Raw genomic sequence first — 57,100 nt, forward strand, 5'->3', positions numbered from 1 at the left:
TCGACCTGCTCGCGCTGCCCGGGGCCGAGCGGCTCGCGCTCACCCGCCGCCCGGACTGACCCCGCCGCAGGCGCCGTCCGCGGCGGGGTCCGGCACGAGGACGCGCACGGTGAGGGCGGTGACGACCGGCTCCCCGTGGCTCGGGTGGAAGCGGTGGACCTCCCGGTAGCCCCGGGCGGGGTCGAGGCCCACCGCCGACGCCGCCGGGACGACGCCCAGCGGGTTGTCCGGGTCGGCGACGAGGACGACGGCGGAGCACAGGTCCCGCCGGTCCTCCTGCCCGAGGGTGAGGGCCGCCCCCCGGTCGGCGCCCCGGAAGGTCCCGAAGAAGGACGCGCGCCCCAGCGGACGGGTCCCGAGGAGCAGCTGGTAGCCGGCGCCGAACCCGGTGAGGTCGACCGACGGACGCCCGGCCAGGTGCTCGCGCTGCCGCGCACCGGTCAGCCCGCGCACCAGCGCGGTCGTGTCCCGGTCCAGGCCGAGGGTGCCGCCCAGCACCGGTGTCGTGGACCTCGCCCCGAGCACCCCACGGCCCTCGACGGCGTCACCCAGCCAGAGCACCTGCGTGAGGACCGTCGTCGTCACCAGCGTGAGCGCGACCGGCACCGCGAGCCGGTCGGTGCGGGGCCACCGCGCCCGCACGAGGGCGAGCCCCGTCGTCACGGCGAGGGCCCAGCAGGCGGCCGCCTGGGTCATCGTCGCCGAGAACCCGGTGTTCGTGCCCACGGCGACGGTCCAGGGCAGCACGACGAGCACGCCGGTCAGGAGCACGGGTGGGCGGGGGGCGCGGGACGCAGCGAGGGCGAGGAGGCCCAGGGCACCGAGCCCCCACGGCAGGAGCAGCTGCGCGGACTGGGCGCCGTAGCCCTGCGCCGACAGGAGCCACGCGCCGAGCACGGCCACGCCCACCGGGACGACGACGCCGACGACCGTCGCCAGGCCCGTCGGCCACCGCGGCACCGCGCTGGAGCGCACGTCGTGGAGGGCGAGCAGCAGGGGCAGGAGGACGAGCGGGCCGAGGACGAGGAGCACCCGCGCGGGCACCGGGGCGACGCCGAGCATCGCGAGCCACGACGAGTGCGTCGCTGCCGCCTCGTCGACCGCCAGCCCGCCCGCGAGGTGCCGGACGAGACCGCCCGGCGAGAGGCCGGCCACGACGAGGACGGCGGCGCCGGCCCCCACCGCACCGACGAGGGCGCAGGCCACCGTCGGCAGGACCTGGCGACGGCCGGCGCACAGGGCGGCGAGGAGCACGAGCGCGAGGGCGGCCGCGGTGGTCGGCTTCCCCGTGAAGGCGAGGACGCCCGCCGCACCGGCGAGCGCTCCCCACGCCGGGCGGCGGGTCGTCCAGACCCGGGCGAGGGCGACGACGAGCCAGAGGGCACCGAGCAGCGCGACCACGCGGTAGCCGGGGACGCGGCCCACCCCGACGTAGGCCGTGGCGGTGGAGGCCGCGACGACCGCCGTCGTGAGGAGCGACCGGCGTCGCGTCACCTCGACCCCCTCGGCGCGCAGCAGCGCCGACACCGACAGGGCGGCCGCGGCCGCGGTCACGAGGAGCGCGCCGAAGCCCACCGCCTCGAGGAGGGCGACGTCCCGTCCGACGAGCACCCACACCGGGTGCAGCAGGTACTGGACGGTGACGACCTCGCGGTCGAGCGCGACCCCGGGGTGCTCGGCGAGGACGAGGGTCCAGGCGCCGTCCCAGAAGTCGAGGCCGCGTCGGAACGAGGCCAGCTCGAGGACGACGGAGGCCGCCGCGAGCGCGACGACGACGGCCGTCGCGGCACGGTCGGTCGAACGAGCCATGACGCGCTCCCTCCCCACGGTGCCGGACGGCCGCCACCCTAGGGGCGCCCGTCAGGCCGGCGAGGTGCCGCCGGGGCGGGCCCGGCCGAACGGACGAGTCGGTCCCGGCCCAGCAGGTGCGCTCAGGAGGTGCGGTCGCGCAGGTCCGTGACGTGCCGCGACACCGACGGGTCGAACCCGAGCCCGAGGGCGAGGTAGGTGGCCGCGAAGTCGGTGAGGGCGACGAGCGACGCCAGCCGCTCGAGCGGGTGGCCGGCGCGGGCCTCCTGCTGGAGGACGACCGCACCCGCGTCCTCGGCGGAGGCCACGACGGCGTCGGCGAGGCCGGCCGCGGCCGGGTCGAGGGTGGGGTCGCGCAGGACGAGCAGGCCGAGGCGGGGCATCGCGGGCCCGTCGAGGTAGGGGTCGGCGAAGATGTCGCGCCCGCCGCCCGCTCCCCCGCCGTCGCGGGCCCCGAGGCCCGCCGCGAAGGGCCCGTCCAGCGCGGCGACGGCGGCGCTCGCGGCGTCCGGCAGGCGGCCGTGCGTCGCCGGGACGCGGGCGGTGCGCGAGAGCATCTGCGCGGCCCGGCAGGCGGCGACCCCCGTGAGGGCGCCGTCGCCGAGGACGACCGGCACCGTGCCGTCGAGCGAGGTGGCGAGCACCTTGGCCGGGTTGACGAAGGCGTCGGACGACGGCCGGCACTCCTCGGCCACCTCGTCGAGGACCCGGGCGACCCGCTGCAGCGCGTCGTCCGGGGCGTCGGCGAGCCCGAGGCGGTCGGCGGCGACGAGGACGGGGACGAGCAGCGACCAGAGCGCCGTGCGCGAGGACGGCGCCGGCAGGGCGACCTCGACGTGGACGCCGCGGGCCCGGGCGGTGACGTCGGCCAGCGGCGAGTCGGCCGCCCCGACGGTGAGCAGCGACGCCCCGCGGCGGCCGGCCTCGGCCGCGAGGGCGAGCGGGCCGGCGGCGCGCCCGGACTGCGAGACGGCGACGACGAGGTCGAGGGGGCCGACCCAGCCGGGCAGCGGCCCGTCGGCGCGCAGCATCACCGGGACGGGTGAGCCGGGGTCGGTCAGGCAGTCGAGGACGTCGCCGACGACGGCCGAGCCGCCGAGGGCGGCGACGAGCACGGAGCGCGGGCGCTCACCACCGGCGACGCGCGCGATGCCCGCCTCCTCGGCGGACACGAGGGAGCGCCGGACCTGGGCCCCGGCCTGCGCGAGCGAGCGCAGCGTGTCGCGGGAGTCGAGCGCCGCGAGGGCCTCGACGTCGTCGAGCCGTGCCTCGTCGACCCACCCCATCGCGGCGTCCGTCTCAGGCCGGGTGCCGGGCCTCGTCGACGAGGAGCACCGGCACTCCCTCGTCGATGCGGTAGGCGAGGCCGCAGGCGCCGTTCGTGCAGACGAGCTCGGGACCGGAGGGACCGGTGTCGTCGCGCAGCTCGCTCCGGCACGCCGGGCAGCGCAGGATCTCGCGCAGCCAGGGCTCGAGGTGGGCGCTGGTGCCGGCCGGCTCGCTCATGGGGTCCTCTCCGGGGTGTCTGGACGTCGTCGCCGATCCTCCCACACCGGCCCACCACCCGGCCCGGCCGCGCGGTGTGCCCGGGGACGACCGTGTCCGTCCCACGGCGTGTCCGGTGTTGTGACCTGCATGGACGGTCTCTAGGGTCGGGAGGAGACGACGCCGCAGGGACGACGCGTGGGAGGAGGCGTTGTGTACCTGGAGGTCCTCGGACGGCTGCGCCTCACGGGCCCCTCGGGCCCGCTGCGCCTCACCGAGCTCGAGAGCGGTCTCCTCGCCCTCGCCGCCCTGCGCGACCAGGTCGACGTCGACTCCCTCGGCACCTGGCTCTGGGACGGCGAGCCGCCCGCGTCGGCCCGCAACCGGGTGCAGGCCCTCGTGTCGGGCATCCGCCGCAAGGCCGAGGGCATCCAGGTCCTCGTGACCGACGGTCGCGGCTACCGGCTGGCCGACCGCGTCGAGCGCGACGTCGCCGTGTGGGCCGACCGACTGGCGGCGGCCCGGCGGGCGCGGGCCACCGACCCCGTGACGGCCCTCGAGCTCTACGACCGGGCCCTGGCGACCTTCGTGCACGAGCCCCTCCTCGGTCCCCCCGCCACCGCGGCCGTCGAGGTCGAGCGCAACCGGCTCGTCCAGGAGCGGCTCTCGGTGCTCGAGGAGCGCCACGAGACCGCCCTGCGCGCGGGGGTGCTCCAGGGCCTCGTCGCGGAGCTCGACGCGCTCTCCGCGCGCCACCCCTTCCACGAGGGGTTCACCGCGCTGCTCGTCCAGGCGCTCGCGGCCACCGGCCAGCAGCGCCGCGCCCTGCAGGTCTTCCACGCGGCCCGCGAGCGGCTCGACCGCGAGCTCGGGGTGCGGCCCTCCGACGCCCTGGCCGGCGCGCTCCAGGCCGTGCTCACCGGCTCGCGCCGCCCGGCGTCCCGGCCGGGGTCGCTCCCCGCCGACGACGCGCCCGCGCCCCCCGCGGCGCTGCCGGTCCCCCGCACGCTCCCGCGGCGGCCCGACGTCGTCGTGGGCCGCGCGGCCGAGGTCGACCGGGTGCTGCGCGCCGCCGCCGGCCTCGAGCACGCCGCCGTCGTCGTGTCCGTCACCGGGCTGCCGGGCACCGGGAAGTCGACCCTGGCCCTCGAGGCCGGCCACGCGCTGCGCGACCGCTTCCCCGGCGGGACGCTCCACCACGACGGCGGCAACCTCCCGGGCGGCACCCCCGTCGAGACCCTCGTGACCACGTTCCTGCCCCTCCTCGGGGTCCACCCCGAGGGCGTCCCGGCGTCGACGCGGGCCCGGGTGGGGCTGCTGCGCTCGCTGCTCGACGCCCGGCGCGTCCTGCTCGTGCTCGACAACGTCGCCGGGGACGAGGACGTGGCGCGCCTGGCGGACCTGCTGCCCGCGGGCGCCGGCTCGATGGCCCTCATCACCTCGCGCCGTCCGCTCCCGGGGCTCGCGGCCGGGCACCACGTCCGCCTCGGCAGCCTCGACCCCGCGTCCTCCCGCCGCCTGCTCGAGGAGCTCGTCGGCACCCTGCGCACCGACGAGGCGCCCGAGGCCACCGACGAGGTGGTCCGGCTGACCGGGGGCCTGCCCCTCGCGCTCCGGCTCGCCGCCGGCCGGCTGGCGCAGCGCCCCGACCTCGGCTTCGACGACCTCGCCGCCCGGCTGCGCGGCAGCACCTCCTCGGGCCACGACCTCGCGGTGGTCCACGAGAGCCTCGAGGGGCTCGTCTCCGGTCTGCTCCCGCCGTCGCGGTCGGCGCTCGAGGCGCTGGCCCACCTGCCGGTCGACGCCTTCAGCGGCTGGGTCGTCGGCGGGGTGCTCGGCGACCCGACCGCGGGCGAGGCCGCCCTCGACGCGCTGCTGGAGGCCGGCCTCGTCGAGCCCGTCGTCCGCGAGGGGCACGACACGCAGTACCGCCTGCACGACCTCGTCCGCGCGCACGTGCGCCACACGACCCGGGGCGACCGCCCCGGGGGCGCCGGGCCGAGCCCGTCCGAGGTCGAGCTGCTGGGCTCGGCGGCGGTGGCCCGCGCGGACGCCTTCCTCGTCGACCGGCCCTACCGCCTGGTCCCGGTCCCGCAGCTCCCCGCTGCGGTCGCGCCTCCCGCCCCCGCCCCCGTGGTCCGCCGACGCTCGCGCCGCTTCTTCCGCACCGAGACACCCCTGTTCGTCGCGCTCTCGCGACGTCTCACGCCGGTCCGGTCGGACCTCGCGTGGCGCCTCCTCGCCCAGACCGCCCTGGGGACGGATGCCTCCAGCGACCTCCACGCGTGGTTCGAGGCCGACCGCGAGGTCCGGGGCGCCCTGGTCGGGGCCGACGACGACAGCCGTCTCGGGGTCGCCCACCTGCTGCTGTGCCGCGCCTGGCTCCTCCAGGACCGGCGCTCGGCGTCAGCGCAGGCGCGGGAGCTCGCGGAGGCCGCCCGGCGGCGTCTCCACCTGCTCGGGGCGCACGACGCCGCCGCTGCCGCCTCGATCGTCGCCGCGCTGGCCTCGGTGTCGCTGGGGCACCGGGCCGACGCGGAACGGGCGGTCCACGCCGCGGAGACGTCGATCGGTCGCGGCGGTGACGCGACGCTCGCGGGCTGGGCGGCCGTCGTCCGCGGGACCCTGCACAACGACTACGACGAGCTCGGCCCCGCTGCCCGGGAGTTCACCCGGGCCCGCCGGCTCCTCGAGGACTCGCCCCGCACCGTCGCCTACGCGCTCGCGACGCTCGAGCTCTCGCGGGTGCACCGCCGCACCGGGGAGCTCGGCCCCGCCGTGCTGCTCATCGACGAGGCGCTCGAGCTGCTCGCGAGCATCGAGGCCGTCCACATGTACTCGTACGCCCTCGACGCCCGCGCCGAGGTGGCGCTCGCGAACGGCCGTCCGCAGGAGGCCCTCGACGACGCGCAGACGGCGCTCGACCGGGCGCTCACCTCGCACGACGCCTTCCTCGCGGCCCGGTCGCGCCGGACCCTGGCCCGCGCGCGGCTCGCCCTCGGCGACCTCGCCGGCGCGGAGTCCGACCTGCGCACCGTCATCGAGGAGTTCACGGCGCTCGAGAGACCGCTCAGCGTGGCCTTCGCCTACCAGGTCCTCGCCGACGTGCTCGACGCCACCGGCGACCGGGTCGGGGCCGGCGAGGCGCTCCGGCTCGAGGAGCAGGCGGTCCGACGGGCCACGCAGGCCCGGGTCGTGGCGCCGCGCCGCAGCAGCCCCGGCCCCGCCTGAGCCGGTCGCGCCGGCCCCGACCGTCAGCCGGCGCGGACCACCGCGAGCACGGCGTCGCGCACCCGCGCCATCGTCGGGACGTCGGCGGCCTCGACGTTGAGGCGCAGCAGCGGCTCGGTGTTCGAGGCCCGCAGGTTGAGCCACCACATCGGGTCGCCGTCACCACCCCGGTGGGTCAGCGTCAGCCCGTCGAGCCGGTCGACCTCCACGCCCTCGGCCTCGCCCCACGCGAGCACCCGCTCCGTGGCCGCGGCCGCGTCGTCGACGGTCGAGTTGACCTCCCCCGAGGCGGAGTAGCGCGACAGGTCGGCCATGAGCACGCTGAGCGGCTGGTCCTGCTCCCCGAGGGCCGCGAGCGTGTGCAGCGCGGCGAGCATCCCGGTGTCGGCGAACCAGAAGTCGCGGAAGTAGTAGTGGGCGCTGTGCTCGCCGCCGAAGACCGCACCGTGCCGCGCCATCTCGGCCTTGATGAACGAGTGGCCGACGCGGGTGCGGACGGCCCGGGCCCCGGTGGCCGCGATGACCTCGGGCACCTGCGCCGAGGTGATGACGTTGTGCACGACCGCGACGTCGGCCGCGTCGGCCCCCTCGGCGACGGCGCGGGCCACCTCGCGGCGGGCGATGAGGGCGGTGATCGCGCTGGGGCTCACCGGCTCCCCGCGCTCGTCGACGACGAAGCAGCGGTCGGCGTCACCGTCGAACGCGAGCCCGAGGTCGGCGCCGTGCGCGACGACGGCGGCCTGGAGGTCGCGCAGGTTCTCGGGCTCGAGGGGGTTCGCCTCGTGGTTCGGGAAGGTGCCGTCGAGCTCGAAGTACAGCGGCTCGACCTCGACCGGCAGCGCCGGCAGGCCTGCCTGCGTGCCCAGCACGGCGGGCACGGTGAACCCGCCCATCCCGTTGCCCGCGTCGACGACGACGCGCAGCGGCCGGATGCCGGAGAGGTCGACGAGCCCCCGCAGGAAGCCGGCGTAGTCGGCGAGGACGTCGCGCTCGGTGAGCGTCCCCTGCGGCCCGTCGGGGTCCGCGACCTCGCCGGCGAGGATGCGCTCGGCCAGCACGCGGACGTCGGCGAGGCCGGAGTCCTGCCCGACGGGCCGGGCGCCGCTGCGGCACAGCTTGATCCCGTTGTACTGCGCCGGGTTGTGGCTCGCGGTGAACATCGCGCCCGGCCGGTCGAGCGCCCCGCTCGCGTAGTAGAGGCCGTCGGTGCTGCACAGCCCGATGAGGGCGACGTCGCGCCCCCGGCTGCGGACGCCCTCGGCGAAGGCCGTGACGAGCGCCGGCCCGCTGTCGCGCATGTCGTGGCCCACGACGCACGCCGGCGCGTCGTCCGCGGCGAGGACGACCTCGGCGAAGGCGGCCCCGAGGGCGCGCGCGACCTCCGGGTCGAGCTGGTCGGGGACGGTTCCGCGCACGTCGTAGGCCTTGACGAGGTCGCTGAGGGATCGCGTGGTCACGGCGCCCGAGCCTACGTGAGCACGCCCCGCGGGAAGGCCGCGGGCGAGGTCACTCCACCAGGCGGATGGGGTCGCCGTCGAGCGTGGCGCTCCACGACGTCGTGTCGGCGGGCTGCGAGCCCGCGCCGTAGTTGAACTCCAGGCGCACCCAGCACCCGCTCGACGAGGAGTCGGTGCACGAGTACGTCGACGGGATCGGGACCGTGATCGTCTGCCAGCGACCGTTGTAGATGCTGCTCACCGCGATGGTGCAGTCGACGAGGTTGCCGTTGGTGATGCCCTTGCCCTTGCAGCCGCTGAAGCTGCCGCCGGTCTCGCTCGGCGGCACCACCTTGACGGTGCTCCCGGCCACGGCGCCGTCACCGATGTCGAAGAGGTTGACGTTGAAGAACTGGCCGCTCGAGTTGCTCGGCACGCGGGCGAGGAAGAACTTCGAGGTGGTGCTCGGGATGTTGGCGTACAGGACCATCTGCGAGTAGCCCGCGACGGCGATGTTGTCCTTGTCGGAGCCGCCCGCGCCGTAGGCCCGCAGCGAGAACCGGTTGTGGCCGCTCTGGGTGTCGGTGCCGAGCCCGTTCGTGTGGACCTGGATGGAGTAGGTCCCCGGCTGGACCGTGCCCGGGATGGTGCACAGCGTGACCCAGCGACGGAAGGTCTCGGCGATCTCCGGGTTGGCGAGGTTCTGCGCCGAGTTCTTCTTGAGGGCGAGGGAGAGGTCCTCGTTGTAGCCGCCGAAGGTGCGCGGCTTGCAGCTCGCGGTGTTGAGGGTCGGCCACGCCGTCGGCTCCCAGGGGTTGCCGGCCGGTCCCTTGATGACGAACTCGGTCTTGGGCTTCGCGCCGGTCGTGAACGGCTGGTCGCCCGTGCACCAGGGGGACGTGTTGCCCTTCGCGTACCGCTGCGCGGGGTTGCTGACGTAGGTGTCGGCCGCGGCCAGCGCCGCGGCCTGCGGCAGCTTCGCCGTCGAGAGGTCACAGAGGTCGCCGACGGCGACGAAGGCCGGGTCGAAGGCCTGGATCGTCAGGTTGGTCACCGGCTGGCGGACGGTGACGGTGAAGACGTGCCCGTTGGGCTCGTAGTCGGCGTTGTCGCCGTTGGTGCAGCCGTCCGAGGTGGAGCTGGTGCAGTAGTCGTTCTGGAAGGCGTCGCCGCTCTGCTTGTTGGCCGGGATGCTGCCGACGTTGGCCCAGAAGGCGCCGGTGTTGTCGCAGTTGCTGCTGGCGGTCGAGCCGACCTCGGGGTCGTCCCCGAAGTGGTTGCAGGGGCTGCCGAGCGGCACCGGCCCGGCGAACTCCGCCGTCGCGTGGCGCGACACCTTCGTCGCCCCCAGCCCGAGGAAGCCACCGAAGAAGTTGGTGACGGTCGAGTCGACGTCGACGCGCAGGCGGGTCGAGCCACCGGCCAGCGACGGGGAGACCACGGCCCGGTTGACCCCGTTGGTGAACCCGTTGGTGGCGGCGTAGCGCTGCGCCTCCGCGTAGGCGCCGTACCGGTCGTCGGGGAGCTTGGTGACGCCGGCGAGCGCGGCGGCGTCGGCGGCCCGCTGGGCGCGCTGGCCCTCGAGGTACCAGTGGCCGACGTCGACCGCGAAGGCCGAGAACCCGAGCAGGACGATGAGCATGAGCCCCGAGACGACGGCGACGTAGCCGCGCTCGTCGCGCTGACGTCGGCGCAGCGGCCGGGACATCACTCGCACCCCTGCGTCTGGGGCATGGGCTCGAAGCGCAGCACGGCTGACTCCTCGATGGTGATGGAGCTGAAGACGAACTTCGTGAACGCGTTGTGCCGCGTCTTGAGGTAGACCCCGATGCGGTCGGGTGGGTTGTAGGAGCACGCCTTCTGGTTGATGGCCGCCCAGTTGGAGTAGGTCGGTGCGAAGCGGGTGCCGTTCCAGCGGAACTTGACGCAGGTCGTGCACCCGCCGGCGAAGCTGCTCGTGCCGGCCGGGTACTGGTTGGCGGTGTTCGCCTTGTAGACCCAGAGCTCCTGCACCTGGCCGCGGTTGAAGGCCGTGCCCTCGGCCGCGACGCTGTCGGCGGCGTCCTGGGCGTAGGTGCTGATCCGCGGCTCGGCCGACGCGGTGCGCACACCGGCCCGCACGGCGTCCGCGACGGAGAGGTAGTCCTTGAAGAACATCCCGAACTCGATGATGCCGACGACGAGGAGGATGAACATCGGCGTGACGAGCGCCGCCTCGACCGCCACCGCACCGCGCTCGCCACGCGGCCGTCGGCGCATCACGGCCCCGTCCCGATGCACGGCTGCGTCGAGGGGATCTGCTCCAGGCGCATGACGACGTCCTCGGTGATGAGCGCGTTGTTGGCGAACATCACCGACGCCTTGTGCCGGTAGACGACCCGCACCCCGACGCTGTCGACGGCGGCGAGCGTGCCCGAGCAGGCGTTGCGGGTGGGCCAGGTCCCGGTGCCGGCGCTCGGCGTGCCGGGACCGGTGAGGGTGAACTTCACGCAGGTGACGGCGCACACCGCCGGCGTCGCGAGGACCGAGGTCGTGCCGACGTTGGCCTTGTAGACCCAGATCTCCGTGACGTCCTGCCAGCGCAGGTCGGTGAGCGCCGAGGCGGCCTGCGTGGCCGCGGAGCGCGTGAACGTCGCGTTGAGGGGGTCGGCGGAGGCCATCCGGGCCCCGGCCCGCGCGCCCGTCGAGACCGAGTAGGCGTCCTTGAAGTACATCGACAGGTCGATGACGCCGGCGAGGATGGCGAAGAGGAAGAGGAAGACGATGGCGGCCTCGAGGGCGACCGCACCGCGCTCGTCCCGGGCGTCGGGGCCCGGTCCGGGGCAGCCTCGAGCGAGGCGGAGGCGCGGGCGTGCCACAGAGGGCCCCTTTCCCTGCGAGCGGTGTGGGCGCTGCCGACGCTAGGCGCGCTCGGCCGCGACCGGAACGGCTCCGGGGACGGGAGGGGCCGAACGGCCGAGGAGGTCGGACCGGCCGGGTGAGGACGCGGCGCGCGCCGGCGTCCCCGAGCGGCTCAGGCCTCGGCGCTGCCCCGCAGCATCCGCAGGTGGCCGCGCCGCGCGACCTCACCGGTGACGGGCGCCTCGGGGGTCACCGGGGCGGCCGCGGGCCGCGGACGACCGGCCTCGCGGACCGCGTCGGCCAGGGCGAGGAGGTCGTCCGACGACGGCTCGGGGTCGGGGTACTCCGTGGCCAGGCGCAGGACCTCCCAGCCCCGGGGGGCGGTGAGGCGGGTCGCGTGCTCGGCGCACAGGTCGTAGGTGTGCGGCTCGGCGTAGGTGGCGAGCGGGCCGAGGACGGCGGCGCGGTCGGAGTAGGCGTAGGTGAGCGTCGCGACCGCCGGCTGGCGGCAGCCGGTCTTCGTGCACTTCCGCGACAGGTTCACACCGAGACTCTAACCGTGCCTGCCACCCGCCCGCGGAGGCACGCCGTAGCATCGACCGGGTGAGCCCACGCCGCCGCGACCGCCACGGGCGGGGCCCCCGGGGCCCCCTCGCCTGGCCGACCGTCCCCGTCATGGCCAGTCGCCGCGAGCGCTTCGACGACCTCGTCCTCGACGCCGCGGACCGCCTGCGCCCCCACCTGGGGAACCGCTACGCGGGAACGGAGTTCGCGGTGCAGGAGGTCCCCCCGACCGACCCCGCGCCGTGGGACGAGCAGGTGGCGCCGCTCGGTCGGCTCCTGCGGGCCACGGCCGCGCGCACCGACCGGGTCGTCGTCTACCGCCGCCCCGTCGAGGCCCGGGCCCACGACGACCTCGACCTCGCCGACATCGTGCGCGAGGTCGTCACCGAGCAGGTGGCGGCGCTCCTCGGGGTGCCGGCGCACGAGCTCGACCCGGAGGTCGACCCCGACGCCTGACCGGTCAGGGCAGCGGGAAGGCGCGGCTGACGGGTGAGGTGACGTCGGTCGGCGCCAGCGGCACCTCCGAGAGCAGCTGCTGGGCGCCGGAGCCGGAGGTCGACACCACGCCGCCGCGCAGCGCCCCCGACCCGTCCGTCCGCTCGACCCAGACCGACGCGGCGCCGCCGAGGTCGACGTCGGCGGACCGGTCGGCGAGGAGCGAGACGGTCCGGGTGCGCGACTCGCCGTCGACGACGACGGTGACGTCGGCGGTGCTCGCGCCGCCGGTGCTCACGAGGTGCAGGGTGCGGGACACCCCGGGCGTCGGCGGCAGGGCCAGGCCCGCGACCTCGTCGACGACCGGCCCCGAGACCGCCCAGCCGATGTCGCCGGCGCCCTCCGGGTCCCCGACCCGGGTGAGCACCCCGGCGACGACCGGCACGTCGGAGCGGACGACCACCGCGTACGTGCCCGCCGGCACCGCCGGCAGGGGCAGCTCGGCCACGCCCTCGGCGCCGACGGTGAGGACGGTGTCGGCGCTCGTCGTCACGGGCCCGTCACGGCCGAGGAGGGTGACGCTGGCCACTGCCTCGTCCCCGCCGGGGGTGGCGACGCGCAGCGTGGCCCGGCCCCCGAGCAGCGCGGCGGGCACGACCTGCACGGTCGAGGGGTCGGCCGTCGGCACGGTGGTCTCGGCGCCGAGCGCGGTCGTCCCCTCGATCCACGTGTCGGACAGGAAGGCCGTGAGCCCGCCACCGTCGGCGACGACGTGCACGGCGGGGGTCTTCTCGTCCGCGGCGACGGCGTCGAGGAGGAGGGTCGTGCGACCGCCCGGGGGCACCGTCTCGGTGCGTGCCGGGCCGACCGGCCCGTCGGCGCCGTGGACGGTGACGTCGGCGGTCACGGGGTTGCCGCCGGGGTTGGCGAGGACGAGCCGCTCGAGGCGCCCGGGTCCGGCGCCGCCGCCGAGCAGCCAGAGGTCCGTGGCGGCGGTGCGGCACGGCGTGGTCACCAGGCCGCGCAGGTTGGCGCTGCTGCTCGACCACTCCTGCGTCGCGGTGACCGCCGGCGCGAGCGAGCCCTGGGCCCGCAGGGCCACGGGACCGCTGCGGGGCAGGGCGCCGGTGCTGCGCGAGGAGCGTCCCGAGAGGGTCGCGATCGGGACCGACCCGCCGGTCGCGCGGGCGCTACCGGCCCCGGTCGCGGGCACGGGCAGCAGCTCGGCCGGTCCCGCGACGGCGCTCACGCGGCCCGCGGGGCGGACGTCGGCGACGCCGGCGACGCCGGTCAGCTCGGGCCCGGGGCACATCGCGTCGACGCTCGTCGCGAGGCTGGTCGGGGCGACGGGGGCCTCGGCGACCCCGCTGGCCTGCGCGAGGTCGAGGGTGTCCGGACGCGCCGTGGCGCCCCACACGAGGCCGGCCGCGGCGCCGGCCGCGAGCAGGACGCGCACGGTGCCGGGGACGGCGGGGCGCAGCGCCGAGAGGCGGCTCATCGCTCCCCCACCCGGCTCTCGCGCCGGCCGAAGGGCACGGCGAGGAAGGCGAGCACGGCGACCGCGAGCAGCTGCCCGAGGTGCCACCAGCGCTGCGGGTCGGTGAGGGTGATGGTCAGCTCCCCGCGGCCGGCCGGCAGCTCGTAGGTGGGGGTCGGCTCGCCGTCGACCGCGGTGAGGACGCGGCCGTCGACCTCGACGACCGCGTGCTCGGCCCAGCCGGCCGGCTCGGCGACGACGAGGCGGCTGCCCTTCGGGGCGTCGAGCGTCGTCACGGTCGCGCCGTGGGCGCCGGTGGCGACGACGAGGCGGACGTCGTCGGGGGTCTCCATCCGCAGCCGCGGCGGCGCGACGAGCGCCTCCGAGTCGGTGCCGGAGGGGCTGAGCCGCCACAGCTCCCAGCCCGCCCGCGGCGAGATCCGCTGGAGGCCGTCGGTGGCGTCGAGGCGGCGCACGACCTCCGGGACCTGCTCGCCCCGGACCGCGAGGAGGTCGGCCGCGGTGTCGCGGACGAGGGCCTCGCTGCCGGGGACGGCCCCGAGGAGGGCGGTGACGTCGCCGGAGACGGCGGCGTCGGCGGAGGAGGCGACGGGCAGGCCGCGCACGAGCGTGGCGTCCTCACGGCCGACGAAGCGGTAGCCGGCCCCGCGGTTGCCCGGCACGACGAAGAGCGAGCGGGTCGCGAAGGCTCCCTCGGACTGGTCGACGGCCACGGCGGGGCGGGGGTCGCTCCACGGGCCGAGGAGGCGCCCCAGCCCGCCGGCGACGATCCCACCGGCCAGGAGCGCGACCGTCGCGACGCCGGCCCCGAGGACCGTCCAGGCCCCGGCCCGGCGCGCACCCTGCAGGCCGCGCAGCGGCAGGCCGTCGAGGCCGCGGACGAGCGCGAGGACCAGCACGAGCACGAGCGGCAGCAGCAGCGTCCCGGCCCACGGGGTGATGGGCTGCCCCGCGGCCGGCAGCCCGGCGGGGACCGTGCCCAGCCGCACCCGGGGCGCGGCGAGGGCCACCGCGAGCAGCAGCGGGACGAGCACCGCGAGCGTGGCGGCGCCACCGCGGCGGCGCCGCCCGGCCCCGAGGGCGAGCACCGCGACGGCGACGAAGGGGGCGGCCGTCCACCACAGGGGGGCGCCGGCGCCGCCGGCGTCGAGCAGGGCGGTGCGCCACGCGGGGAGCGGCTCCCCGCCCCACGCGGCGAGCCCGGAGCCGGCGACGACGGCCGGCCACGAGACGGCGCCGGCCGCGGCCACCCACGGCGCGAGCACCGCCGCCGGGACGAGTGCCGTGACGAGCGCCGCGGTGCGCGAGCCCCGGCGCACGAGCGCGAGGACGAGCGCGGCGAGCACCCCGAGCGCGGCGAGCACCGGCGCGAACGCGCCGAGCACGACGAGCGCGAGCGCCGTGGCGAAGGCGCTGGTGGCGGTGGCGCGGCGGGCGGCGAGCAGGGCCAGCCCACCGGCGACCGCCGGGAGGAGGACGAGGGCGACGGCGGCGCCGAGCCGGCCCTGGGCGACGCCCGCCGCGGCCGGGCCGGAGGTGGCCCAGGCCAGCGCGCCGAGGGTCCGCAGCCAGCGCCGGGAGGTGACCGGGCGCAGCATCAGGTAGGCGGAGAGGGCGCCGAGCGGCATCGCGAGGAGCAGGACGAGGCCGACGACGAGCCCGGCCGGCGAGGCGGGCACGGGGACCATCGGCAGGTGCGCGACGAGCCACGCGGGCCCGGCGAGCAGCGCCGCGGCCGGGCCGGCCTGCTCGGGGCCGCCGAGGCCGCTGCCGCTCCAGCCGTCGCGCCAGGAGTGCCACAGGCCGGCGGCGGTCGCCCGGGCGCCGACGAGCTCGCCACCGGACAGCCCGGAGCCCAGGCCGGTGACGACGCCGAGACCGAGGGTGCGCCCGGCCGCCACGGTGACGGCCAGTGCGGCGAGGACGGCGACGACGGCCGGGTGGCGCAGGACGCGGACCAGCCACGAGCGGGGGTTGAGGTCGGCGGCGGCGTCCCCGATGGGGGCCTGTGGCGGGAGCAGCGCGTGGTGGACGCTGTCGCCCCACGAGGTGAGGACGGCCCGCCGCGGCTCGAAGACCGCGGCGAGGTCGCGGCGCCGGACCGCGGCGCGGTGGCGGGTGCGCCACTTCGAGCGCAGGCCACGCACCGGGTCGAGCGAGGTGAGGGCCCCGAGCTCGGCCCACGCGCTGCGCGGCCGCTTGAGGAGCAGCAGCCCGACGGCGGCGACGACGGAGGTCAGGGCCACCCAGACGACGAGGACCGGCGACCACCACCAGGGCGCGCGGGCCAGCGCGACGCGGCGGGCGGCGCGGCGCCGGGCGGCGGTGGAGGCGGTGGCGACCGCGACGCCGGGGGCCGAGCGCATCCGGGAGGAGGGGACGACGACGACCCGGCGGCCGCTCAGCTGGGCGCGCCAGCCGAGGTCGAGGTCGGCCCCGACGTCACCGAACGAGGTCTCCCAGCCGCGCAGGTCGACGAGGAGCTCGCGCTCGACGAGGGATCCGGCGAACGGGACGGCGAGGACGTCGCTCGTCGTGTCGTACTGTCCCTGGTCGGGCTCGCCGGGCAGCGGGCGCGCGAGCAGGCGCCCGCCGCGGGTCGTGCGGATGGACAGCGCGCGCAGGCGGTGGGGCGCCTCGGCGTCGACGTGCTTGGGACCGACGATGCCGGTCGAGGGCGAGCGGCGCCAGGCGTCGACGAGGCGGACGAGGGCCGCGGGCTCGGGGGTGGTCCCCACCGGCAGCAGCCAGAGCAGGTGCGAGCGGTCGCCGAGGGTGTCGAGGACGGCGCGGTGCACGACCCGGCGCACGGGCGCCCGGCCGTCGGCGGCGACGACCCGGACCGCGACGTCGTGGCGCGAGCGCAGCCGGTCGACGAGGGAGGTGACCGTCACGTCGCCGACGCCGTCGGGGTCGGGGACCGCGGCACCGCCCGTGCGGTCGACGAGGAGGACGTCGTCCGGGCGCTGGGTCTGCGCGAGGAGGGCGTCGAGGAGGCGGCCGAGACCCGAGGGGTCGCGGTGGGTCACGACGACCGCCGTGACGACGGGGCGCACCGCACCGGCGCCGGCGGGCGGGGCGGTGTCCACGGGACGGGGTGGGGCGAGCGTCATCCGAGCGGGGCCTGCGACGAGGGGAGACCCCTCGTCAGACGGCGCGCTTCTTCAGCTTGCGGCGTTCGCGCTCGGACAGGCCGCCCCAGATGCCGAAGCGCTCGTCGTTGCCGAGCGCGTACTCGAGGCACTCGGAGCGCACCTCGCACGAGACGCAGACCTTCTTGGCCTCGCGGGTGGAGCCGCCCTTCTCGGGGAAGAACGCCTCGGGGTCGGTCTGGGCGCAGAGCGACCGCTCCTGCCACGACAGGGCCCCCTCGTCCGGCTCCGGTGAGCCGAGCATCCCCTCGACCAGAAAGAGCTCGTGCATCATGCTTCCTCCTCGACCTCGACCCGTGCACCCCGGCCGGTCACCCCGGAGTACATGCATGGAATTACACGCGTGTCATGCCACGCACGTCAAGCCAAACGGTGTTATCGAGTGGATTTCCCGTGATCCGGTGCCTGTGGTACGGGAGTGACGCGGTGACGGGCGCGTGACGTCCGCGACCGCCCCGCGCACGACCGGTCGTGGTCCGCCGCCGGTCCGGCGGCGACGGGCTGAGAGACTGGCGCCCATGCGCATCACGGCTCTCGCCGGTGGCGTCGGCGGGGCCCGGTTCGTCCGGGGCCTGCGGCACCACCTCGACACCACCCCCGGCCTCGAGGACACCGAGGTCACCGTCGTCGCCAACACCGGGGACGACATCACCCTCTTCGGGCTGCGGGTCTCCCCCGACGTCGACACCCTGCTCTACACGCTCGGCGGCGGCATCGACGAGGCGCAGGGGTGGGGACGCGCCGACGAGAGCCACCGCGTGCAGTCCGAGCTCGCCGCCTACGGTGCGCAGCCGCAGTGGTTCGCGCTCGGCGACCGCGACTTCGGGACGCACGTCGTCCGCTCGCAGTGGCTGGGCCAGGGCCTGAGCCTGTCCGAGGTCACCGCGCGGCTCGCCGCGCGCTGGGGGCTGCCCGAGCAGCGCATCACGCTCCTGCCGATGACCGACACCCCCGTCGAGACGCACGTCGTCGTCGACGAGGGAGACGGCGAGCGCGCGATCCACTTCCAGGAGTGGTGGGTCCGCCACCAGGCGTCGGTGCCGGCGCGCCGCTTCGTCGTCGCGGGGCTGGACCGCGCCGCGGCCGCGCCGGGGGTCCTCGACGCCATCCGGCAGGCCGACGTCGTGCTCCTGCCGCCGAGCAACCCCGTGGTCTCGATCGGCATCGTCCTCGGCGTGCCCGGTGTGCGGGACGCCCTGCGCGGCACCACCGCCCCCGTCGTCGGCGTCTCGCCGCTCATCTCCGGCCGCCCCGTGCGGGGTCACGCCGACGCGTGCCTCGAGGCCATCGGCGTGCCGGCCACCGCCGCGGCCGTCGGCGGCCTCTACGAGGACTTCCTCGACGCCTGGCTCGTCGACCCCGCCGACGCCGGCACCACGCTGGCCCGTGCGCGGGTCGAGGTCTTCGACGGGCCGCTCCTCATGTCCGACGTCGACGCGACGGCGCGCATCGCGGCGCACGCGCTGCGGCTCGCGTCCTCGGTCACGGCGTGAGCGAGGGGGCCGTCGAGGTCCACCCGCTCGCCGGACTGCCCGAGGTCCGGGCGGGTGACGACCTCGCGGCGCTGCTCCTCGCGGCGCTCGAGGCGTCCGGGCTGGTGCTGTCGGACGGTGACTGCCTCGTCGTCTCGAGCAAGGTCGTCTCCAAGGCCAGTGGGATGACGTGGCCCGGTGAGCGGGCCGACGCGGTCGCCGCGCACACCCGGCGGGTCGTCGCCGAGCGGGCCGGGGCCACCGGGGTCACCCGGGTCGTCGAGTCCGCGGCCGGGCCGGTCATGGCGGCGGCCGGGGTGGACGCCTCCAACACCGGGCCGACCGGTGCGGTGCTGCTGCTCCCGGAGCAGCCGGACGCCGAGGCGACCCGGGTCCGCGACGCACTGCTCGCGGCGGCCGGTGACACCCTCCCCCGGCGCGCGCTGGGGATCGTCCTGTCCGACACCGCCGGTCGCCCGTGGCGCGCCGGCCAGACGGACTTCGCGCTCGGCGCGGCCGGCCTCGCCGTCCTCGACGACCTGCGCGGCGGGGTCGACCACGACGGCCGCCCGCTCGCCGTCACGGCTCGCGCGGTGGCCGACGAGGTCGCCGCGGCCGCGGACCTCGTCAAGGGCAAGGCCGACGGCGTGCCCGCGGCGCTCGTGCGCGGGCTCCCGGCCTGGTGGTTCACGGCGGCCGGCGACGGCGCTGCGGCACTCGTCCGCACCGGCCCGGGCGACTGGTTCGCCCTCGGCCACGTCGAGTCCGTGCGGGCCGCGCTGGGGGTCGCACCCGGGTCGCGCGACTCCACGGACGTCGGGCTGCGCTCCGTCGCACCGGAGCCGCTCGCCGACCGGGTCGGTCGCGTCGTGGCGCTCGCGCTGCACGACGTCGTGGACGGCTCGGCCGACGTCGACGTCACCGGCGAGGCCGCAGAGATCGTCCTCGCCGCGCCCGACCCCTACGACCTCGGCCGGCTGGTCACCCGCGCGCAGGTCGCCGCGGCGAGCGAGGACCTGCACGCCGAGGTCGTCGCCCGCGGCCCGTCCTCGACCACCCTGCGCCTCGCCTGACGACGCCTGCCCCGCTCAGCGGCCCCTGGTGGGCAGGTGGGTCGGCAGCGTCATCCGCGGCCCACGGCGCGGCCGGTGGTGGCCGCCGAGCTCGAGGAGGCGCTGGACCCGGTAGCGGTGCCCGCGCCACGGCTCGAGCAGCTCGGCGAGGGCGTCGTCGTCCTGCGGGGTGCCGGTCAGCGCCCAGGTCATGTCCTTGGCGACGTGGTAGTCGCCGAAGCTCACCTCGTCCGGCAGGCCGAGCGCCCGCTGCGCGACCTCGGCCCACGTCCACCGGCCGATGCCCGGGAGCGCCGTGATGCGGGCGCGCGCCGCCTCGACCGGCATCCCGACGCACTCCTCGAGCCGGCCGGCGTAGCGGACGGCCGCCGAGACCGTCCGCGAGCGCTGGGGGTCGACGCCGGCGGCCAGCCACTCCCACGACGGCACCGACGCCCAGCCGGCCGGCGTGGGGGCGACGGCCAGGCCCAGCTCCTCACCCGGGCCGGGCGCGGGCTCACCGAAGCGGCGGACCAGCCGGCGGTACCCCGCGAAGGCCTCCTTGCCGGTGACCTTCTGCTCGATGACCGACGGCACGAGGTTCTGCACGACCAGGCCCGAGCGGGGCACGCGCCACCCGGGGCGGCGACGCCACTCCTGCGCGACGAGCGGGTGGAGCGAGGCGTCGAAGCCCGCCACGTCGTCGTCCTCGCCGAGCAGCGCCGGCACCTGCTCGAGCATCCAGCCCGCGCCGCTCCCCCACGCCCGCGCGGTCACCTCGTCGGACGCGCCGCCGGGAGCGGTGAGCCGCAGCGTGACCGGGCCGTCGGGGGTGCGCCAGGCGAACCACCAGCCACCGTCGTCGGGACGGCTCGTGGGGTCGCCCCCACCGCGCCGGAAGATGCCGACGACCGCACCGAGCGGCACCGGCCGTGCGGTGCGCACGACCCGGAGCGCGCCCTCGGCGGACATCAGCCCACGTGGCGCGGCGCCACGCGCAGCGGGGGTCCGGCCGGCCGCGCGGCGCCCTTGAAGGCCGCCCAGACGTACGTGGGGACCAGCGGCAGGGCGGCGGCGAGGGCTGGCTCGGGCACACGAGCGGCCCATCCGGGCACGTTGTCGCCGGCGGAGAAGGCAGCGGGGTCGGCGAGGACCGGCAGCGTGTAGTCCCAGACGTCGTAGGCCGCGAAGAGGCGGCGCAGCCCGGCCGGCGAGTAGTAGTGCTCGTAGTACGTCTCGCCCTTGCCGGTGAGGCGCATGTAGCGGTCGGCGGCCCGCTGCGGCAGCCACGAGAGGAACGGCAGCCGGTGGTGCGGCTCGACGACCTGCCAGCGGTGCCCGATGCCGAGGTAGAGCAGCCCGCCGGGACGCAGCACGCGGTGGATGTCGGCGACGACCGCCTCGGGGTCGACGACGTGCTCGTAGATGTGGTTGAGGACCACGACGTCGACCGAGCCGTCGTCGAACGGCAGGTCCTCGCCGCGCGCGAGGCGGAAGTCGACGCGCTCGCCGAAGCGGGCGCGCGCCTTCTCGAGGCCGGGCTCGTCGATGTCGACGCCGCTCGTCGTGGCGCCGGCCAGCGCGAGCTCGTCGGCGATGAAGCCGGCCGAGCAGCCGACGTCGACGGCGCTCAGGCCCTCGAGCGTGTCCACCCCGAGGGCGTGCCGGACGACGGCGATCAGCTTGGCCGCCTTCTGGCGGCGCGCCTGCTCGTCGAGCATCTTCGCCATGGACTCCGAGTAGGCGAGCTGCTCCTCGCGCTCCGGTCGCTCGCTCATCCCGCAGATCCTAGGAGGTGCTGCCGACGTCCCCACGCCCAGCCGCCGCCCGCGACGAGGAGGTCGGCCACGATGGCGAGGAAGCGAGCCACGACGACGACCGCCGTCGCGGCCGACAGGGGCATGAAGGTGACGAGGAGGAGGGCCAGCACGCCGTCGCGCACCCCGACCCCCGCCGGGACGAGCACGGACAGCTGGCCGGCGGCCGACGCGAGGGCGAAGCCGCACACGCCGGCGACGGCGAGGTCGGTGAGCGAGGCCGCGGGCTGGAGGGAGCGGACGAGCACCGCGACCCCGACGCCGGCCGAGACCCACGCGCCCGTGAACCACGCGGCCGTGGCGAGGACGGCGCGGCCCCCGAGCCCGTGCTCGAGCGGCTCGCGGCGCAGCACCCGCAGGCCGAGCGCGACCATCGCGTTGAGCAGGCGCGGCCAGAACAGCACGGCGCCGACGACCACCGCCGCGACGACGACCCAGGCCGTGACGGGCGAGCTGCCGCGCGCGAGCAGGCGCGGCAGGGCGACCACCCCGAGGAGGCTGCCGCAGAGGATGGCCAGGCCGATGGAGAGCAGGCCGGTGACGGCCATCCGGCGGCGCGGCACCCCGAGCCTGGCCCCCATCTCGGCCTGCGCGAGGACGGTCCACACCGACCCCGGCACGTACTTGCCGAGCTGGCCGACGAAGAAGACGCTCGCCGCCGGGGCGAGCGGCAGCCGCGTACCGAGGTCGGCGAGGAGGATGCGCCAGCCGACGAGCGTGAACAGCGGCGCCCCGAGCGTGAGGACGAGCGCGAGCACGATGGCGGGTGCGCTCATCCGGCCGAGCTCGCGGGAGACCTCGTCCCAGCTGCCGGCCAGCGCCCAGACGACGGCGGCGAGGACGAGGACGAGCAGGCCGTAGCGGACGACGACGAGGACGCGAGCGCGGTTCACGGGGTCACTTCCGCCGGAAGGTCAGGCGCAGCACCGCGTAGGCGGGAGCCCCGTTGTCGCCGAACGCGACCCGTGCGTCGCGCATCTGCGAGAGCACCTCGCCGTCGGCGTCGCCGACGAGGGCCAGGCCGAGGTCGTCGGCGCGCGCGACGATGCCGCGCACGTCGGCCGCGCGCACCGCGAAGTCGGGGTCGTCGTCCCCGATGGGCAGCGTGAGCAGCAGGAGCCCGCCGGAGCGCAGCGACCACGACGCCTGCCCGACGACGTGCTGGACGTCGTCGGCGGTGCAGCCCCCGGGGTGCAGGCGGGCCACGACGTCGAGGCTCGCGGTGTCGACGTCGAGCGCCTCGACGGCCGCGCGCCGCCCGGTGAGCTCCAGCTCGACCGGGGCGAAGCCGAGCGCCCGCGCCCAGCGCGAGAACGGGCTCGACGAGCCGGACTCGTCGACGATGACGGCCGTGCGCGAGCGGTCGTCGAGGACCCGCACGAGCGAGGCGACGGCGCCGAGGGCGGCCCACGCGGCGACGGGGTCCTTGGCGCGCGGCAGCCCGAGCTCGCGGGCCACCTCCGCGGCCCGGACGGCGTCGGCGTCGACGGCGAGGAGGTCGGTGGCGCGGACCTCCTCGGGGAGGTCGAGCGGCCCGATCGTCAGGACCGGCTGCCGACGGGCGCGCAGGCCGGCGACGGCGGCCTTCGCCCGGGCGACCGGACCGACGGGGACGACGGACGGCTCGGGCTCGTCGACGGGGACGGCCGGCGGCGCGGCGAGCGCCTCGAGGGCGCCGACGTAGTGCGCCCAGGGGCCGGACAGGTCGGGCTCGCGGACGGCGTCGGCGAGCCGGTCGGCGGTGCCCGGCTCGGCGAGCGTGCGCAGCGCCGCCACGAGCGCCTCGCGGTCCGCCGGCGGCACGAGGAGGCCGTCGACCCCGTCGCGCACCTGCGCCGGGAAGGTGCCGACGCTCGTCGCGAGCACCGGCCGGCCGTGGCGGCGGGCCAGGAGGACGTTCTGCGAGGCCGTCGCCGACCGGTAGGGCAGGACGACGACGTCGTGGCGGGCCATCAGGCCGGCGATGCGGTCGGCCGGCACGTAGCCGCCGTGGACCTCGACGCGGCCGCGCAGCCGGGGGTCCGCCGCGAGCTCGCGCACGCGGCGGCCGGCATCCCCCCAGAGCTCGCCGGCGACGGTCAGCGTCGGGCCGTCGACCTCGCGCAGCGCCTCGAGGAGCAGGTCGATGCCCTTGTAGTCGCGGACGATGCCGAGCGAGAGCAGGCGCACGGGTCCGTCGTGCTCCGGGCGGGGCTCGGGCGGGCCGCCGGGCAGGTGCGGCGGCAGGTCGACCTCGCGGACGCGGGGCGCGCCGAGCTCGGCCGCGAGGGCCGCCTGCTCGTCGGAGTGCACGAGCACCGCGTCGGCACGGCGCAGGAGGGAGCCGACGAGCGGCCGGTCCCCCGGCCCCGGCTCGTGCGGCAGGACGTTGTGCGCGACGACCACGACGCGTGGGCCGCGACCGCTCCCGACGCCCGCGGCGCGCAGGAGGGCGAGGTGGGCCGGCACGACCGCCGGCACGACGTGGACGACGACGACGACGTCGACGTCGCGCAGCCGGCGCCCGGCGCGCAGCCAGGTGTCGGGGCGGGCCCACGACAGGACGCGCAGCGTCCGCGGGAAGGGCTCGACGTCCGGGGCGCCGCCGGGGACGGCCTGCTCGCCCGGGTAGAGGAACGCCGGGTAGAGGTGGCTCCACGACACGAGGGTGACCTCGTGCCCGGCGTCCGCGAGCTCGTGGGCGAGGCTCGTCGTGTGCGCCGCGACACCGCCCTTGAACGGGTGCGTCGGCCCGACGAGGGCGACCCGCAGCGCGCTGTCCGACACCTCAGACACCGTCGCGCGAGCGCACGACGAGGTCGGAGAGCAGGGCCAGGGAGGCGATCATGATGCCGCTGACGACGAGCAGCACCGTGCTCGCCGGGAAGTAGAACGGGTGGCGCACCATGTCGACGACGGCCTTGACGAGACCGAGCGCCACCATCCACAGGGCCGGCGGCATGAGGACCTTGAGCGGGTCGAAGTACATGACCATCCGCAGCACCTGGAGGATGTAGCGGTAGGCGTCGCCGACGAAGTGGAACTTGCTGACGCCGGCGCGCTTGGCGTAGCTCGTCTCGACGTACTTGATGTCGTGCTGGTTCGAGAGGAACGCGATGGTGATCGTCGTGACGCACGAGAAGCCGGCCGGCAGCAGGCGCAGGTAGGGCAGCGAGACCTCGCGGCGGAACGCGCGCAGGCCCGAGTTGAGGTCGGGGATGCGGGTCTTGGTCAGCCACTCCGCGATCTTGCGGATGAGCCACTTCGCGGGCACGCGGGCCCACTTGTGCGTCCCCTCCTCGGTCGTGCGCGCGCCGACGACCTGGTCGTAGGTCGGGTCGTCGCGCAGGATCCGCACCAGCTCGGGGATGCGCTCGTTCTCGTAGGTCATGTCGGCGTCGGTCCACACGACGATCTCGCCACGGGCCTGCTGGGTGCCGATGCGCCGCGCGGTGCCGGAGCCGCCGTTGCGCCGGAAGGGCAGGACGCGGATGTGGGGGTAGCGCCGCTGGGCCCCGCGCAGCACCTCGAGGGTGTCGTCGGTGCTCGCGTCGTCGATGCAGAGGATCTCGTAGGTGTGCTCGGAGTCCTCGAGCACGGCGGAGATGCGGTCGATCTCCTTCAGGACGTGCGCGCCCTCGTTGTAGCAGGGCAGGACGACCGTGACGTACGGCGCCGGGCCGGGGCCTTCGGGCCCGTCCTCGATGACGTAGCCGCCGCTGGTCCGGGTGGCCCGGCCGCCGGCCGCGGGGTCGTTGCCGCGGCCGGCCATCTCACCGGTGCGGACGTCGATCTGCTCGGTGGGGGCCGCGTGGAGGACGTCGTGGGTGGGGTCGCCCTCGGGCGCCGCGGGGTGCTCGTTCATCGCCCGCGAGCCTACCGGCGCGGCGCGGCTGCGTTCGTCCCGCCGCTCCCGGGGGTGCGCCGCGGGGCGGGTCAGGCGCCGTCGATGAGGCGAGCGACGGCCTTCTCGATCGCCGCCTGCCGCTTGGCGTCGTCCGGGTAGGAGCGTCGCAGCGTCCCCGCGATCGTCACGCCGTCCTCGTACTGGTCGATGACGCGCGGGTCGATGTAGGACTTGCGGGCGATCGTCGGGGTGTTGCCGAGGTAGGCCGACACCTCCTCGACGGCGGCCTTGACCGCGCGCCGGCGGGAGGCGGCGGTGTCGCCCTTCTCCGGCGACTCGGCGAGCGCGACGGCGGCGAGCACGGTCGCGTGCCAGGTGCGGAAGTCCTTGGCGGTCAGGTCCTCGGCGACCATCGTCGAGATGTACTCGTTGACCGCCGACGCCTGCAGGTCGGCCCACTTCGCCTCGCCGCGGTAGGCGAGCAGCCGCTTGGAGCCGCCGCGCCGCTTGCGCATGTAGTTGAGCGACTCGATGACCTGGGGGTCGCTCACCGAGATCGAGTGCTCGATGCCCGACTTCCCGACGAAGCTGAAGACGAGGTCCGAGCCGCGGCGGCGCACGTGCCGGCGCTCGAGCGTGGTCAGCCCGAAGGAGCCGTTGGCGTCGGTGTAGGCGTCGGAGCCGATCCGGAAGTAGCCGAGGTCGAGCAGCCGCGTGGCCGTCGCCGCGGCGCGCGCCAGGGGCATCCCCTCGGCGGCGAGGTCACCGACGATCGACTCGCGCGCCTTGGCCAGCCGGGTGCCGGCGACCTTGACGCGGTCGAACTTCAGCTCGTCGCGGGCGGTGCGCCAGTCCGGGTGGTAGAGGTACTGGCGCCGGCCCGCGGCATCCGTGCCGACCGCCTGGATGTGGCCGTTCTCGCGGGGGCAGATCCACACGTCCTGCCACGCCGGCGGGATGGCGAGGGCCCGGATGCGCTCGACCGACTCCTTGGGCAGCGGCTCCCCCGCGGCGTCGCGGTAGGAGAAGCCCTTGCCCGCCCGCTTGCGCGTCCACCCCGCCGACCGCGGGGACACCCGCCGCAACCTCGCCATGGCGCGACCCTACCCACGCGAGGCCCGCCCCACGCGCGTGACCTGCGCGGACGCGCCGCTCAGCCGAGGAGGCGCACCAGCAGCACCGGCACGCACGCGACGAGCGCGAACACCGGCAGCACGAGGAGCCCGAGGAGCCGCCCGCCACCACCGCTCGCCCGCTCGCCGGGCGCGGTGACGAGGTCGGCGGGGGCGCGGGCGAGCAGCACCGACCCGGCGAGCACTGCGGCCGCCCCGGCCCCGAGGACGAGGGGCGCGGGCACCCGCACGAGGACCTGCGGGAGCAGCAGCACGAGCCCGGCTCCGAGGGCCACGAGGGCCGGCGCGAGCAGGAGGGACACCCACCGGCGGCGGACGAGCAGCGCGAGCAGCGGCGCACCCGGCAGCACGAGGCCCGCGACCGCCCCGCCCAGCAGCACGGCGGCGAGCACCCCGCCGAGCGTCACGGTGACGCGGGTGCCGTCGAGCACGGCCCCGAGCGCCGCCGGTACCAGCACGACCCCGACCAGGGCGAGCACGGCCATCGCGACCGTCGAGCGGTCGACCGCGGCGGCCGGGCCACCCCCCGGCGCGAGCGAGCGGGCGTACTCGCGGGGGTCGCCGAAGGCCTCGTCGACCGCCTCGCCCGACTCCCGCAGGTGCGTGTCGAGGACGACGAGGTGCTCGCCGATCTCGTCACCGGGGACGCCGAGCAGCCGCAGCTCGACGACGAAGGCGTCGACCCAGGCCGGGTCCGCCGCCGTGGCGAGCTCGCGGGGGTGGCGCGTGGACGGGTTCTCGCTCATCGCGGGGTCCTCTCGGAGGCGGCGGACGGGGACAGCACGACGCCGGTGGTGCGGCAGAAGGCGGCCCACCGCTCGCCCTGCTCGGCCAGGTGGCGGCGGCCTGCGGGCGTGAGGCGGAAGACCTTGCGCCCGGGGCCGGCACTACCCGGCTCCCACTCGCCCTCGACCCATCCGGCGTCCTGCAGCCGCCCGAGCAGCGGGTAGAGCGTCCCCCCGCGCACGTCGCCCAGCCCGCGCTCGGCCAGCCGCTGCGCGACCGCGTAGCCGTGGGCGGGCGCGTCGTCGAGCACCCCGAGGACGGCGAGCCCGAGCACCGCCCGTAGCCACTCGGTGGGCCACTCCTCCGTCGTCATGGCTACATCGTGACACTACCTAGGTGGCCTGTCTACCTACCTCGACCGACGATCTGGTGGATGGCCGGCCGGGCGGGTCCGAGACCCCGGTTCGTCCGCGAGACCCCGGCTCCGAACCGGGGTCTCGCGGACATTTCGGGGTGACCCCCAAAAGTTGAGGGGGGTGGGGTCGTTTTGGCCGGCGTCGGTCCCGTGTGGAACCGTGGCCCCCATGTCCGGCCTCTCGACCGACGCCGTCGCCGACCTCCTGCGCGAGGTCGCCGCGGAGGTCATCACGCCCCGGTTCCGCTCGCTCGGCGAGGGCGAGGTGATGGAGAAGAACCCCGGCGACCTCGTCACCGTCGCCGACCGCGAGGCCGAGGTGGTCATCTCCGCCCGCCTGCGCGAGGCCTACCCCGACGCCGTCGTGCTCGGCGAGGAGGCCTTCGCCGCCGACCACGCCCTGATGGACCGCTACCTCGGGGCCGAGCACGCCTTCACCGTCGACCCGGTCGACGGCACGAAGAACTTCGTCCACGGCTCCCCGGACCACGCCGTCATGGTCGCCGAGACGATCGGCGGCGAGACCGTCCGGGCGTGGATCCACCAGCCCGAGCACGGCCGGACCTGGGTCGCCGAGAAGGGTGCCGGCACCTTCCGCGACGGCGAGCGGATGACCTGCACGCCCGTCCCCGAGGACCGCGCCCCGCAGGGGGTCACCTCGATGTGGAGCCTGCGCGACCACGCGTTCGACGGCCTGCCGAAGATGCGGCTGTCGTGGGTGTGCTGCGGCGTCGACTACACCCGGCTCGTCGAGGGCGCGACCGACTACATCGTCTACTCGCGCTCCAACCCCTGGGACCACGCCCCGGGCACCCTGCTCGTCACCGAGGCCGGCGGCTCGGTCGTCCACCCCGACGGCACCCCGTACGGCCCGCGCTCCCTCCTCCCCGGGCTCGTCGTCGCCGTCGACCCGCACACCTGCGGCGCGGTGCGGCGCCGCGCGGCGGAGCACTTCACCCGCTGACCCACCGCCGCCGGCCGCGGCCGGTGGCGAAGGGCGCTCAGCGCAGCGGCACCTCGGCCACCGAGACCCGGACCCCACCGAGGTCGGTGCGTCGCGGCGGGCGGTCGAGCGCGTGCTCCTCCTCCGGAAAGCGCAGGTCCGCCACCGAGCGCGGCGTGAGGCCGAGCTCCTCGATGGCCTCGGGGCCGTCGGCGGCGAGCAGCACGAGCCGGTGCCCGCTCGAGGACGCCCCGCGCGCGAGCTCCTGGACGAGCACCGCGAGGCGCTGCGGGTCCTGGCGCACCGGGGTCGCCGCGACGAAGAACGGGCGGCCGCACATCCCGCGCACGGTCTGCGGCCACTCCGAGGAGGCCCGGCCGTCGATGCCGAGCACGACGTCGTCGGGGCCCAGCGCCGCGCAGACGCGGTCGGCCGCCTCGAGCGACCCGCGCTCGACCCCGACCCCGCGGAACGGCCACGTCGCGAGCACGGCCGGCACCCCGAGCGCGAGCACGGTCGCCACCGCCACCACCGGTGTCCCCCAAGGGCGCCCGGACGACACCAGCCGCCGCGCCGCCCACGCGGCCGCCACGACGACGAGCACGACGACGAACGGCAGCATGATGAGCAGCCGCCGGTCGGCCCACGGGTGGTCCGGGGTGATGCCCGGGCGCAGCAGCGTGAGGACGGTCGAGCCCGCGGCCATGACGAGGACGGGCGCCCACGGCTCGAGCCGCCCCTCGCCGAGCGAGCGCAGCGCGCGGCGCAGCAGCACGGCCAGCGCGACGAGCGCGACGACGAGCGCGACCCAGCCGACGTACCAGGAGAGCCAGTCCACGGTGTGCTCGGCGTAGGTGCGGCCGCCGTCGACGGGCAGGCCCTGGCGGCGCTGCATCCCGGCGACGTAGCGGGCCCCGGGGTCGTTCGGGTCCTGGCGCACGGTCATCCACCACGGGCGGGTCCACAGGCCGACCCCGACGACGACGGTGAGCGCGCCGACGACGTCCGGCAGCCGGCGGACGACCCCGCCCGGCAGCCGGCGCCCGCGCCGCCACAGCACCAGGCCCCCGACGGAGGCGACGAGGACGAGGGCGGCCATCGCGACGAGCGGCAGCAGGCTCGCGTGGATGTCACCGAGGTAGCGGTAGGACAGCAGCACCGCGAGGCCCCAGGCGACGACGCTCGAGGCCGCGAGCCCCGTGACGAACGGACGCACCCAGCGGTGGCCGAGGGCGGCGCCGACCGCGAGGAAGGGCAGGAGCAGGAGGACCTCGCGCAGCGCGTCGACCCGCGCCAGGGCCGTCCCGCCGACGAGGACCCCGGCGACGAGCGCGAGCCGCCGGGTGCCCGGCACGTCGCGACCGACCGCGAGGGTCAGGGCGATCAGCCCGCCGACGAGGGTCAGCAGGGCCAGCTGCTCGGAGTACGTGCCGCGGGCGACGTTGAGGACCGGGAAGAGCACGGCCGTGAGGCCGGCGGCGGCGACGCCCCACCACGGTCCGGCCAGGTGCCCCGCGAACAGCCCGAGGACGAGGAGGACCAGCGCCATGACGACCGCCGGGAGCAGCTGGGCGAGCGGGGGCCCGCCGGCCCACACGCCGTAGCCGTAGACGACGGCCGGGGCCATGAGGAACTGCGGCTGGACGGCGGGGTCGTCGGCGGACCCCACCTGGTAGAACGCGGCGCTGGCGACCGTGACGTCACCGTCCTCGAGGGGCCGCGGCCCGCCGATGACCGATGGGTCGACGGGGACGACCCGCTCCCCCGTCGCCGCCAGGCTGACCGCCGCCTGGAGGTTGCTCGCGGCGTCACGGCGCGGCAGGACGTGCTCGGAGTGGGTGACGCCGGCGTAGACCGCGAAGCCGAGCACGAGCGCGACGAGCGCGAGGCCCGGTGCGGCCGCGGTCCGGACGGCCGGGAGGCCGCGGACGGCCCACCACGCCCCGACCGCGGCGAGCACCGCGACCGGCCAGCCCAGCCAGGGCGACCAGACGCCCACCGCGGCGGCCACGCCGCCCACCGTCGTGACGACGACGACCCAGAGGCCCGCGCCCAGGCCGGTGGCGGTGAGGCCGCGGCCGGTCACGACCCGAGGCCGGAGATGTGCTCGATGATGCCCGTCGTCGACACCGAGGGGGTGCGCGGCAGGTAGACGACCTCGCACACGTCCGACACCCAGTCGAACTTGCCCGCCCAGTCGTCGCCCATGACGAGCACGTCGGCGCCGTGCTCGACGACGTAGTCGCGCTTGGCCTCGAGCGACTCCTCGACGAACACCGCGTCGACGACGCGCAGCGAGCGCACGATCTCCATCCGCTCGTCCTGCGTGTAGACCGGGGGCCGACCCTTCTTGGCGACGTTGAGCGCGTCGGCGGAGACCCCGACGACGAGCCGGTCGCCGAGGGCGGCGGCGCGCTCGAGCACCCGGACGTGGCCGACGTGGAAGACGTCGAAGGTCCCGAACGTGATGACGGTGCGCCCACTCATGGTCGCCGAGCCTAGTCGGTGAGGCCCTTGCTACCGTCCGGGGGATGGCCCCCGCGCGCACCCCCGCAGCCCTCCTCGCCGGCCTCGTGGCGGCCGACCCGGGACGGCCCCGGGTCACCGTCTACGACGACACGGACGGCCCGACCGCGGGTGAGCGCGTCGAGCTCTCGGCACGCGTCCTCGCCAACTGGGTCGCCAAGGCCGGCAACCTGCTCCAGGACGAGCTCGACGCCGGGCCGGGCAGCGTCGTCCGCCTCGCCCTCCCGCCGCACTGGCGCACGCTGTACTGGGCGCTGGCCGCCTGGTCGGTCGGGGCCTGCGTCGAGGTGGCGCGTCCGGGCGACGACGGGCACGGCGCCGACGTCGTCGTCACCGACGACCCCGCCCGCGGCGGCGGCGCCGAGCACCTCGTCGTCGTCACCCTCGCGGCCCTGGCCCGGGCCGCCGCGGTCGAGGTGCCGGGCGGCGCCGTCGACGAGGCGCGCGACCTCGCCACGCACGGCGACGTCCTCGTCGCCCTGGACGAGCCCGACCCCGCGGACCCGGCCCTGCGGGACGGCGCCGACGTCCTCGCCTACGCCGAGGTCGTCCCCGCCGCCGGCGACGGGGCGGGCGGCCGGGTGCACACGCAGACCACCGACACCGGTGAGCTGCTGCGGCTCGCGCTCGCGGCGTGGGCCGGTGACGGCTCGCTCGTGCTGACCCGGGGCACCCCCGGGCCGGGCACCCGCGCGGCACGCCTCGCGAGCGAGGGCGTCACGCGGGAGGCCTGAGCCCCGCTCAGCGGGCGCGGGCCTCGACGGCCTTCCACGTCACGGTGGCGACGACGCCCGTCTGCGCCAGGTGGGCGGCCTTCTGCGCGGCCTTGACGGCGGTCTCCGTCGCCGGCCCGAAGGACCCGTCGGCGGTGATCCCGAGGGCCCGCTGGAGCGCGACGACCGCGGCGCCGTGCGAGCCCCGCTTGAGCACGGTGTTCCAGTGCGCGAGCAGCGGGTGCACGGAGCGCTCCACCGCGTCCCACGTCGCCCGGTCGACGACGCCGGTCGCCGTGAGCCCGGCGGCGCGCTGGAAGGAGACGACCCGCGCCTGGGTGGCCGGCCCGTAGCGGCCGTCGGCGGACAGGCCGCCGAGGGCGCGCTGGAGCGCCTTGACCGCCGCGCCGGCCGAGCCGGACCGCAGGGTGCTCCCCTTGTGGGCGGTGAGCTCGGTGCTCGTCGTCGCGGGGGTGGACGTCGAGGGCTTGGAGGTGGCCGGCGTCGACGCGGCGACCCCGGACGAGCCGCCGGCCAGCACCTTCCAGTCCTTGGCGTCGACGACGCCGTCGGCCGTGAGCCCCTTCGAGCGCTGCCAGGCCTTGACGCGGGCCTCGGTCGCCGGGCCGAACGACCCGTCGACCGCGATGCCGCCGACGGCCTTCTGCATCGCCTTGACGGCCTCGCCGCGCGACCAGAGGCGCAGGACGACCTTGGAGTACTTCGCGAGCGACGAGCCGGTCGAGCCGGTGGCCGCGGTCGTGGTGCCCATGAGTGCGGCCCACACCGTGGCGTCGACGACACCGTTCTGCGGCAGGCCCTTCGACTTCTGGTACGCCTTGACGCGGGCCTCGGTCGCCGGGCCGAACGACCCGTCGGCGACGAGGCCGCCGACGGCCTTCTGCATCGCCGTGACGGCCTCCCCGCGCGAGCCCTTGCGCAGGACGGTCCCGGCGTACTTCGCGAGCGCGCTCGTCGTGGGCGTGGTCGAGCCGGAGCCGGTCGTGCCGCCGGTGCTCGGGGCGCCGATGATGGCGTTCCAGACACGGCTGTCGACGATGCCGTTCTGCGTGAGGCCCTTCTCCTTCTGGTAGCCGAGGACGCGGCTCTCGGTGGCCGGGCCGAAGGAGCCGTCGACGCCGATGCCGCCGATGGAGCGCTGGAGCACCTCGACGGGCTTGCCGCGCGAGCCGCGGCGCAGCGTCACCTTGACGTAGTCGCGCGGGTCGTTGGAGGTGGGCATCTCCGTACCGGGAGGGCCGGTGAGGTAGTTGGTGACCGCCGTGCCGGTCCACCACGACGTGCGCTTGACCGCGCCGTCCCAGGTGAAGGAGAGGTGGATGTGGTCGGTGTGGGGCGAGGAGCCGGTGTAGGCCTGCCAGCCGCGCTCGGGCGCCCAGGCCTTCCAGATCTGCCGGTTCCAGATGATGTAGTTGATGCCCACCCGGCGGGCCATCGCGCCCTGGCGGCCCTGGGCGTCGGGGGCGGCGAGCCAGCGGGTGATCGCGTTGCCCATCGCGAGGTCGGAGCTCTTGGCGGCATTGAGCATCCAGTCGAGGGCGCGTCCCTCGCCGTGCTCCTGGTCGCACTTGCGCAGGACGCCCCACACGTGCTTGCCGTAGGTCGCGTCGAGGAGCTTCGCGAAGGCGACCGGCCCGACCTGGTTCTCGGTCAGGCACAGCGTGCCCGGCTGGTAGGGCGGGGCGACGTCGAGCGCCGAGGGCAGGGTCCGGCTCGGCTTGGGCAGCGGCAGGGTCGCGGCCTCGGCCGTCCCGGCCGCGAGCGGGAACGCGATGACGGAGGCCGACAGGGCTCCGAGGGTCCGCACGGGCAGGCGTCGGTTCGTCGGGGCGTCGACATGGGGCAGGGACACGCAGGGCTCCTCGGCAGGGGGTACGCCCGGGGCAGGGGACCGGACGTGGCCCGGAATCCGTCGTCTCAGATGTCACATCCGCCACCGTCGGATCACCGGGCACACCTGTTCTCTCACTGGGCACGACGGGCGCGCAACCGGTTCCGTCGAATTACACCGCTGTACTTGTCGGCCCGGACCGTCCGGCCGACGTCGTCGGCGCCGACCGGCCGGTCCCCGCGCATGGCGGCCGACCCCGCTCGCCGGCCGGACCTGTGTGGTCGGCACCCGTCGTGGGGCCCCGGTCGGCCCGCGCTAGGGTGCCGACCATGGACAAGGTCGTCGCCACACCAGCCGAGGCCGTGGCCGGGATCTCCGACGGGGCGACCCTCGCCGTCGGTGGGTTCGGGCTCTGCGGCATCCCCTCGGTCCTCATCGCCGAGCTCCACCGGGCCGGCACCAAGGACCTCGAGGTCGTCTCCAACAACTGCGGGGTCGACGAGTGGGGGCTCGGCATCCTCCTGCAGAGCAAGCAGATCCGCCGGATGGTCTCCTCGTACGTCGGCGAGAACAAGGAGTTCGCCCGGCAGTACCTCGAGGGCGAGCTCGAGGTCGAGCTCACGCCGCAGGGCACGCTCGCGGAGCGGCTGCGCGCCGGCGGCGCCGGCATCCCGGCGTTCTTCACCCCGACCGGCGTCGGCAGCCAGGTCGCCGACGGCGGGCTGCCGTGGAAGTACGACGGCCACGGCGGGGTCGAGAAGGCCTCCCCCGCCAAGGAGGTGCGGGTCTTCGAGCGCGACGGCGAGGAGCGCGAGTACGTCCTCGAGCACGCGATCGTCGCCGACTTCGGTCTCGTGCGCGCCTGGAAGGGCGACCGGCACGGCAACCTCGTGTTCAACAAGTCCTCCCGCAACTTCAACCCGCTCGCGGCGATGGCCGGACGCATCACGGTCGCCGAGGTCGAGGAGCTCGTCGAGCCCGGCGAGCTCGACCCCGACGAGGTCCACCTGCCCGGCATCTACGTCCAGCGCGTCCTGCCGCTGACGCCCGAGCAGGCCGCCGACAAGCACATCGAGAAGCGCACCGTCCGTGCGCCCCAGGAGGCCTGAGCCATGCCGCTGACCCGTGAGCAGATGGCCGCCCGCGCCGCCGCCGAGCTCGAGGACGGCGCGTACGTCAACCTCGGCATCGGCCTGCCGACCCTCGTGCCGAACTACGTCCCCGACGACGTCGAGATCGTCCTGCAGTCCGAGAACGGCATCCTCGGTGTCGGTGCCTACCCGGCCGAGGACGCGGTCGACCCCGACCTCATCAACGCCGGCAAGGAGACCGTCACGGTCCGCCGCGGTGCCTCCTACTTCGACTCCGCCCTCTCCTTCGGGATGATCCGCGGCGGCAAGGTCGACGCCGCGATCCTCGGCGCGATGCAGGTCTCGGCGACCGGCGACATCGCCAACTGGATGATCCCCGGCAAGATGGTCAAGGGCATGGGCGGCGCCATGGACCTCGTCCACGGCGCGAAGAAGGTCGTCGTCCTCATGGAGCACGTCGCCAAGGACGGCTCGCACAAGATCGTCGCCGAGTGCTCGCTGCCGCTCACCGGCAAGGCCGTCGTCCAGCGGATCATCACCGATCTCGCCGTCATCGACGTCACCGAGGACGGCCTCGTCCTGCGCGAGCTCGCGCCGGACGTCACCGAGGAGCAGGTCCGCGAGGCCACCGGCGCCCCGCTGACCGTCGACCTCGCCTGACGGGCTCCCCCGCCACACGCCACGACACGACAGAGGGCCGCGCGATGCTCGCGCGGCCCTCGGTCGTCGGGTGCCGTCAGGAGGACCAGCGGGTCCAGGTGCGCCACGTCGAGGTCCCGGCCACGTCGGACCCGGCGGTGAAGCCGCCGGCCCCGTCGCCGCGCAGGACGACGAGCGCCCCCGTGGAGGACTTGCGCGCGACGAGGTCGGCGCGCCCGTCGCCGGTGACGTCACCGGCGCCGACGACGGTGCTGTAGCCGGACCAGGAGCCGGTGACCACGACCGGCGCCGAGAGGCGGCCGTCGCGCGACGGGGCCGCGGCATAGAGCAGCATCGCGTCGTCGCTCGCCCGGATGCCGAGGACGTCGGGCAGACCGTCGCCGGTCACGTCGCCCGGCGCCACGAGGACGCGGAAGGCCCCGAAGCCGGAGCCGATGAGCTTCGTGCCGAGGACGCCACCGCGGCCGTCGCCGCGGTAGATCTTCAGCTGGCCGTTGACCTGGCGCGCGAGGAAGTCGGTGCGCCCGTCCTGATCCATGTCGCCGGTGCCGGCGACCCAGTCGACGCCGTCCCAGCCCGAGCTGATCTTCTGCCGCGGGTTCAGCCGGCCGTTGCCGTCGCCCGGGTGGTAGTACAGCGTCCCCTTGTCGCGCTCGACGACGTCGTGGCGGCTGTCGTTGTCCCACGTCCCGACGTTGGCGACGAGCGAGACCGACGACCAGTCGGTGCCGACCATCGGCCTGCTCGAGAACCCGCCGGCGCCGTTACCGGCCACGACGGTGAGCCGCCGCGAGGAGTCGACGGCGAGCAGGTCGCCCTTGCCGTCGCCGGAGAGGTCCTTCGGGAACGAGGCCGCCGACTGCGCCGGCGCCGAGGTCACGGTCCACCACGTGCTGCGCAGCCCGAGCCTGCCCCGGAAGGAGTCACCCGAGACGGTGCTCTCCCCGTCGAGGCCCTGGACCGTCACGGACGCGATGCGGCCGCCCCACGTGGAGTTCCCGTCGCGGGAGTCGACGCGCAGCGCGGTGAGCCGGCCGACCGAGGGGAAGGCCCGCTCGACCGCGGCGACCGAGAGGGTGCTCGTCCACCGGCTGGGGCTGCCCGAGGGCACGGCGTCGTAGGGGTCGGCCACCGCGCGCTGGTAGGGCAGCGACGACGCCACCGTGTAGCCGCCGTTCGACGACGAGAACTCGGTGAGGGCCGGCGCGCCGCCGTAGTACAGCGCGCGTCCCGTCGTCGCCTTGACCGCCGCGGTCGTGGCGGCGTTCTCGAAGGGGATGACCCCGCCGCTCGAGGTGTAGCCGTTGAGGCCCTTGAAGACCTGGCACGACGTGCTGTCGCAGACGTCGTACAGCGAGCCCGAGGGCCGGTGCGCACGCTGGTAGAGCGCGTAGGTGCGGGCGGCGACGGCCTGCGTGCGCAGGGCGGCGCTCGACCACGAGGCCGGCATCTCCGAGGGCACGACGCTCTGCAGGTAGTAGTCGAGCGAGAGCACGTTCGTCGTCAGCGCGCCGGAGCCGGACTTCGTCGTCTCGACCGTACGCCGGTAGGCGCGCTCCTCACCGCTCGGGAGGACGACGCGGACCTTGCCGGCCCGGGTGTCGACGAGGCGGACGCCGCCGGTCATCGCGCGCCAGCTCGACGTGCTGCGCCAGACGCCCTTCTCGAGCCACTGGAGGGTGAGGCCCTTGGAGTCCGGGACGAGGCGCCAGCGGTCCCGGACGCTGCCGTCGGCGTTGCGGCCGTAGATCGTCGCGGTGCGACCGCCGGTCGACATCACGAGGTCGGGCGTCGAGCGCACCGAGGTGCCACCGCTGCCGACGGCCGAGAGCCAGACCCGCAGCGTGGGGTTGCCGATCGTCGACACGAGGGAGGTCTTCGGGTAGTAGAAGGCGAGCGTCTGCTCGGTCGTCAGGCCCTTGAGCGCGGCGCCGTAGGCCCCGTACTGGCTCATCCCGCGGCCGTGGCCGAAGCCCCGGCCCGAGAGGTCGAAGGACGACCCGGCCGGGCGGCCGTAGGCCTCGTCACCGGAGGCACCGGTCATCGCGCCGACGCTGCTCGCCAGGTCCTCCTGGTAGCGCGCCTGGACGGCGGTCCGCAGGGCCGGGAGCTGGGTGTAGTAGAGGTTGCCCGGGCACGAGGTGAGGCTGAAGTCGCGATGCCCCGAGACGCGCGGGCGGGTGATCTTCGTGCCGGGGGTGTACTTGTCGGCCCCCGAGGCGGCGGTGAACGTCGCGCTCGTGCTCGGGTCCCAGCCGTTGAGCACGGCCTTCCACGCGATGACCTTCGCGACGGTCGCGAGCACCGAGCTCGACGGCGTCGTGGCGCCGGCCTGCGAGGAGTCGTGGGTGCCGATCGACGCGATGCCGACGGTCTGGGCGTTGAAGCCACCGGCCTGGGCGCCCTGGACGTTGCGCTCGACGCCGCCGTAGCGGCCCTCGTAGAGCCGGCCGAAGCGGTCGACGAGGAAGTTGTAGCCGATGTCGCACCAGCCGTTGGAGCGCGTGTGGTACGCGTAGATGCCGCGCACGAGCCCGGCCGCCTCGGACGCGGAGTAGTCGTTCGCGTTGACCGTGTGGTGGACGATGGCGCCGGAGATCTTGTCGTTGTAGCTCGGGGAGCAGCCGCGCAGGCTCTCGTCCGCGCCCCACTGGGCGCGGGTCACCATCGCCGGCGCGAGGCCGGCCGCGTGGGCCGCCCCGAGGGCCGGCCGACCGACGGAGGCGTCCGCCGCGCTGTCGCCGGCGTCGACGAGGGCCGCGTGGGCCTTCGTGAGGTCCACCCCGCGGGCGGCGCGGACGCGGATCTGCACCGCCTCGGACCCGGCGACCGCCACGGGCTCGGTGCCGACGCGGGCCCGGCGGGCCTCCTCGGTGTCACCGTCGGGGCCGTCGGGGTCGACCGCGGCCTCCACCCAGGCGTTCCACCGGCCGTCGGTCTTCGTGCGGACCTCGACGGTGGAGCGGGCGGCAGAGGCCTCGTCCGGGAAGCTGACGCCGACGACGTCGAGGCTCTCGCCGTCCCGCTCGAGCAGGCTCTGCTGCTCCCCGGCGGGGGTGGTCGGCCGGGTGCCGACCGTCGGCGTCGCCGAGGGCGAGGGCGACGGGCGCGAGGACGCGCTCGGGCTCGGGGTCGCCGCGCGCAGGGCGCCGGCTCCCGTCGCGTCCGGTGAGGGGGTCGGCGTGCCGGTCGGTACGGGTGTCACGGCGGGCATCGGGACGTCCTCCACGACGGGAGTGACGGCCCGGGCCGTGACCGGACCGGTCACGGGGGCGACGACGGCGAGGCCACCGAGCAGGGTGGTGGCGGTGAGCAGGCGGAATGAGCGCATGGCGAAGTCCACGGAGTGAGGGGATTTTCCCCGACGGCACGGCGTGGCACCTCGGGGACGGCAGGGTCCTTCGAGTCTGTCACAGCCGTCACTCGCGTACCGGGGTTTCGGCGCAACCCGAGGACGGCCCGCCGGTATGCTTCGCCGATGCCCTCCGCGCCCCCGCCGCCGGAGCGCCCCCCAGGCTCCACGCCCGCAGCGGCGTTGCGGGACAACGCAGCGCTGAGCACCTACGCGACGGCGGTCCAGGGGGCCGCCCGCCTCGTCTACAGCGTCATCATCGGCCGCCTCGGCTCCCGCGAGCTGCTCGGCCAGGCCAACAGCGCGCTGTCGATCTCGGTCCTCACGAGCCTCGCCTGGGCCTCCCCCGCGGCGAGCGCGGGCACCCGCTTCGTGGCCCTGCGCCGCTCGCTCGGCGACGAGGAGGGCGCCCTGCGCGTGGCCCGCCACATCGCCCAGCGCTCCCTCCTCGTGGCCACCGTCCTGCCGACGGCCACCGGGCTGCTCGGGGCGTGGTGGCTCGGGCTGCAGCCGGTGCAGGTCGTCGCGAGCGTCGTGCTCTGCTGGACCTACTCCGTCTACGTGACGACCCGCGGCGTCCGGTTCGGGCTCCTCGGGTTCCGGCAGGTGGCCCTCTGGGACACGCTCGCCGCCGTCACCTCCCTCTCCGTGCTCGCGCTCGTGCTGGTCCTCGACCTCGACCTGCTCACCCTGCTCCCCCTCGCCGTCGGGTACGGCCTCTTCGCGGTGGCCACGTGGCCGGCCCGCGTCCGGGGTCGCCTCGACCGCGCCGCCCGGCGCGAGATCGACCAGTGGGTCGCGTTCTCGGCGGTCGGCGTCCTCGCGGGCGGTGGGCTGCTCCAGGCCTCGCAGCTCGCGGCCCACCACTGGAGCGGCGAGAGCGGCGCCGGCGACTTCGCGGCCGCGCTCTCCCTCGCCACCCCGATGTCGATGTTCGCCATCGCCCTGAGCACCGCCCTCGTCCCGCCGCTCGTCGCCGCCGCGGGGCGCGCCGACCGCGCGGCCGTGCGCCGGCACAGCGACGCCATCGCGCGCCGGCTCGTCGCGATCTTCGTCGGGGTCATCGGCGTGCTCGTCATCCTCAGCCCGCTCGGCATCCGGGTCGTCTACGGCGCCTCGTTCGCCCGCTCCGAGGCGGTCCTGCCGGTGCTGCTCGGCGCGGTGATGCTCACCTCCGTCGCCCTCGGCGGGGCGACCGCCCTCCAGTCCACCCGGCGACGCGGCCCGCAGGTCGTCGCGGCGGTCAACCTCGGCGGGCTCGTGCTCGGCGTCGCCACGTGGTTCGTCCTCGCCCCGTCGATGGGTGTCGACGGCGTCGCGCTCGGCTACCTCGTCGGGGCGGGCAGCGCGTCCCTCGCGACGCTCGGCGCCGTCTGGTGGCTCGAGAGGCAGTCCTGGCTCGACCTCGCGCTGCGCCTCGTGGCCGGTGTCGCGGTCGTCGCCGCCGTCGCCCTGCTGACCCGCGACCTCGCGGGCCCCGCCGGCGTGCTGGCCCAGGTGGGTGGGGCGCTCGGCTTCGCCGCGCTCTGGGGGTGGCTGAACCGGCGCGAGGTGGCGAGCCTCTGGGCCACCCTGCGCGGCGCGGGCGGCGACCCGGCCGCCTCCTAGACTGCTGGCCGTGCCCCCCACCGTCACCGTCCTCATGACGACCTACCACGGGACCACGGTCGCCGACCTCGAGCGCTCGGTCGCCTCGGTGACCGGCCAGACGCGGCCGCCGGAGGAGTTCCTCGTCGTCGTCGACGGCCCCGTGCCGGACGCCCTCGACGCGGCGCTCGCGGCGGCCGCCGCGGAGCACCCGTCCGTCCGCGTCGAGCGCCTCCCCCGCAACGTCGGCAGCGGCCTGGCCTCCGCGCGCGGCCTCGAGCTCGCGACCGGCGACCTCGTCGCCCGGCACGACAGCGACGACGTGTCGCTCCCCACCCGCCTCGAGCGCCAGGTGCGCCACCTCGAGGAGCACGGCCTGGACCTCGTCGGCTCCGCGATGCTCGAGTTCCGCGGCGACCCCGGGCACGTGCTCGGCGTCCGGACCAACCCCGCCTCGCACGCGGCGATCATGCGCCGTCTGCCCCTCAACAACCCGGTCAACAACCCCACCTCCCTCTTCCGCCGCGAGCTCGCCCTGCGGGTCGGGGGGTACGCCGACCTGCGCTACATGCAGGACTACGACCTCTTCGCGCGGATGCTCGCGGCCGGGGCGCGGGCCGAGAACCTCGAGGAGCCGCTCGTGCTCTTCAACGCCGGCGACGAGATGATCTCGCGGCGCGGCGGCTGGCGGATGCTGCGCTACGAGTGGGACCTCCAGCGCCGGCTGCGGGCCGCCGGCGTCGTCGGCGTCCCGCGGATGGCCGTCAACCTCGTCGTGCGCGGGGCCTTCCGCCTCGTCCCCGGGCGCCTCCTCGGGCCGGTGTACGCCGCCCTCTTCCGCCGCGGCGCACGCGAGGCGGCGGCATGAGCCCGGCCCCCGCCCTCACCTGGGTCGTCGTCTCCTACGGGGGCGTCGACGACGCCCGCGGCCTCGTCGCCTCGCTCGGCCCGGACGCCCCGGTCGACCTCGTCCTGTGCGCCAACAAGCCCGGCGACACCGCGGCCGCCCGCGCCGCCTTCGGGGACGACCCGCGGGTGCGCGTCCTCGACTTCGAGGACAACCCCGGCTACCTCCCCGCCCTGCACCGGGCGCTGCCCGAGGTCGACCCCGCCCTCCCCCTCGTGCTCTCCAACTGCGACCTCGTCGCCGACCCGGGGTGCGTCGCGGCGCTCCTCGACGGGGTGGCGCAGCACCCCGACGCCGGGTGGCTCGCGCCGTCGGTGCTCGGCGCCCTCGGGCAGGACCAGAACCCCAACCTGCTGCACCCGCCGAGCGCCCGCCGCCTGCGCCTGCTCGCGGCGGCCCACCGCTTCCCGGCGGTCGCGGACCTCTTCCTCCTGCGCCGCGGAGGGCACAGCTCGCGCACGGTGAGCGGGGTCGAGCCGGGCGCGGCCGTGTTCGCCGGCCACGGCTCGTGCGTCGTCCTCACCCCCCGCTACCTCGCGGCGGGCGGCCGCACCGACTACCCCTTCGCGCTCTTCGGCGAGGAGCTGTGGTTCGCGAGCGAGTGCGAGCGCCTCGGCCTCACCGTGCGGTACCTCCCGAGCGCCGTCCTGCGGCACGCCGAGCACGTCGCGACCGGCCGGCGGCGCCGCGGCCACGTCGCCCGCGTCAAGTACGAGGGCCTGCGCTGGTGGGCCCGCCGGGCGGCGCAGGCCGGATGGTGAGGGCCTCCCGCCCGGCCCCGTACGCTGGTCGGCGATGAACACCTCACGGCAGGTCGACACCTCGGGTGTCTGGCTGGTGATCCCGCTCTACAACGAGGCCGCGGTCATCGGGGACGTCGTCACCCGGGCCCGCAGCGTCTTCCCCCAGGTCGTCGTCGTCGACGACGGGTCCGCCGACGACGGGGCCGAGGTCGCCCGCGAGGCCGGGGCCGTCGTCGTGCGCCACCCGGTCAACCTCGGCCAGGGCGCGGCGCTGCAGACGGGCTTCGAGTACGTCCGCTCCCGCCCTGACATGGAGTGGGCCGTCACCTTCGACGCCGACGGCCAGCACCAGACCGACGACGTGCTCGCCATGCTCGAGAAGGCGCGCGCCGAGGACCTCCAGGTCGTCTTCGGCTCCCGCTTCCTCGACGACCGCACGACCCCGAGCCTGGCCAAGCGGCTCGTGCTGCGGGCGGCCGTCGGGTACACCAACCTCACGACGCACACGCGCCTGACCGACGCCCACAACGGGCTGCGGCTGCTCCGCCGCGACGTCGTGGAGCGGATCGACATCACCCAGAACCGGATGGCCCACGCCTCCGAGCTCGTCGAGCAGATCGGCGCGATGGACGTGCGCTACGCCGAGAGCCCGGTGCACATCCTCTACACCGACTACTCGCGCTCCAAGGGCCAGTCGCTGTGGAACTCCGTCAACATCCTCGTGGAGCTGATCCTCCGATGAAGCTCGTCGTCGTCCAGGTCCTGCTCATCGTCGTCGTGGCCGTCGTCGCGGCCCGCCTGTTCCGCTCGCGCGGGGCCCGGGCGCAGGCCATCCGCCGCCTCGGGGTCCTTGCGTTCGCGGCTTTCGCCGTCGTGTCGATCATCTTCCCGGACGTGTGGACGCGCCTGGCGCACGTGTTCGGCGTCGGTCGTGGCACCGACCTCGTCCTCTACGGGCTCGTCGTCGCCTTCCTCAGCTTCACGGTGACGACCTACCTGCGCTTCCGCGACCTCGAGACGCGCTACACCCGCCTCGCCCGCCGGATCGCCCTCGACGAGGCCGAGGTCCGCGGACGCCTCGAGGGCGGCCCCGAGCACTGAGCCCGGCCGCGTCCCCGACGGGGCGTCAGCGCACGAGGTAGAGCTCGACGACGCGGTCCGGGGTGGCGTAGACCAGCTCCCAGCTCGCCGGGGGCGTCGGGTGCGCCTCCATCCAGGGGCGGATCGACTCGTAGCAGTGCACGCACACGCCGTCGTCGTAGGCGCTGTAGTAGAGCACCGCGTCGCCGGGCCGGGGCTGCGAGTCGGGGCGCAGGCGCTCCCCCGGGCCGCTCCAGACCTGCGGGCCGTTGAACACCGGCCGCTGGTAGGCGGGCAGCACGCGCATCGTGCGGCTGTCGGTCCACACGGCCGGCACCCGGAAGTCGCGGCCCTCGAGGGCCGAGCGCAGCCGCTCCATCGCGTCCCCGCCGTTCGGGGCGAAGGCGCTGGTCGTCGTCATGAAGCGCTGGGCGTGGTAGGCGGGCACCGCGCAGACGAGCACGGCGACGCCCCCGACGGCGGCGGCACGCAGGAGCCGCCGCCCGCGGGGCAGCGCCCGGGCCAGCCGGGCCGCGAGGAGCGCGGTCACCCCGCCGACGACGAGCGCGATCGGCGGGAAGTACTGGATCCAGTACCGCGGGTTGTCGATGCTCCCGAGCGGCCGGGTCGGGACGGCCACGCCGCCGGCGAGGAGGTTGAGCGCGTAGACGCTGACGAAGCCGAAGGCCATGAGCCGCAGCGCCCGGTTGCCCGCCACGAGGGCGAGGATCGCGAGCACGCCCGTGGCGACCATCCACAGCCCGTCGGGCCGCGTCTCGAGCGCCCGCAGGGGGACGGCCAGGAGGTAGTAGCCGCGGGTGCGCTCCGAGAGGTCGGCCGGCGGGCCGCCGCTCGTCGGCGGCGGGTACCCGACGCCCTCGGGGTTCATCCCGAGCAGCGCCTGCACCTTGGCGAGCGGCGTCCCGTACGCGAGCGTGCTGATGGCGACGTCGACCGCGGCCCACCCGAGCACCGGGAGCGCCACGAGCGCCCAGGTGCGCAGCGCCGACCCCCGGCGGGTGAGGACGGCGAGGACGACCGGCCACGAGAAGAACGCCGTCTCACGGACCTCGAAGCTCCACCCGAGGAGGAAGCCGGTGGCGAGCACCCAGAGCACCGCGCCGCGGCCGCGCAGGCCGCGGTCGCGCGCGAGGACCGCGGTGAGCAGCGCCAGCACGACGAGCGCCATCGCCATGACGTCGGGGTAGAAGCGGGAGGCGTTGTAGAACAGGACGGTGTTCGCGAAGAGCACGACGACGGCGACGAGGCCGGCGATCACGCCCCAGAAGCGGCGGCCGAGCAGGTAGACCGAGGCCGCGAGGACCGCGCAGGAGAGCAGGGGCCAGACGTAGTACGTCGCCTCCGCGTTCTTCCACAGCAGGGCCGGCGGGATGGTGGCCAGCATGATCCCGTACCGCGTCAGCCCGAGGGCGATCCACTGGTCGCTCGGGAAGTCGAGGGTCGCCATGACGTAGTGCCACGGGTCGGTCGGCACGAGCGGCGAGCGCCACACGAGGACGACCGCCGCGACGACCAGCCCGACGAGGACGCCGACGCCGACGTCGAGGCGGGTGGTCCGCCGCCCGGTCACCAGGCCGGCGGGGTCCGCGTCGGCGGTGGACGACCCCGCGGCAGGGGTCGGGTCGTGCGTCGCGGGCTCGGTCATCGGGCCGGGCCTCCTCAGGCGTTGCGCTCGAGGTCGGCGTTGTACTGGTCGAGGACCTCGTCCATCGAGCCGTCGACGGCGAGCCGGCCGTGGCGCAGGTAGAGGGCGCGGTCGCCGAAGCGGCGCAGGTCGCGCTCGCTGTGGCTGACGAGGAAGAGCGTGCGCCCGTCGGAGAGCAGGTCCTCCATCCGCTTGTAGCACTTCTCGCGGAAGGCCTTGTCGCCCACGGCGAGCACCTCGTCGACGAGGACGATCGGCTCGTCGAGCGTCGTGACGACCGCGAAGCCGAGACGCACCTTCATGCCGGAGGAGAAGTGACGGTACGGGGTGTCGAGGCCGGCCTTCACCTGCGGACCGGCGAAGGCGACGATCTCGTCGAAGCGCTCGTCGACGGCTTCCTTGGAGACGCCGTGCAGCCCGGCCAGGAGGTAGACGTTGTCGCGCGCCGTGAGGTCGCCGACGAACCCGCCGGTCAGCTCGATGAGGGGGGCCACGCCGCCGTTGACGGTGACCGTGCCCTCGTCGGGCAGGAGCACCCCGGCGATCATCTTGAGCAGCGTCGACTTGCCGCCGCCGTTGCCGCCCACGACCCCGACGGCCTCGCCGGGGTGGATGTCGAAGGAGACGTCCCGCAGCGCCCAGAACGTCTCCTTGGACGTGCCGGACGAGCCGCGGAAGAGCATCTCGCGCACCGAGAGCCGGCGCCGGCGCGAGCGGTAGAACTCGACGCCGAGACCCTCGACGGAGATGACGGGCTCGGTCATCAGATCTCCTTGAGCACGGCGCGCTCGAGGCGGCGGAAGACCGCCACCCCGACGAGCAGCATGACGAAGGACACGACGACGGCCGTGACGACCGACCCCCAGACGATCGGCAGCCGGTCGTGCTCGAAGAAGCCGGCCCGCATCATCTCGAGGATGCCCGTCATCGGGTTGAGCCAGGTGATCTTGTCGTACGGCGCGGGGACCAGGTGCGTCGCGTAGATGACCGGGGTCGCGTAGAAGAGCATCCGCAGGACGATGCGCACGACGCGCTGCATGTCCGTGACGAGGACGGTCAGCGGCGCGAGCACCAGCCCGAAGCCGAGCAGCGCGACGGCCTGGAGGGCGACGGCCACCGGGAAGAGCAGCAGCCACGCGTTGAGCTGGGCCTCCCCCCGGACGAGGTAGAAGAGCAGGAAGGCCAGGAGCACCGGGAGCGAGAGCAGGTACTCGACCCCCTTGCTGAGGACGACGCGCACGACCCAGATCTCGCGCGGGAGGTTCGTCGAGCGCACCAGCTTGGCCTCGCCGGTCAGGGCGCGCGAGGTGTCGGTGAGCACCGTCGAGAACCACTGCCAGGCGAGCAGGCCGACGATGAGGAAGAGGAAGTACGGCTGGTGGCCGAGGTCGCCCCGCTTGAAGATGTAGACGAACACCACGAAGTAGATGAGCGACATGAGCAGCGGGTCGAGCACCGTCCACACGTACCCGAGGACGCTCTGCGCGTAGCGGATCCGCAGATCACGCACCACGAGCGTCGCGAGCACGCTGCGACGGCCCCAGAGCCGCTGCGTCGTGCGTACCAGTTCCATCGAATCCTCGTCGCTCGGGTCGGGCCCGCGGTCGCGGGCCCGAGGGTCGAGAGTACCCGGTGCGCGTGCACCGCCCGATAGCCTGACCCGCGCCCCACCCGACGACCCCCAGGTGACCCCGTGTCCGGCCCGTCCGTGTCCTATCTCGTGCCCGTCCTCAACGAGGCGCTGCGCCTGCCCGACGCGGTGCGTGCCGCGCTCGCGCAGGACCACGACGGGCCCCAGGAGGTCGTCGTGGCCCTCGCCCCGTCGAGCGACGGCACCGAGGAGGTCGCGGCCCGCCTCGCCCGCGAGGACGCCCGGGTGCGGGTCGTCGAGAACGACGCCACCGACATCCCCGCGGGGCTCAACCGCGCCCTCGAGGCCTCGACCGGCGAGTTCGTCGTCCGGGTCGACGCGCACTCGGAGCTGCCCGCCGGCTACACCCGCCGGATGGTCGGCGTGCTGCTCGAGACCGGCGCCGCCAACGCGGGCGGCGTGATGCGCGCGGTCGGCCGCACCCCGCTGCAGGCCTCCGTCGCGCGGGCGTACAACAGCGGCCTCGGGCTCGGGGGCGGGGTGCACCACGGCGGCCTCGCCGCGGGGCCTGCGGAGACTGCCTACCTCGGGGTGTTCCGCCGCTCGGCGCTGGAGGCCGTCGGGGGCTACGACGAGACCCTGCGCCGCGGCGAGGACTACGACCTCAACGAGCGGCTGCGCGCGGCGGGGCTCGAGGTGTGGTTCGTCCCGGACGTCGAGGTGACGTACTGGCCTCGCGAGGCCTGGCGCCCGCTCGTCCGGCAGATGTGGGCCACCGGTGTGTGGCGCGGCGAGATGGTCCGTCGCCGTGGCCGCTCGCGGCTGCGCTACCTCGCGGCGCCGGCGGTCGTCACCGGGCTCGCCGCGAGCGCGGCCGTCGCCCTGACCGGCGCCGACCGCCGGCATCCGGTGCCGTTCGCCCTCGCGCACGCCGCGCCGGTCGCCTACGCCGGCTTCCTCGGCTACGTCGCGGCCCGCGCCGGCGCGACGGAGCCGGCCGACCGGCTGCGGGACGCCGCGGTGGTCGCGACGATCCAGACGACGTGGGGCGCGGGCTTCCTCAAGGGGCTCCTCGCGGGGGCCGGGACCACGGTCGACCGCTCGCGACTGCGGCGGCACCGGGCGGTCCCCCGCCCCTGAGGCTCACCGGCGGGGCAGCGCCCCGACGTCGAGCAGGCGCCGCACGACGCGCTCGGCGGCGTGGCCGTCGTCGAGCGCGTTGAAGTCCGCCCGCCAGCGCGCGTAGCGCTCGGCCCAGCGGGCCCGCTCGTCCGGGTCGTCGGCGCGGTCCACGGCGTCGGCGACCTCCTCGACCGAGCGCACGAGCGGCCCGGGGGCCCGCTCGCCGAGGTCCCACGCGAAGCCGCGCACCTCGCGCTCGTAGTGCTCGGCGTCGGCGACGTGGAAGACCATCGGCCGCCCGGTGGCGCTGAAGTCGAACATCACCGACGAGTAGTCGGTCACGAGGACGTCGGCGAGGGCGAGCAGGTCGCTGACGTCGGGGTAGCCGGTGACGTCGAGGACCCGGTCGGCGCCCACCTCGGCCCGCAGCCCCAGCGTGCGCGCGTGTCCGCGGGCCAGCACCGTCCACCCCGGGCCGAGCCGGTCGGCGAGGGCGACGGCGTCGAGGGGGTCGGGGCCGTCGAGGGCGTCGTCGCGCCAGGTCGGTGCGTAGAGGACGACCCGCGGCGTCGTGACGCCCAGGCGCGCCCGCACGTCCTCGCCGGAGGAGGTGACGACGACGTCGTTGCGCGGGTAGCCGAGCGTCCACATCGGGCGGGCGACGGCGTAGCTGCGGCGCAGCGCTCGGGCCGCGAAGGGGTTCTGCGCGAGCATCGCCGACCAGCGGGTCGACTGCTTGACGACCGCCGCGAACAGGCGCGGCGTGCGGTCGCGCCGGCCGAGCGCGATCCGCTTGAGCGGCGTGCCGTGCCACGTCTGGAGGACGAACTGCTCGCGGCGCGGGCGCCAGCCGTCCTCGATCCAGTCGTTGAGGACGAGCAGATCGGCGCGGTCGCGGGCGGCCAGCCACTCGGGCGACCCGACGCGCACGGCCGTCGCGCCGGCAGGCACCTCGACGTCGTCGCGGGACACCGACCAGTACCGCTGCACGGCCGGCGCGACCCGGGCCAGCTCGCGGTCGATGGCCGCGGGGTTGCACGAGACGTTGCGCCCGTGGAAGCTCTCGAAGAAGGCGGTGCCGCGGACGGGTCCCACCGGCGAGGTGGCGGGCCGTCCGAGCAGGGCGTCGACCCGGTCCACGACGCGCGCGGCCGCGCGCCCGTCTCGTCGCTGGTGGTAGCGGTCGGCCAGGGCGCGGGTGTGCCGCAGCGCCTCGTCACGCCCGGGCGCCCCGACCCAGGTGTCGGAGAGCCGGTCCAGCGCCTGCGCCCAGGTGCGCTCGACCCGTCCGCCGGTCGTCGCCGCGTAGGGCTCGTAGAGGCCGTGCCGCCGCGTGTAGTCCTCGAGGTCGGGCGCGAGGAACACGAGCGGGACCCCGGTGACCGCCGCGTCGAGGACGACCGACGAGTAGTCGCTGACGACGGCGTCGGTGGCCCACAGGACGCGCATCACCTCGGGCTCGAGCGCGGAGTCGAGCAGCCGGACGGCGTCGGACCGGTGCGACCAGTCGCCGACCGCGAGCGGGTGCGGGCGCACGACGAGCACCGCGTCGTGGGCGGCGAGCCAGGACTCGACGGCGGCCCACTCCGCCGGCGTCGGCACGACGGGGTCGGCGGCGCCGTCGCGCCAGGTGGGGGCGAGGAGGACAACGCGCCGCCCGCCGAGGTCGCCGACCGAGGCCTCCAGCCGGGCCCGCGCGGCGTCGCGCCGCTCCTGCTCGGTGCCGCGGAACAGCACGTCGGCGCGCGGCTCGCCGAGGACCTCGACCCGCTCGGGGTCGGCCCCGAGCGCGGAGGCCATGAGCGGCGCCACCGTCGGCGACGACACGGGCAGGAGGCCGATCCGGGCACCCCCGCGCCGGTACATCGCCCCGAGCAGGGCCGGGACGGGCGGCGCGTCACCGAGCAGCGGCAGGCGCATCGCGGCCGGGCTGTCCAGGTGCATCCGCTTGAGCGGGCTGCCGTGCCACAGCTGCACGACGAGGGCTCCCCCGGTGCCGAAGCGGCTGGCGTCGCCGTAGCCGTGGGTGAGCACGACGACGGCGGCCCGGGTGGCGGCACGGAAGGCCGCGAGGGAGCCGTGGCGCAGGGCGCGGACCCCGAGGGCCCGGGCGTCCGCGGCCTCCTGCGGGGTGCGGGCGAGCCACGTCACCTCGGCGGCCCGGCCACGCTCCACGAGCTCCTCGACGAGGGCGCGGGCACCGTCGTGGACGCCGTAGGCGCTGCCGACCACCCAGGTCCCGGGACGCCGGGGCACGACCCGCGTCACGAGGTCCCCGAGCACGTACTGCGGGAGCCAGAGGACCTTCTCGGCGTTGCGTCGGGCGAAGGCGGTGTCGGGCACGGCGGTCAGTATTGCCCATCGGGTGACGCCCCCGACGGAGCGCGCGGCGGACGTCAGCCGGCCGAGCAGACGCCGGCGAGGTCCTCGGTGTTGGCGTCGGGGTCGCTGCCCGGGCGCTCCATCACGGCAGGTGTCGAGGCCTTGGGCGTCGGGGTGGCCTTCACCGGGCTGCTCGTGGTCGCGGCGCCGCTCTTCGCGGCGGGCGACGCGGCCGCGGCACGCGGCGCCGGCGCCTTCTCGGAGGCGGCGATGGCCTTCGCCACGGTCGAGCGGACGACGGCCGGGTCGTAGTCCCAGGGCTTGATGAGCGGCGGGACGAAGTTGACCGACGTGATCTTCTCCTGCTTGGTCTTCACCGCGACGTCGGCGAGCCCGGCGAGCGCGTCCTGCGGGATGTCGGTGCTGAACACGCCCTTGGAGGCCGCCGCGAGGTCACCGAAGTTGAGGAGCACGGTCTGCGGGTCGAGCTGCTTGACGAGGGCGGTGACGACGCAGCGCTGCCGGGCCATCCGCTCGTAGTTCGTCGACTGCGTGCGGCTGCGGGCGTACCAGAGGGCGTGGAAGCCGTCGAGGTGCTGGCGACCGGGCTCGATCCACTCGAAGATCTCGCGCGACCCGCCGCCCATCGGCGTGCGGCGCTGCACGGCGATGTCGAGGCCGCCGACGGCGTCGACGAGGCTGCTGAAGCCCTTGAGGTCGACCATGACGTAGTACTGGATGTCGAGGCCGGTCAGCGACTCGACCGCCTCCCGGGTCGCGAGCAGGCCCGGGTCGGGGGTGCCGGCGGGGAACCGGTCGGCGTGGTCGTGGCCCCAGGTGTAGAGCGCGTTGAGGAGGCACTCGTCGCCGCAGGTCCAGCCCTCGGGCATGAGGCCGGCCATGACCGACCCGGGGCGGAACCGGATGTTCTCGGTCTCGCGCGAGAACCCGAAGAGCACGGCACGACCGCTCTGCGCGTCGACGCTCGCGAGCTGGATGGAGTCCGGGCGCAGGCCCGTGCGGCCCGCGCCGCTGTCGCCGCCGAGGAGCAGGACGTTGTACCGGCCGTCGACCGCGCCCGCGGCCTCCCCGGTCCCGAAGACCGAGGTCATCGCGGCCCGGGCGGTGCCGACGGTCGTGCCCAGCCAGCCGACGAGGCCCGGGACGAGCAGGAGCACCAGGAGCAGCACGAGCAGCCGGCGGCGGTCGCCGGCCGGGAGCCGGTCCGGGCGCCCGAGCCGCCAGGCGTCGACGAGCAGGACGACCCAGAGGACCGCGAGGCACAGGAGCAGTCCCTGGAGGAGGACCAGCACGACGCCCGAGGTGAGCACCGAGAGCAGCGTGGTGCGGCTGACCAGCCCGACGAGCACGGCCACGAGGGCCAGGCAGAGCACCCCGGCCCACACCCGCAAGGCGAGGCGACCCAGCCGCTTGCTGCCGGCGGCGACCTGCGCGCTGCCGGGCAGCACGAGGGTGAGCACGAGGAGGGTGACGGCGCGGCGCCGCTCGCGGCTGCCGGCGCATCGTCCCCGCGTGTCGACCCGCAGCGTGTCCCCGACCGCGTCGCGCTCGAGCAGGTCGGTACCCCGTCGCTCCTCCATGGTCAGCCAGTATCGGCACGCCCGGCGCGGGCGCGGCCGAGGCGCGCCGGGGGCCGGCCGAGCGCGCGACCGGCGCCGCGGCGCGCTCGGCCGGCCCCGCCGTCGCCGCCCTCCCGGCCGGTCCCGTCATACTGGATCGCCGCGACCGACCCGGAGGTGGACCCACGATGCGCGACGACGACCGCGCCCGACCGATCCCCCAGGGGTCCGACGACGACGTCTACGTCGTCGACACGCGGCGGCGCCCCCGGGCGTCCGCGCCCCGGTCCGCGCCCACCGGCTCCCGCTCCGCACCCACGGGTGCCCTCCCCCGGACCCCGCGCCGGCCGGCGCCGGCGGCCGCCGAGCCCGCCGGCGGGTACGACGAGTACGGCCGTCCGCTCCCCGCGCGCGGCGGGGACGGAGGTCGCGGCGGCCGCTCGGCGCGCCCGGTGCGCGAGCCGCGGCCCCCGCGCCGTCGCCGTCCCGCCCGCCGGGTCGCGCTCCTCCTCGTCCTGCTCCTCGTCGGCTGGGTGGCCGTCACGGCCGCGGCGCCGTGGCACGCGTGGACGACGGTCAGCCGCGAGGACACCGAGCCCGCCGGCGAGCGCCCCGCCGCCGGCGACGGCCACACCTACCTGCTCGTCGGGTCGGACAGCCGCGAGGGGCTGAGCGCCGAGCAGAAGAAGGCGCTCGGCACCGGCTCCGCCGAGGGCCGCCGGACCGACTCGATCATCCTCGTCCACGTGCCGTCGGGCTCCGGCAAGCCCGCCCTCGTCTCCGTCCCCCGCGACAGCTACCTCCCGATCCCCGGCCGCGGCAGCAACAAGGTCAACGCCGCCTTCGCCTTCGGCGGTCCGAAGCTGCTCGTCCAGACGCTCGAGCAGGCCACCGGGCTGCGCATCGACGGCTACGTCGAGATCGGGTTCGGGGGCTTCGCCAACGTCGTCGACAGCCTCGGGGGCGTCGACATCTGCGTGCCGCGCGACATCAAGGACGCGAAGGCGCACCTCGACGTGAAGAAGGGCTGCCAGACCCTCGACGGGCCGACGGCGCTCGGGTACGTGCGGGCCCGGTACTCCGACCCCAAGGGCGACCTCGGCCGGGCCGAGCGCCAGCGCCAGTTCCTCGGCGCCGTGATGAAGGAGGCCGCGACCCCGGGGACCGTGCTCGTGCCGTGGCGCTGGTGGTCCTTCACCCACGCGGCGGCCTCGAGCGTCTTCGTCGGCGAGGACACCTCGCTGCTCGACGCGTACCGCATCCTCTCGACGATGCGGAAGGTCTCCTCCGACGAGGCGCTGAGCCTCGTCGTGCCCGTGTCGGACCTCAACGCGACGACGCGGGCGGGCTCCTCGGTCCTCTGGGACGAGCAGCGCGCGAAGGAGCTGTTCGGCATGCTGCGCGACGGCACCCCGCTCGACGCGCCGCCGCCGGGGACGGACGGCACCCCCTCGGGTCGCTGACGAGGGCGACACCCGGACGGGCCCGACCCTGGACGCGCTCCCCAGCCCGGCTCGTTACACTCCCCGACGTCCCGCACCGCGGGGCCCTGACCAGCACCCGTGGGGAGGACCCGGTGGACGGCGTCGAGCCGGATGCGCACGAGACACCCGCGGCCGACGCGTCACGCTCCCGTCGCCGCGAGGTGCACGGCGGCCGACCGCGGTGGCGTCGCCGCCTCGCGATCGGCCTCGTGGCCCTCGTCGTCGTCGGGGGCGCCGGCGGCGCCGTCGCGGCGTGGCGGCTGAACTCGAACATCACCAAGGTCGACGTCTCGGGCGCGCTCGGTACCGACCGGCCCACGTCCGCCCCGCAGGCGCGCGGCGCCGTCAACATCCTGCTCGTCGGCTCCGACACGCGGGAGGGCGACGGCAACGACGCCATCGGCAAGGTCGTCGAGGACCCGGGCCAGCACTCCGACACCAACCTGCTGGTCCACCTCTCCAAGGACCGCTCGTGGGCCACGGTCGTCTCCATCCCGCGGGACTCGATGACCAAGGCACCCCCGGAGTGCTCCCCCACCGCCCCGAAGGACCAGTGGGTCACGCGGCAGTGGAACCACAACTACAAGATCGGCGGCATCGGCTGCCTCATCCGCACCCTCGAGGGCAACACCGGCGTGCGCGTCGACCACTACGGCGTCGTCGACTTCCGCGGCTTCCAGTCGATGGTCGACGCCCTCGGCGGCGTCCCGGTCTGCACCCGCGAGGCCATCGACGACAAGGAGTCGGGCCTGCGCCTGAGCGCGGGCACCCACACCCTCCAGGGCAAGCAGGCGCTCGCGTACGTCCGCACCCGCAAGTCGGTCGGTGACGGCTCCGACCTGGGCCGCATCCAGCGCCAGCAGGCCTTCCTCTCCTCGATCGCCCAGAAGGCCACCTCGAGCCAGCTGCTCTTCCAGCCCACGCGGCTCTACGGGTTCCTCGACGCCGCGACGCGCTCGCTGACCACCGACCCGGAGTTCGGCCTCGGCACGATGAAGGACCTCGCCGAGAGCGTGCGCGGCATCGGCCTGGACAACATCGAGTTCGTCACCGTCCCCCACGAGGCCTACGAGCCCGACCCCAACCGCGTCCAGTGGCAGGAGTCGGCGCAGGTCATCTGGACGGCGTTCCGCGAGGACCGCCGGCTCGGGCAGGAGCCGGAGGCCACCGCGTCGCCGTCCCCGACCGCGTCGCCGCTCACCGTCTCCCCCGACGAGGTGCGGGTCGAGGTGCGCAACGGCTCGGGCGCCTCGGGCCTGGCCTCCCAGGCGGGCGCCGCCCTCGCGGTGCAGGGCTTCACCGTCACCGCGACCGGCAACGGGGAGCGCCGGACCGGCACGCTCGTCGAGTACGGCGCCGGGCAGGAGGAGGCCGCACGCACCGTCGCCGCCGCCTTCCCCGGGGCGACGCTCGAGGAGGCGTCCGGGCTCGGGAGGACCGTCCGGGTCACGCTCGGCGCCGGGTCCGAGAACGTCGTCGAGGTCGAGAACCGCACGGGGACGAAGGCCCTGCCGGACCAGCCGGTCAGCGCACCGAAGCCCGCCCCGACGCCGACGCCCACCATCGAGGCCCGCCCCGCCGACGCCGACATCTGCGGGGCCTGAGGACGCACCCGGTCCGACGACCGACGGCGAGCGGCGCGAGGACGAACAGCCACACCTGGCCGAGCGCAGCGCCGCCGGCGAACAGCGCCGGGGCGATCGAGCGGGCCGGGTTGACGGAGGTGTTCGTCACCGGGATGGACACGAGGTGGATCAGCGTGAGCGTCAGGCCGATCGCCAAGGGCGCGAACCCCTTCGGGGCGCGCTCGCCGGTGGCACCGACGATGACGAGGACGAACACGGCCGTCAGCACGACCTCGACGACGAGGGCCGCGAGCAGCCCGTACTGCTGGGGCGAGCGGTCGCCGAAGCCGTTGGTCGCGAACCCGTCGGCCGTCGTGAAACCGGGACGCCCGGAGGCGACGGCGAGGAGGACACCGGCGCCGAGGACCGCCCCGACGAGCTGCGCCGCGACGTAGGCGGGCACGTCCCGCCACGAGAACCGGCCGGCCACGGCGAGCCCGACGCTGACGGCCGGGTTGAAGTGCCCACCCGAGAGGTGGCCCACGCCGTAGGCGGCGGTGGTCACGGCGAGGCCGAAGGCCAGGGCGACGCCGAGGTAGCCGACCCCGACGAGCACGGGTCGACCGTCGGCCTGCGCCGTCGCGGTGGCGGCGAGGACGGCCGTGCCGCACCCGGCGAGGACGAGGAGCTCCTGACCGCGCGTCCGCACGCCGAGGTCGTCGCCGACCCGCGCAGCGGCCGCGCCCTGGGCGCACCCCGCGGGCCCACCCCGCTGGTGGTCACCGTGACCCGCGGGCTGCAGCAGGCCCTCGCCACCGCCGGCCCGGCCGACCTGCGCGACGCGGTCGCCGCCTCCGCCGACGGTCCGGCGGCCGGGTTGCGGGACCGCCCGGACGTGTACCGGCTGGCGCGCCTCGCGCGGGAGGCCCTCGCCGCTGACCTGCTGCTCTACTGCCGCGTCCGCGCGTGAGGGGCACGCGGACCGTTCCACACCGTGCGGCTGCGGACGTCGTTCACGCCGAGGGGCCGGGCATCCCGTTGACGTAGGGCATCGCCCACGCGAACGCGCGGGCCGCGGCGGCGTCGAGGTCAGCGGCGACGGCGGTGGGCGACGCGTCGAGCACGCCGTGCTGGAACGCCGCCACCTCGGCGACCAGCTCGCCGGCGGCGCTCGCCCTGCGGAAGGCGGCGTCGGCGACCGCTGCGGGCACGTCGAGCATCCCCGCCACGTCCTCGATCGGGACGCCGAGCAGCAGGTCGAGGGCGGACAGCAGCCCGGCGGTGAAGGCGAAGTCCGGCTCGCAGACCGAGCGCTCGGCCGCGAGCAGCTCGCAGGTGCGGGCCCGGACCAGCGCGGTCGCCAGCCCGTCGGCTCCGGCCCCCGGCCGCCCCGAGAGCAGGGTGAGCGCCACCCACTGCCGGATCCGGACCGTGCCGAGCATGACGAGGGCCTCGCGGATGCCGCGGACCTCGCGCCGGAGCCCGTGGTCGGCGCCGACCGACGCCAGCTGCAGCACCTGGAGCACGAGCCCGGGCTCGCGACGCAGGATCGCCTCCAGCGCGTCGAGGTCGACGTCCTCGGTGAGCAGGGTCGTCGCGAGGTTGACGTGGGCCAGCGCGGCGGTGGGGATGGTCTGGCCGCGCACCACGCGCGGCTTCTCGATGGCGTAGCCCTGGAACAGCTCGAAGCCGGAGCGCATCGCCCAGTCGAGGTCGTCGAGCGTCTCGAGCTTCTCGGCCAGCAGCCGCACGCCGTAGGGCCGGCACCGGTCCGCGAGCGCGAGCGAACCCTCCCGGCCGAGGGCCTGCACGTCGATCTTGACGATCGTGGCGAGCTCCAGCAGCCGCTCGGCGCCGTCGATCCACACGAAGTCGTCGAGGGCGAGCTGGTACCCGCGCGCGACGAGGTCGCGGCATCCCTGCACGGACTCGTCGTCGACGGTCACGGTCTCGAGCACCTCGATGACGGTGCGCGCGGGCGGGAGGGTCACGGGGGTCCTGCCGGTGAGCACGCCCCGCTCGGCGTTGCAGAAGATCACCTTGTCGCCGACGAGCTGGCCGACCCCGATGGTCAGGGCACCCAGCACCACGTCGGCGGTCATCTGCTCCCCGGAGGGCAGCGGGGTGTCCGACCGCGCGGCGCGGTACAGGAGCTCGTAGCCCATGACCGCGCCGGTGCGGTCGACGATCGGTTGGCGTCCCACGGCCACCGCGGGGGTGGCCGTGGACGTCGCGGGCTCCCCTACAAGCACGGTCCGTCCTCCAGTTGTGTCGACCCCGTGATTGTGCGCAGAGGTGGGACCGGGCGGCCGCTCGACGGTGGACGAATCAGCCGATCGTCCGACCGGACCGTGCGATCGGCCGGACTTCCCTCCCGTGCACCACCTCTCGGCAGCTCTCGACGCGCCCCGCTCAGCCGCTCGTGACCAGCTGCGGGCCACGGCCCCCGAGCACCCATGACCGCCGGTGCGTCCGAATGCACGCGACGTCGCCACGGGCGGTGGCTCGTCCCACGCCCCCGCCGTCCCCTACCTTGGTCCGCGACCGAGGAGGACCACCGTGGCCGACGCCCAGCCTGCCGCCGACCGGCGCACCGACCTGGTGCCGTTCGCGGTGGCCGTCCGTGCGTGGTTCTCGATCTCGCTGCAGACCTTCGGCGGGCCGGCGGGCCAGATCGCGGTCATGGAGCGCGAGCTCGTCGAGCGGCGTCGCTGGATCGGCCACGAGCGCTTCCTCCACGCCCTCTCCTTCTGCACCCTGCTGCCGGGGCCCGAGGCCCAGCAGCTCGCCGTGTACGTCGGGTGGCTCCTCAACGGTGTCCGAGGGGGCCTCGTCGCGGGGACCCTCTTCGTCCTCCCCGGGCTCGTCGCCCTCCTCGGGCTCTCGGCCGTCTACGTCGCGTGGGGAGAGACCGCCGTCGTCTCGGGGGTGTTCGCCGCCGTCGCGCCGGCCGTCCTCGTCGTCGTCGCGCAGGCCGTCCTGCGAGTGGGTCGCAAGGCGCTGACCACCCGCCTCTCCGTGGGCATCGCGGTGACGGCGTTCCTGGCCCTCGGCCTCGTGCACGTGCCGTTCCCCCTCGTCGTGCTCGCGGCCGGCCTGGTCGGGCTGGTCGCCGCTCGCGGCCGACCTCCGACGGCGGCCGTGCCCTCCCGCCCCGGCGACGTCGCCCCGGTCGTCCGGGATGACACCCTCCACCACGTCCGCCCGACCCGGGGGTACGTCGCCCGCGTGCTCGGTGTCGGCCTGCTCGCGTGGGCCGTGCCGATGACCGCCGTCGTGCTCCTCACCGGGCGGGGCAGCGTCTTCACGCAGCAGGGGCTGTTCTTCACCGGCACCGCCCTCGTCACCTTCGGCGGCGCCTACGCGGTGCTCGCCTTCGTCGCGCAGCGGGCGGTCGAGGTGTACGGGTGGCTGGCCCCCGGCG

The 57,100-nt window shown here is 75.7% G+C and carries 49 protein-coding genes (2 of these 49 cut by a window edge); 19 read left to right on the forward strand and 30 right to left on the reverse strand.

What is annotated here, in order from left to right:
- A protein-coding gene (locus IG69_RS0107875; RefSeq protein ID WP_030527616.1) for a YbaK/EbsC family protein crosses the window boundary here: on the forward strand, positions 1-59 show its end. 478 nt of this gene lie to the left of the window's left edge; the window shows 59 of its 537 coding nt (coding positions 479-537); its start codon lies off the left edge, out of view; it ends in the stop codon at positions 57-59.
- Here the strand turns inward: IG69_RS0107875 and IG69_RS0107880 are convergent.
- From IG69_RS0107880 to IG69_RS0107890, 3 genes are all read right to left on the reverse strand, one after another.
- On the reverse strand, positions 40-1,809 hold the full coding sequence (locus IG69_RS0107880; protein WP_030527617.1) for a hypothetical protein: 1,770 nt from the start codon (positions 1,807-1,809) through the stop codon (positions 40-42). The genes IG69_RS0107875 and IG69_RS0107880 overlap by 20 nt on opposite strands.
- A 122-nt stretch (positions 1,810-1,931) precedes the next feature.
- A complete protein-coding gene (locus IG69_RS0107885; RefSeq protein ID WP_030527618.1) occupies positions 1,932-3,095 on the reverse strand; it encodes an SIS domain-containing protein in 1,164 nt (387 codons plus the stop codon).
- A gap of 13 nt (positions 3,096-3,108) precedes the next feature.
- Entirely contained in the window at positions 3,109-3,315 is a 207-nt protein-coding gene (locus tag IG69_RS0107890) for a Trm112 family protein (RefSeq protein WP_030527619.1), read from the reverse strand.
- A 192-nt stretch (positions 3,316-3,507) separates the two neighbouring features.
- Between IG69_RS0107890 and IG69_RS0107895 the strand changes: the two genes are divergently transcribed.
- Positions 3,508-6,525: an AfsR/SARP family transcriptional regulator gene (locus IG69_RS0107895; protein WP_030527620.1), complete on the forward strand. Its 3,018-nt coding sequence runs from the start codon at positions 3,508-3,510 to the stop codon at positions 6,523-6,525.
- Between the two features lie 23 nt (positions 6,526-6,548).
- Here the strand turns inward: IG69_RS0107895 and IG69_RS0107900 are convergent, their stop codons facing one another.
- The 5 genes from IG69_RS0107900 to IG69_RS0107920 all read right to left on the reverse strand — a co-directional run bounded on the left by IG69_RS0107900 (position 6,549) and on the right by IG69_RS0107920 (position 11,346).
- Complete coding sequence (locus IG69_RS0107900) at positions 6,549-7,982, reverse strand: phosphomannomutase/phosphoglucomutase (RefSeq protein ID WP_030527621.1); 1,434 nt, start codon at positions 7,980-7,982, stop codon at positions 6,549-6,551.
- A gap of 49 nt (positions 7,983-8,031) precedes the next feature.
- Complete coding sequence (locus IG69_RS0107905) at positions 8,032-9,669, reverse strand: pilus assembly protein TadG-related protein (RefSeq protein ID WP_030527622.1); 1,638 nt, start codon at positions 9,667-9,669, stop codon at positions 8,032-8,034.
- Entirely contained in the window at positions 9,669-10,220 is a 552-nt protein-coding gene (locus tag IG69_RS20120) for a TadE/TadG family type IV pilus assembly protein (RefSeq protein ID WP_051750352.1), read from the reverse strand. The genes IG69_RS0107905 and IG69_RS20120 overlap by 1 nt, the downstream gene beginning before the upstream one ends.
- Complete coding sequence (locus tag IG69_RS0107915; RefSeq protein ID WP_030527624.1) at positions 10,220-10,819, reverse strand: TadE/TadG family type IV pilus assembly protein; 600 nt, start codon at positions 10,817-10,819, stop codon at positions 10,220-10,222. Before IG69_RS0107915 ends, IG69_RS20120 begins: the two co-directional genes overlap by 1 nt.
- Positions 10,820-10,974: 155 nt before the next feature.
- On the reverse strand, positions 10,975-11,346 hold the full coding sequence (locus IG69_RS0107920) for a DUF3499 domain-containing protein (RefSeq protein WP_030527625.1): 372 nt from the start codon (positions 11,344-11,346) through the stop codon (positions 10,975-10,977).
- Between the two features lie 59 nt (positions 11,347-11,405).
- Here IG69_RS0107920 and IG69_RS0107925 point away from each other — a divergent pair, with 59 nt between their 5' ends.
- Positions 11,406-11,822, forward strand: coding sequence for a metallopeptidase family protein (locus IG69_RS0107925; RefSeq protein ID WP_245616106.1), 417 nt, complete (start codon positions 11,406-11,408; stop codon positions 11,820-11,822).
- A gap of 4 nt (positions 11,823-11,826) precedes the next feature.
- On the opposite strand, the gene IG69_RS0107930 is transcribed toward IG69_RS0107925, so the two are convergent.
- The 3 genes from IG69_RS0107930 to IG69_RS0107940 are packed head-to-tail and all read right to left on the reverse strand — an operon-like array spanning position 11,827 to position 16,722.
- On the reverse strand, positions 11,827-13,299 hold the full coding sequence (locus IG69_RS0107930) for a DUF5719 family protein (protein WP_030527627.1): 1,473 nt from the start codon (positions 13,297-13,299) through the stop codon (positions 11,827-11,829).
- The gene (locus IG69_RS0107935) at positions 13,296-16,388 is read right to left on the reverse strand and encodes a glycosyltransferase (protein ID WP_030527628.1); all 3,093 of its coding nucleotides are present in this window, start codon (positions 16,386-16,388) and stop codon (positions 13,296-13,298) included. The genes IG69_RS0107930 and IG69_RS0107935 overlap by 4 nt, the downstream gene beginning before the upstream one ends.
- A gap of 58 nt (positions 16,389-16,446) precedes the next feature.
- Positions 16,447-16,722, reverse strand: coding sequence for a WhiB family transcriptional regulator (locus tag IG69_RS0107940; protein ID WP_030527629.1), 276 nt, complete (start codon positions 16,720-16,722; stop codon positions 16,447-16,449).
- Positions 16,723-16,969: 247 nt separating this feature from the next.
- On the opposite strand from IG69_RS0107940, the gene cofD reads away from it, so the two are divergent.
- Together cofD and cofE are read left to right on the forward strand one after the other, a co-directional pair.
- A complete protein-coding gene (gene cofD, locus IG69_RS0107945) occupies positions 16,970-17,944 on the forward strand; it encodes a 2-phospho-L-lactate transferase (protein ID WP_030527630.1) in 975 nt (324 codons plus the stop codon).
- A complete protein-coding gene (gene cofE, locus IG69_RS0107950; RefSeq protein WP_036829422.1) occupies positions 17,941-18,996 on the forward strand; it encodes a coenzyme F420-0:L-glutamate ligase in 1,056 nt (351 codons plus the stop codon). Before cofD ends, cofE begins: the two co-directional genes overlap by 4 nt.
- 15 nt (positions 18,997-19,011) lie before the next feature.
- Here the strand turns inward: cofE and IG69_RS0107955 are convergent, their stop codons facing one another.
- The 8 genes from IG69_RS0107955 to IG69_RS0107990 form a co-directional block, all read right to left on the reverse strand.
- Positions 19,012-19,947 carry a DNA-3-methyladenine glycosylase family protein gene (locus tag IG69_RS0107955; protein WP_030527632.1) on the reverse strand — a complete coding sequence of 312 codons (936 nt, stop codon included), beginning with the start codon at positions 19,945-19,947 and terminating at the stop codon, positions 19,012-19,014.
- Positions 19,947-20,753 (reverse strand): class I SAM-dependent methyltransferase, encoded by an 807-nt coding sequence (locus IG69_RS0107960; RefSeq protein WP_030527633.1) that lies wholly within the window; start codon positions 20,751-20,753, stop codon positions 19,947-19,949. The genes IG69_RS0107955 and IG69_RS0107960 overlap by 1 nt, the downstream gene beginning before the upstream one ends.
- A complete protein-coding gene (locus IG69_RS0107965) occupies positions 20,750-21,685 on the reverse strand; it encodes a lysylphosphatidylglycerol synthase domain-containing protein (protein ID WP_030527634.1) in 936 nt (311 codons plus the stop codon). Before IG69_RS0107965 ends, IG69_RS0107960 begins: the two co-directional genes overlap by 4 nt.
- Positions 21,686-21,689: 4 nt before the next feature.
- On the reverse strand, positions 21,690-23,558 hold the full coding sequence (locus IG69_RS0107970) for a glycosyltransferase family 4 protein (protein WP_245616107.1): 1,869 nt from the start codon (positions 23,556-23,558) through the stop codon (positions 21,690-21,692).
- Between the two features lies 1 nt (position 23,559).
- Positions 23,560-24,636, reverse strand: coding sequence for a glycosyltransferase family 2 protein (locus IG69_RS0107975; protein ID WP_211250983.1), 1,077 nt, complete (start codon positions 24,634-24,636; stop codon positions 23,560-23,562).
- A gap of 71 nt (positions 24,637-24,707) precedes the next feature.
- Entirely contained in the window at positions 24,708-25,694 is a 987-nt protein-coding gene (locus tag IG69_RS0107980; RefSeq protein WP_242525770.1) for a DNA topoisomerase IB, read from the reverse strand.
- A 77-nt stretch (positions 25,695-25,771) separates the two neighbouring features.
- On the reverse strand, positions 25,772-26,497 hold the full coding sequence (locus tag IG69_RS0107985; RefSeq protein WP_030527638.1) for a hypothetical protein: 726 nt from the start codon (positions 26,495-26,497) through the stop codon (positions 25,772-25,774).
- Positions 26,494-26,850 carry a PadR family transcriptional regulator gene (locus tag IG69_RS0107990; RefSeq protein ID WP_030527639.1) on the reverse strand — a complete coding sequence of 119 codons (357 nt, stop codon included), beginning with the start codon at positions 26,848-26,850 and terminating at the stop codon, positions 26,494-26,496. The genes IG69_RS0107985 and IG69_RS0107990 overlap by 4 nt, the downstream gene beginning before the upstream one ends.
- A 211-nt stretch (positions 26,851-27,061) precedes the next feature.
- On the opposite strand from IG69_RS0107990, the gene IG69_RS0107995 reads away from it, so the two are divergent.
- Positions 27,062-27,856 (forward strand): inositol monophosphatase family protein, encoded by a 795-nt coding sequence (locus IG69_RS0107995; protein ID WP_030527640.1) that lies wholly within the window; start codon positions 27,062-27,064, stop codon positions 27,854-27,856.
- A 37-nt stretch (positions 27,857-27,893) separates the two neighbouring features.
- Here the strand turns inward: IG69_RS0107995 and IG69_RS0108000 are convergent, their stop codons facing one another.
- Complete coding sequence (locus tag IG69_RS0108000) at positions 27,894-29,921, reverse strand: hypothetical protein (protein ID WP_051750353.1); 2,028 nt, start codon at positions 29,919-29,921, stop codon at positions 27,894-27,896.
- A complete protein-coding gene (locus IG69_RS0108010) occupies positions 29,918-30,322 on the reverse strand; it encodes an FAD synthase family protein (protein ID WP_030527642.1) in 405 nt (134 codons plus the stop codon). The genes IG69_RS0108000 and IG69_RS0108010 overlap by 4 nt, the downstream gene beginning before the upstream one ends.
- A gap of 44 nt (positions 30,323-30,366) precedes the next feature.
- On the opposite strand from IG69_RS0108010, the gene IG69_RS0108015 reads away from it, so the two are divergent.
- Positions 30,367-31,095 carry a TIGR03089 family protein gene (locus IG69_RS0108015; RefSeq protein WP_030527643.1) on the forward strand — a complete coding sequence of 243 codons (729 nt, stop codon included), beginning with the start codon at positions 30,367-30,369 and terminating at the stop codon, positions 31,093-31,095.
- 7 nt (positions 31,096-31,102) lie between these two features.
- On the opposite strand, the gene IG69_RS0108020 is transcribed toward IG69_RS0108015, so the two are convergent.
- Positions 31,103-32,947 carry a peptidoglycan-binding domain-containing protein gene (locus tag IG69_RS0108020; protein ID WP_051750354.1) on the reverse strand — a complete coding sequence of 615 codons (1,845 nt, stop codon included), beginning with the start codon at positions 32,945-32,947 and terminating at the stop codon, positions 31,103-31,105.
- Positions 32,948-33,255: 308 nt separating this feature from the next.
- On the opposite strand from IG69_RS0108020, the gene IG69_RS0108025 reads away from it, so the two are divergent.
- Entirely contained in the window at positions 33,256-34,035 is a 780-nt protein-coding gene (locus IG69_RS0108025; protein WP_030527645.1) for a CoA transferase subunit A, read from the forward strand.
- 3 nt (positions 34,036-34,038) lie between these two features.
- On the forward strand, positions 34,039-34,677 hold the full coding sequence (locus IG69_RS0108030; RefSeq protein WP_030527646.1) for a CoA transferase subunit B: 639 nt from the start codon (positions 34,039-34,041) through the stop codon (positions 34,675-34,677).
- Between the two features lie 76 nt (positions 34,678-34,753).
- Here the strand turns inward: IG69_RS0108030 and IG69_RS20945 are convergent, their stop codons facing one another.
- Positions 34,754-38,008: a SpoIID/LytB domain-containing protein gene (locus IG69_RS20945; RefSeq protein WP_157577426.1), complete on the reverse strand. Its 3,255-nt coding sequence runs from the start codon at positions 38,006-38,008 to the stop codon at positions 34,754-34,756.
- Between the two features lie 147 nt (positions 38,009-38,155).
- Between IG69_RS20945 and IG69_RS0108040 the strand changes: the two genes are divergently transcribed.
- Genes IG69_RS0108040 through IG69_RS0108060 form a run of 5 tightly spaced genes read left to right on the forward strand, consistent with a single transcriptional unit; the run spans position 38,156 to position 42,367 of the window.
- On the forward strand, positions 38,156-39,637 hold the full coding sequence (locus tag IG69_RS0108040) for a lipopolysaccharide biosynthesis protein (protein ID WP_157577428.1): 1,482 nt from the start codon (positions 38,156-38,158) through the stop codon (positions 39,635-39,637).
- Between the two features lie 10 nt (positions 39,638-39,647).
- Positions 39,648-40,484, forward strand: a complete 837-nt coding sequence (locus IG69_RS0108045; protein ID WP_051750356.1) for a glycosyltransferase — start codon at positions 39,648-39,650, stop codon at positions 40,482-40,484.
- Positions 40,481-41,284, forward strand: coding sequence for a glycosyltransferase family 2 protein (locus IG69_RS0108050; protein ID WP_030527650.1), 804 nt, complete (start codon positions 40,481-40,483; stop codon positions 41,282-41,284). The genes IG69_RS0108045 and IG69_RS0108050 overlap by 4 nt, the downstream gene beginning before the upstream one ends.
- Before the next feature lie 34 nt (positions 41,285-41,318).
- The gene (locus IG69_RS0108055) at positions 41,319-42,008 is read left to right on the forward strand and encodes a glycosyltransferase family 2 protein (protein WP_030527651.1); all 690 of its coding nucleotides are present in this window, start codon (positions 41,319-41,321) and stop codon (positions 42,006-42,008) included.
- Positions 42,005-42,367, forward strand: a complete 363-nt coding sequence (locus IG69_RS0108060; protein ID WP_036829426.1) for a DUF2304 domain-containing protein — start codon at positions 42,005-42,007, stop codon at positions 42,365-42,367. The genes IG69_RS0108055 and IG69_RS0108060 overlap by 4 nt, the downstream gene beginning before the upstream one ends.
- Positions 42,368-42,392: 25 nt before the next feature.
- Here IG69_RS0108060 and IG69_RS0108065 read toward each other — a convergent pair whose 3' ends face one another.
- From IG69_RS0108065 to IG69_RS0108075, 3 genes are read right to left on the reverse strand one after another with little or no spacing between them, the layout of a single operon-like run.
- A complete protein-coding gene (locus IG69_RS0108065; RefSeq protein ID WP_030527653.1) occupies positions 42,393-44,012 on the reverse strand; it encodes a hypothetical protein in 1,620 nt (539 codons plus the stop codon).
- Between the two features lie 14 nt (positions 44,013-44,026).
- A complete protein-coding gene (locus IG69_RS0108070; protein ID WP_030527654.1) occupies positions 44,027-44,776 on the reverse strand; it encodes an ABC transporter ATP-binding protein in 750 nt (249 codons plus the stop codon).
- Positions 44,776-45,585, reverse strand: a complete 810-nt coding sequence (locus IG69_RS0108075; protein WP_051750357.1) for an ABC transporter permease — start codon at positions 45,583-45,585, stop codon at positions 44,776-44,778. The genes IG69_RS0108070 and IG69_RS0108075 overlap by 1 nt, the downstream gene beginning before the upstream one ends.
- Positions 45,586-45,705: 120 nt before the next feature.
- On the opposite strand from IG69_RS0108075, the gene IG69_RS0108080 reads away from it, so the two are divergent.
- Entirely contained in the window at positions 45,706-46,743 is a 1,038-nt protein-coding gene (locus tag IG69_RS0108080; RefSeq protein ID WP_030527656.1) for a glycosyltransferase, read from the forward strand.
- Between the two features lie 3 nt (positions 46,744-46,746).
- On the opposite strand, the gene IG69_RS0108085 is transcribed toward IG69_RS0108080, so the two are convergent.
- Entirely contained in the window at positions 46,747-49,068 is a 2,322-nt protein-coding gene (locus tag IG69_RS0108085) for a CDP-glycerol glycerophosphotransferase family protein (protein ID WP_036829429.1), read from the reverse strand.
- A 53-nt stretch (positions 49,069-49,121) separates the two neighbouring features.
- Positions 49,122-50,648: an LCP family protein gene (locus tag IG69_RS0108090; RefSeq protein WP_084696660.1), complete on the reverse strand. Its 1,527-nt coding sequence runs from the start codon at positions 50,646-50,648 to the stop codon at positions 49,122-49,124.
- 167 nt (positions 50,649-50,815) lie between these two features.
- Here IG69_RS0108090 and IG69_RS0108095 point away from each other — a divergent pair, with 167 nt between their 5' ends.
- On the forward strand, positions 50,816-52,090 hold the full coding sequence (locus tag IG69_RS0108095) for an LCP family protein (RefSeq protein WP_030527659.1): 1,275 nt from the start codon (positions 50,816-50,818) through the stop codon (positions 52,088-52,090).
- A gap of 113 nt (positions 52,091-52,203) precedes the next feature.
- On the forward strand, positions 52,204-53,715 hold the full coding sequence (locus tag IG69_RS20125) for an LCP family protein (protein ID WP_245616108.1): 1,512 nt from the start codon (positions 52,204-52,206) through the stop codon (positions 53,713-53,715).
- Here the strand turns inward: IG69_RS20125 and aqpZ are convergent.
- A complete protein-coding gene (gene aqpZ / locus IG69_RS0108105; protein ID WP_084696661.1) occupies positions 53,636-54,385 on the reverse strand; it encodes an aquaporin Z in 750 nt (249 codons plus the stop codon). The two genes, IG69_RS20125 and aqpZ, sit on opposite strands and share 80 nt — an antisense overlap.
- Positions 54,386-54,451: 66 nt before the next feature.
- On the opposite strand from aqpZ, the gene IG69_RS0108110 reads away from it, so the two are divergent.
- Positions 54,452-54,646: a hypothetical protein gene (locus IG69_RS0108110; protein WP_030527662.1), complete on the forward strand. Its 195-nt coding sequence runs from the start codon at positions 54,452-54,454 to the stop codon at positions 54,644-54,646.
- Positions 54,647-54,689: 43 nt separating this feature from the next.
- On the opposite strand, the gene IG69_RS0108115 is transcribed toward IG69_RS0108110, so the two are convergent.
- A complete protein-coding gene (locus IG69_RS0108115; RefSeq protein ID WP_157577430.1) occupies positions 54,690-55,880 on the reverse strand; it encodes an EAL and HDOD domain-containing protein in 1,191 nt (396 codons plus the stop codon).
- A gap of 355 nt (positions 55,881-56,235) precedes the next feature.
- On the opposite strand from IG69_RS0108115, the gene chrA reads away from it, so the two are divergent.
- Positions 56,236-57,100: the 5' portion of a chromate efflux transporter gene (gene chrA, locus IG69_RS0108120; protein WP_036829432.1), read on the forward strand. It continues 509 nt past the right edge of the window; only the first 865 of its 1,374 coding nucleotides appear in the window; it begins with the start codon at positions 56,236-56,238; the stop codon falls past the right edge of the window.

This window comes from Phycicoccus jejuensis, from assembly GCF_000720925.1.
GTDB classification, from domain to species: Bacteria; Actinomycetota; Actinomycetes; order Actinomycetales; family Dermatophilaceae; genus Phycicoccus; species Phycicoccus jejuensis.

What these genes read in the sequence shown, in the direction of transcription:
- IG69_RS0107880 (WP_030527617.1), bottom strand. Translation starts at nt 1,809, where the DNA reads ATGGCTCGTTCGACCGACCGTGCCGCGACGGCCGTCGTCGTCGCGCTC.
- IG69_RS0107885 (WP_030527618.1), bottom strand. Translation starts at nt 3,095, where the DNA reads ATGGGGTGGGTCGACGAGGCACGGCTCGACGACGTCGAGGCCCTCGCG.
- IG69_RS0107890 (WP_030527619.1), bottom strand. Translation starts at nt 3,315, where the DNA reads ATGAGCGAGCCGGCCGGCACCAGCGCCCACCTCGAGCCCTGGCTGCGC.
- IG69_RS0107905 (WP_030527622.1), bottom strand. Translation starts at nt 9,669, where the DNA reads ATGTCCCGGCCGCTGCGCCGACGTCAGCGCGACGAGCGCGGCTACGTC.
- IG69_RS20120 (WP_051750352.1), bottom strand. Translation starts at nt 10,220, where the DNA reads ATGCGCCGACGGCCGCGTGGCGAGCGCGGTGCGGTGGCGGTCGAGGCG.
- IG69_RS0107930 (WP_030527627.1), bottom strand. Translation starts at nt 13,299, where the DNA reads ATGAGCCGCCTCTCGGCGCTGCGCCCCGCCGTCCCCGGCACCGTGCGC.
- IG69_RS0107940 (WP_030527629.1), bottom strand. Translation starts at nt 16,722, where the DNA reads ATGCACGAGCTCTTTCTGGTCGAGGGGATGCTCGGCTCACCGGAGCCG.
- cofD (WP_030527630.1), top strand. Translation starts at nt 16,970, where the DNA reads ATGCGCATCACGGCTCTCGCCGGTGGCGTCGGCGGGGCCCGGTTCGTC.
- IG69_RS0107955 (WP_030527632.1), bottom strand. Translation starts at nt 19,947, where the DNA reads ATGTCCGCCGAGGGCGCGCTCCGGGTCGTGCGCACCGCACGGCCGGTG.
- IG69_RS0107960 (WP_030527633.1), bottom strand. Translation starts at nt 20,753, where the DNA reads ATGAGCGAGCGACCGGAGCGCGAGGAGCAGCTCGCCTACTCGGAGTCC.
- IG69_RS0107975 (WP_211250983.1), bottom strand. Translation starts at nt 24,636, where the DNA reads ATGAACGAGCACCCCGCGGCGCCCGAGGGCGACCCCACCCACGACGTC.
- IG69_RS0107985 (WP_030527638.1), bottom strand. Translation starts at nt 26,497, where the DNA reads ATGAGCGAGAACCCGTCCACGCGCCACCCCCGCGAGCTCGCCACGGCG.
- IG69_RS0107990 (WP_030527639.1), bottom strand. Translation starts at nt 26,850, where the DNA reads ATGACGACGGAGGAGTGGCCCACCGAGTGGCTACGGGCGGTGCTCGGG.
- IG69_RS0107995 (WP_030527640.1), top strand. Translation starts at nt 27,062, where the DNA reads ATGTCCGGCCTCTCGACCGACGCCGTCGCCGACCTCCTGCGCGAGGTC.
- IG69_RS0108010 (WP_030527642.1), bottom strand. Translation starts at nt 30,322, where the DNA reads ATGAGTGGGCGCACCGTCATCACGTTCGGGACCTTCGACGTCTTCCAC.
- IG69_RS0108015 (WP_030527643.1), top strand. Translation starts at nt 30,367, where the DNA reads ATGGCCCCCGCGCGCACCCCCGCAGCCCTCCTCGCCGGCCTCGTGGCG.
- IG69_RS0108025 (WP_030527645.1), top strand. Translation starts at nt 33,256, where the DNA reads ATGGACAAGGTCGTCGCCACACCAGCCGAGGCCGTGGCCGGGATCTCC.
- IG69_RS0108030 (WP_030527646.1), top strand. Translation starts at nt 34,039, where the DNA reads ATGCCGCTGACCCGTGAGCAGATGGCCGCCCGCGCCGCCGCCGAGCTC.
- IG69_RS20945 (WP_157577426.1), bottom strand. Translation starts at nt 38,008, where the DNA reads ATGCGCTCATTCCGCCTGCTCACCGCCACCACCCTGCTCGGTGGCCTC.
- IG69_RS0108040 (WP_157577428.1), top strand. Translation starts at nt 38,156, where the DNA reads ATGCCCTCCGCGCCCCCGCCGCCGGAGCGCCCCCCAGGCTCCACGCCC.
- IG69_RS0108050 (WP_030527650.1), top strand. Translation starts at nt 40,481, where the DNA reads ATGAGCCCGGCCCCCGCCCTCACCTGGGTCGTCGTCTCCTACGGGGGC.
- IG69_RS0108055 (WP_030527651.1), top strand. Translation starts at nt 41,319, where the DNA reads ATGAACACCTCACGGCAGGTCGACACCTCGGGTGTCTGGCTGGTGATC.
- IG69_RS0108060 (WP_036829426.1), top strand. Translation starts at nt 42,005, where the DNA reads ATGAAGCTCGTCGTCGTCCAGGTCCTGCTCATCGTCGTCGTGGCCGTC.
- IG69_RS0108065 (WP_030527653.1), bottom strand. Translation starts at nt 44,012, where the DNA reads ATGACCGAGCCCGCGACGCACGACCCGACCCCTGCCGCGGGGTCGTCC.
- IG69_RS0108070 (WP_030527654.1), bottom strand. Translation starts at nt 44,776, where the DNA reads ATGACCGAGCCCGTCATCTCCGTCGAGGGTCTCGGCGTCGAGTTCTAC.
- IG69_RS0108075 (WP_051750357.1), bottom strand. Translation starts at nt 45,585, where the DNA reads ATGGAACTGGTACGCACGACGCAGCGGCTCTGGGGCCGTCGCAGCGTG.
- IG69_RS0108090 (WP_084696660.1), bottom strand. Translation starts at nt 50,648, where the DNA reads ATGGAGGAGCGACGGGGTACCGACCTGCTCGAGCGCGACGCGGTCGGG.
- IG69_RS0108095 (WP_030527659.1), top strand. Translation starts at nt 50,816, where the DNA reads ATGCGCGACGACGACCGCGCCCGACCGATCCCCCAGGGGTCCGACGAC.